52 protein-coding genes and 1 other RNA gene (1 of these 53 running past the window's edge) are annotated in these 57,671 nt (G+C 32.4%); 27 read left to right on the plus strand and 26 right to left on the minus strand.

The annotated features are described in order from the left end of the window. Nucleotides 1–1,792: ice-binding family protein (locus ACM55G_RS13090; RefSeq protein WP_416844387.1), on the minus strand; the 1,792-nt coding region annotated here is incomplete at its 3' end. An 887-nt stretch (nt 1,793–2,679) separates the two neighbouring features. Here ACM55G_RS13090 and ACM55G_RS13095 point away from each other — a divergent pair. The 4 genes from ACM55G_RS13095 (at nt 2,680) to ACM55G_RS13110 (ending at nt 6,345) form a co-directional block, all read left to right on the plus strand. Beyond that, nucleotides 2,680–3,165, plus strand: a complete 486-nt coding sequence (locus ACM55G_RS13095) for a SixA phosphatase family protein (RefSeq protein ID WP_416844388.1) — start codon at nt 2,680–2,682, stop codon at nt 3,163–3,165. A 5-nt stretch (nt 3,166–3,170) separates the two neighbouring features. Beyond that, nucleotides 3,171–5,240, plus strand: a complete 2,070-nt coding sequence (ppk1, locus tag ACM55G_RS13100; protein WP_416844389.1) for a polyphosphate kinase 1 — start codon at nt 3,171–3,173, stop codon at nt 5,238–5,240. A gap of 68 nt (nt 5,241–5,308) precedes the next feature. Continuing rightward, complete coding sequence (locus ACM55G_RS13105; RefSeq protein ID WP_416844390.1) at nt 5,309–6,199, plus strand: Ppx/GppA phosphatase family protein; 891 nt, start codon at nt 5,309–5,311, stop codon at nt 6,197–6,199. A 62-nt stretch (nt 6,200–6,261) separates the two neighbouring features. Then, nucleotides 6,262–6,345 carry a TMEM175 family protein gene (locus tag ACM55G_RS13110; RefSeq protein WP_416844555.1) on the plus strand — a complete coding sequence of 28 codons (84 nt, stop codon included), beginning with the start codon at nt 6,262–6,264 and terminating at the stop codon, nt 6,343–6,345. A 105-nt stretch (nt 6,346–6,450) separates the two neighbouring features. Here ACM55G_RS13110 and ACM55G_RS13115 read toward each other — a convergent pair whose 3' ends face one another. The 4 genes from ACM55G_RS13115 to ACM55G_RS13130 form a co-directional block, all read right to left on the minus strand. Next, nucleotides 6,451–6,834 carry a DNA polymerase III gene (locus ACM55G_RS13115; RefSeq protein WP_416844391.1) on the minus strand — a complete coding sequence of 128 codons (384 nt, stop codon included), beginning with the start codon at nt 6,832–6,834 and terminating at the stop codon, nt 6,451–6,453. 263 nt (nt 6,835–7,097) lie between these two features. Then, complete coding sequence (dnaX, locus tag ACM55G_RS13120; RefSeq protein WP_416844392.1) at nt 7,098–8,183, minus strand: DNA polymerase III subunit gamma/tau; 1,086 nt, start codon at nt 8,181–8,183, stop codon at nt 7,098–7,100. A gap of 203 nt (nt 8,184–8,386) precedes the next feature. After that, nucleotides 8,387–9,499 (minus strand): class I SAM-dependent methyltransferase, encoded by a 1,113-nt coding sequence (locus tag ACM55G_RS13125; protein WP_416844393.1) that lies wholly within the window; start codon nt 9,497–9,499, stop codon nt 8,387–8,389. Nucleotides 9,500–9,595: 96 nt separating this feature from the next. After that, nucleotides 9,596–9,895 carry a hypothetical protein gene (locus ACM55G_RS13130; RefSeq protein WP_416844394.1) on the minus strand — a complete coding sequence of 100 codons (300 nt, stop codon included), beginning with the start codon at nt 9,893–9,895 and terminating at the stop codon, nt 9,596–9,598. A gap of 118 nt (nt 9,896–10,013) precedes the next feature. On the opposite strand from ACM55G_RS13130, the gene rnpB reads away from it, so the two are divergent. Next, nucleotides 10,014–10,370, plus strand: an RNA gene (gene rnpB, locus ACM55G_RS13135) — RNase P RNA component class A. 178 nt (nt 10,371–10,548) lie between these two features. Continuing rightward, nucleotides 10,549–11,469: a ketopantoate reductase family protein gene (locus tag ACM55G_RS13140; protein WP_416844395.1), complete on the plus strand. Its 921-nt coding sequence runs from the start codon at nt 10,549–10,551 to the stop codon at nt 11,467–11,469. Nucleotides 11,470–11,476: 7 nt separating this feature from the next. Here the strand turns inward: ACM55G_RS13140 and ACM55G_RS13145 are convergent, their stop codons facing one another. Then, nucleotides 11,477–12,076, minus strand: coding sequence for an RsmD family RNA methyltransferase (locus ACM55G_RS13145; RefSeq protein ID WP_416844396.1), 600 nt, complete (start codon nt 12,074–12,076; stop codon nt 11,477–11,479). Next, entirely contained in the window at nt 12,073–12,894 is an 822-nt protein-coding gene (locus tag ACM55G_RS13150) for a DUF3822 family protein (protein WP_416844397.1), read from the minus strand. The genes ACM55G_RS13145 and ACM55G_RS13150 overlap by 4 nt, the downstream gene beginning before the upstream one ends. Before the next feature lie 153 nt (nt 12,895–13,047). Here ACM55G_RS13150 and ACM55G_RS13155 point away from each other — a divergent pair, with 153 nt between their 5' ends. Both ACM55G_RS13155 and ygiD read left to right on the plus strand, forming a co-directional pair. Further along, nucleotides 13,048–14,469 carry an ATP-dependent DNA helicase gene (locus ACM55G_RS13155; protein ID WP_416844556.1) on the plus strand — a complete coding sequence of 474 codons (1,422 nt, stop codon included), beginning with the start codon at nt 13,048–13,050 and terminating at the stop codon, nt 14,467–14,469. A 20-nt stretch (nt 14,470–14,489) separates the two neighbouring features. Then, entirely contained in the window at nt 14,490–15,320 is an 831-nt protein-coding gene (ygiD, locus tag ACM55G_RS13160; RefSeq protein ID WP_416844398.1) for a 4,5-DOPA-extradiol-dioxygenase, read from the plus strand. Between the two features lie 6 nt (nt 15,321–15,326). Here the strand turns inward: ygiD and ACM55G_RS13165 are convergent, their stop codons facing one another. From ACM55G_RS13165 to ACM55G_RS13185, 5 genes are all read right to left on the minus strand, one after another. Then, nucleotides 15,327–17,861: a fimbria/pilus outer membrane usher protein gene (locus tag ACM55G_RS13165; RefSeq protein WP_416844399.1), complete on the minus strand. Its 2,535-nt coding sequence runs from the start codon at nt 17,859–17,861 to the stop codon at nt 15,327–15,329. Nucleotides 17,862–18,878: 1,017 nt separating this feature from the next. Further along, the gene (locus tag ACM55G_RS13170; RefSeq protein WP_416844400.1) at nt 18,879–19,745 is read right to left on the minus strand and encodes a fimbrial biogenesis chaperone; all 867 of its coding nucleotides are present in this window, start codon (nt 19,743–19,745) and stop codon (nt 18,879–18,881) included. A gap of 105 nt (nt 19,746–19,850) precedes the next feature. Beyond that, nucleotides 19,851–20,378 carry a DUF4402 domain-containing protein gene (locus ACM55G_RS13175; RefSeq protein WP_416844401.1) on the minus strand — a complete coding sequence of 176 codons (528 nt, stop codon included), beginning with the start codon at nt 20,376–20,378 and terminating at the stop codon, nt 19,851–19,853. Between the two features lie 409 nt (nt 20,379–20,787). Then, the gene (locus ACM55G_RS13180; RefSeq protein ID WP_416844402.1) at nt 20,788–21,198 is read right to left on the minus strand and encodes a response regulator; all 411 of its coding nucleotides are present in this window, start codon (nt 21,196–21,198) and stop codon (nt 20,788–20,790) included. 85 nt (nt 21,199–21,283) lie between these two features. After that, a complete protein-coding gene (locus ACM55G_RS13185) occupies nt 21,284–22,045 on the minus strand; it encodes a LytR/AlgR family response regulator transcription factor (protein WP_416844403.1) in 762 nt (253 codons plus the stop codon). Nucleotides 22,046–22,981: 936 nt separating this feature from the next. On the opposite strand from ACM55G_RS13185, the gene ACM55G_RS13190 reads away from it, so the two are divergent. The 3 genes from ACM55G_RS13190 (at nt 22,982) to kdsB (ending at nt 25,441) form a co-directional block, all read left to right on the plus strand. Then, a complete protein-coding gene (locus tag ACM55G_RS13190; RefSeq protein WP_416844404.1) occupies nt 22,982–23,836 on the plus strand; it encodes an AbiJ-NTD4 domain-containing protein in 855 nt (284 codons plus the stop codon). Between the two features lie 48 nt (nt 23,837–23,884). Then, entirely contained in the window at nt 23,885–24,571 is a 687-nt protein-coding gene (locus ACM55G_RS13195) for a GNAT family N-acetyltransferase (RefSeq protein ID WP_416844405.1), read from the plus strand. Nucleotides 24,572–24,712: 141 nt separating this feature from the next. Next, nucleotides 24,713–25,441 (plus strand): 3-deoxy-manno-octulosonate cytidylyltransferase, encoded by a 729-nt coding sequence (gene kdsB / locus ACM55G_RS13200; protein ID WP_416844406.1) that lies wholly within the window; start codon nt 24,713–24,715, stop codon nt 25,439–25,441. A 69-nt stretch (nt 25,442–25,510) separates the two neighbouring features. Here the strand turns inward: kdsB and ACM55G_RS13205 are convergent, their stop codons facing one another. Next, on the minus strand, nt 25,511–26,176 hold the full coding sequence (locus ACM55G_RS13205) for a spermidine synthase (protein ID WP_416844407.1): 666 nt from the start codon (nt 26,174–26,176) through the stop codon (nt 25,511–25,513). A 62-nt stretch (nt 26,177–26,238) separates the two neighbouring features. Between ACM55G_RS13205 and ACM55G_RS13210 the strand changes: the two genes are divergently transcribed. After that, nucleotides 26,239–26,790, plus strand: a complete 552-nt coding sequence (locus ACM55G_RS13210) for a 1-acyl-sn-glycerol-3-phosphate acyltransferase (protein WP_416844408.1) — start codon at nt 26,239–26,241, stop codon at nt 26,788–26,790. A gap of 65 nt (nt 26,791–26,855) precedes the next feature. On the opposite strand, the gene ACM55G_RS13215 is transcribed toward ACM55G_RS13210, so the two are convergent. After that, entirely contained in the window at nt 26,856–27,332 is a 477-nt protein-coding gene (locus ACM55G_RS13215) for a helix-turn-helix domain-containing protein (RefSeq protein ID WP_416844409.1), read from the minus strand. 311 nt (nt 27,333–27,643) lie between these two features. On the opposite strand from ACM55G_RS13215, the gene ACM55G_RS13220 reads away from it, so the two are divergent. The 4 genes from ACM55G_RS13220 to ACM55G_RS13235 all read left to right on the plus strand — a co-directional run bounded on the left by ACM55G_RS13220 (nt 27,644) and on the right by ACM55G_RS13235 (nt 32,562). Then, the gene (locus ACM55G_RS13220) at nt 27,644–28,798 is read left to right on the plus strand and encodes a M14 family metallopeptidase (RefSeq protein ID WP_416844410.1); all 1,155 of its coding nucleotides are present in this window, start codon (nt 27,644–27,646) and stop codon (nt 28,796–28,798) included. A 77-nt stretch (nt 28,799–28,875) separates the two neighbouring features. After that, nucleotides 28,876–29,355 carry an Lrp/AsnC family transcriptional regulator gene (locus ACM55G_RS13225; RefSeq protein ID WP_035672404.1) on the plus strand — a complete coding sequence of 160 codons (480 nt, stop codon included), beginning with the start codon at nt 28,876–28,878 and terminating at the stop codon, nt 29,353–29,355. Nucleotides 29,356–29,451: 96 nt separating this feature from the next. Continuing rightward, nucleotides 29,452–32,037, plus strand: a complete 2,586-nt coding sequence (locus ACM55G_RS13230; protein ID WP_416844411.1) for a phosphoenolpyruvate carboxylase — start codon at nt 29,452–29,454, stop codon at nt 32,035–32,037. A 9-nt stretch (nt 32,038–32,046) separates the two neighbouring features. Continuing rightward, entirely contained in the window at nt 32,047–32,562 is a 516-nt protein-coding gene (locus ACM55G_RS13235) for a DinB family protein (RefSeq protein WP_416844412.1), read from the plus strand. Here ACM55G_RS13235 and ACM55G_RS13240 read toward each other — a convergent pair. The 7 genes from ACM55G_RS13240 to recG form a co-directional block, all read right to left on the minus strand. Beyond that, nucleotides 32,510–33,040: a DNA-deoxyinosine glycosylase gene (locus tag ACM55G_RS13240; RefSeq protein ID WP_416844413.1), complete on the minus strand. Its 531-nt coding sequence runs from the start codon at nt 33,038–33,040 to the stop codon at nt 32,510–32,512. The genes ACM55G_RS13235 and ACM55G_RS13240 overlap by 53 nt on opposite strands. A gap of 9 nt (nt 33,041–33,049) precedes the next feature. Further along, nucleotides 33,050–35,161 (minus strand): DNA helicase RecQ, encoded by a 2,112-nt coding sequence (recQ, locus tag ACM55G_RS13245; protein ID WP_416844414.1) that lies wholly within the window; start codon nt 35,159–35,161, stop codon nt 33,050–33,052. A gap of 84 nt (nt 35,162–35,245) precedes the next feature. After that, on the minus strand, nt 35,246–35,656 hold the full coding sequence (locus ACM55G_RS13250; RefSeq protein WP_416844415.1) for a DNA primase: 411 nt from the start codon (nt 35,654–35,656) through the stop codon (nt 35,246–35,248). 9 nt (nt 35,657–35,665) lie between these two features. Further along, nucleotides 35,666–36,637: a deoxyhypusine synthase family protein gene (locus ACM55G_RS13255; protein ID WP_416844416.1), complete on the minus strand. Its 972-nt coding sequence runs from the start codon at nt 36,635–36,637 to the stop codon at nt 35,666–35,668. A 92-nt stretch (nt 36,638–36,729) separates the two neighbouring features. Further along, a complete protein-coding gene (locus tag ACM55G_RS13260; RefSeq protein WP_416844417.1) occupies nt 36,730–38,130 on the minus strand; it encodes a type III PLP-dependent enzyme domain-containing protein in 1,401 nt (466 codons plus the stop codon). Nucleotides 38,131–38,419: 289 nt separating this feature from the next. Next, a complete protein-coding gene (gene aroB, locus ACM55G_RS13265; protein WP_416844418.1) occupies nt 38,420–39,487 on the minus strand; it encodes a 3-dehydroquinate synthase in 1,068 nt (355 codons plus the stop codon). Nucleotides 39,488–39,975: 488 nt separating this feature from the next. Next, complete coding sequence (recG, locus tag ACM55G_RS13270) at nt 39,976–42,081, minus strand: ATP-dependent DNA helicase RecG (RefSeq protein ID WP_416844419.1); 2,106 nt, start codon at nt 42,079–42,081, stop codon at nt 39,976–39,978. A 193-nt stretch (nt 42,082–42,274) separates the two neighbouring features. Between recG and ACM55G_RS13275 the strand changes: the two genes are divergently transcribed. The 5 genes from ACM55G_RS13275 to ACM55G_RS13295 all read left to right on the plus strand — a co-directional run bounded on the left by ACM55G_RS13275 (nt 42,275) and on the right by ACM55G_RS13295 (nt 46,177). Beyond that, nucleotides 42,275–42,718 carry a DUF2059 domain-containing protein gene (locus ACM55G_RS13275; protein ID WP_416844420.1) on the plus strand — a complete coding sequence of 148 codons (444 nt, stop codon included), beginning with the start codon at nt 42,275–42,277 and terminating at the stop codon, nt 42,716–42,718. 118 nt (nt 42,719–42,836) lie between these two features. Continuing rightward, nucleotides 42,837–43,286 (plus strand): NanQ anomerase/TabA/YiaL family protein, encoded by a 450-nt coding sequence (locus tag ACM55G_RS13280; RefSeq protein ID WP_416844421.1) that lies wholly within the window; start codon nt 42,837–42,839, stop codon nt 43,284–43,286. A 171-nt stretch (nt 43,287–43,457) separates the two neighbouring features. Continuing rightward, entirely contained in the window at nt 43,458–44,003 is a 546-nt protein-coding gene (locus tag ACM55G_RS13285; protein ID WP_416844422.1) for a DUF1697 domain-containing protein, read from the plus strand. Between the two features lie 122 nt (nt 44,004–44,125). Continuing rightward, nucleotides 44,126–44,446 (plus strand): hypothetical protein, encoded by a 321-nt coding sequence (locus ACM55G_RS13290; protein WP_416844423.1) that lies wholly within the window; start codon nt 44,126–44,128, stop codon nt 44,444–44,446. A 246-nt stretch (nt 44,447–44,692) separates the two neighbouring features. Further along, a complete protein-coding gene (locus ACM55G_RS13295) occupies nt 44,693–46,177 on the plus strand; it encodes an aminopeptidase P N-terminal domain-containing protein (RefSeq protein ID WP_416844424.1) in 1,485 nt (494 codons plus the stop codon). 65 nt (nt 46,178–46,242) lie between these two features. On the opposite strand, the gene ACM55G_RS13300 is transcribed toward ACM55G_RS13295, so the two are convergent. Then, nucleotides 46,243–46,980, minus strand: coding sequence for a Dph6-related ATP pyrophosphatase (locus tag ACM55G_RS13300; protein WP_416844425.1), 738 nt, complete (start codon nt 46,978–46,980; stop codon nt 46,243–46,245). 180 nt (nt 46,981–47,160) lie between these two features. Here ACM55G_RS13300 and ACM55G_RS13305 point away from each other — a divergent pair, with 180 nt between their 5' ends. Both ACM55G_RS13305 and ACM55G_RS13310 read left to right on the plus strand, forming a co-directional pair. After that, a complete protein-coding gene (locus ACM55G_RS13305) occupies nt 47,161–47,418 on the plus strand; it encodes a hypothetical protein (protein WP_416844426.1) in 258 nt (85 codons plus the stop codon). Between the two features lie 126 nt (nt 47,419–47,544). Continuing rightward, a complete protein-coding gene (locus tag ACM55G_RS13310; protein ID WP_416844427.1) occupies nt 47,545–49,608 on the plus strand; it encodes a M1 family metallopeptidase in 2,064 nt (687 codons plus the stop codon). Nucleotides 49,609–49,765: 157 nt separating this feature from the next. Here the strand turns inward: ACM55G_RS13310 and ACM55G_RS13315 are convergent, their stop codons facing one another. Continuing rightward, nucleotides 49,766–50,287 (minus strand): DUF7935 family protein, encoded by a 522-nt coding sequence (locus ACM55G_RS13315; RefSeq protein ID WP_416844428.1) that lies wholly within the window; start codon nt 50,285–50,287, stop codon nt 49,766–49,768. Nucleotides 50,288–50,419: 132 nt separating this feature from the next. On the opposite strand from ACM55G_RS13315, the gene ACM55G_RS13320 reads away from it, so the two are divergent. The 3 genes from ACM55G_RS13320 to ACM55G_RS13330 all read left to right on the plus strand — a co-directional run bounded on the left by ACM55G_RS13320 (nt 50,420) and on the right by ACM55G_RS13330 (nt 54,375). After that, a complete protein-coding gene (locus ACM55G_RS13320) occupies nt 50,420–51,187 on the plus strand; it encodes a sulfite exporter TauE/SafE family protein (RefSeq protein ID WP_416844429.1) in 768 nt (255 codons plus the stop codon). A gap of 118 nt (nt 51,188–51,305) precedes the next feature. After that, nucleotides 51,306–53,642 (plus strand): ATP-dependent helicase, encoded by a 2,337-nt coding sequence (locus ACM55G_RS13325; RefSeq protein WP_416844430.1) that lies wholly within the window; start codon nt 51,306–51,308, stop codon nt 53,640–53,642. Nucleotides 53,643–53,754: 112 nt separating this feature from the next. Then, a complete protein-coding gene (locus ACM55G_RS13330; RefSeq protein WP_416844431.1) occupies nt 53,755–54,375 on the plus strand; it encodes an L-threonylcarbamoyladenylate synthase in 621 nt (206 codons plus the stop codon). Nucleotides 54,376–54,508: 133 nt separating this feature from the next. On the opposite strand, the gene ACM55G_RS13335 is transcribed toward ACM55G_RS13330, so the two are convergent. The 3 genes from ACM55G_RS13335 to ACM55G_RS13345 form a co-directional block, all read right to left on the minus strand. Continuing rightward, entirely contained in the window at nt 54,509–55,342 is an 834-nt protein-coding gene (locus ACM55G_RS13335) for an OmpA/MotB family protein (protein ID WP_416844432.1), read from the minus strand. A 74-nt stretch (nt 55,343–55,416) separates the two neighbouring features. Continuing rightward, entirely contained in the window at nt 55,417–56,403 is a 987-nt protein-coding gene (locus tag ACM55G_RS13340; protein ID WP_416844433.1) for a glycosyltransferase family 2 protein, read from the minus strand. 13 nt (nt 56,404–56,416) lie between these two features. Then, nucleotides 56,417–56,866, minus strand: coding sequence for a type I restriction enzyme HsdR N-terminal domain-containing protein (locus tag ACM55G_RS13345; protein ID WP_416844434.1), 450 nt, complete (start codon nt 56,864–56,866; stop codon nt 56,417–56,419). 91 nt (nt 56,867–56,957) lie between these two features. Between ACM55G_RS13345 and holA the strand changes: the two genes are divergently transcribed. Then, nucleotides 56,958–57,671 carry the 5' portion of a DNA polymerase III subunit delta gene (holA, locus tag ACM55G_RS13350; protein ID WP_416844435.1) on the plus strand. Its footprint extends 291 nt past the window's final position, so 714 of the gene's 1,005 nt are visible here — the first part of the coding sequence; its start codon is at nt 56,958–56,960; its stop codon lies beyond the right edge, outside the window.

The raw sequence follows: 57,671 nt of genomic DNA on the forward strand, positions 1-57,671 counted from the left end.
CATCATTAGTCTTAGAAACAAAAGTGGTATTTACTTTAGAAGAAACTACAGCCGCTCCATTTAGGGTGTCATTTGATAAAACATTAGAAAACGTTCCGCCCGTGTATCCATTTATTGAGGTAGTATCATTAACCGCATCAATAATCGGAGCAGTTACGGTTACCGAAACGGTAGCCTCGTCGCAATTAGTCGGATTAAGAATTTCACAGATTTCGTATACCAAAGAATAAGTTCCTGCAGGCGTACCTGAAGCAACTAGCACATCGGTACCAGAAAGTGTCACACCCGTTTTAGTTGAAGATACTAAAGTGGTATTTACTTTAGAAGAAACTACAGCCACTCCATTTAGCGTATCATTCGACAAAACATTAGAAAACGTTCCGCCCGTGTATCCATTTATTGAGGTAGTATCATTAACAGCATCAATAATTGGAATAGGATTATCAAAGCAAAGGGTGTTGTTATAAATTACACCTGTACTAAAACCAATTGCACCCTCAGTGGAAAGCATTCTACCTTCAAGATTTCCATTAGCTCCCATGGTGTTGGCACCATTATGCGCAATAAGAGTACCTTTCATAAACGTAAATGTACCCATTGAAATTGCTCCTTCTGCTACCCAAAACACATTACAACGACGTACACCATTACTCAAAATAACTTTAGACTGTGCTGCTGTTGTAAAAGCTCCTTTAAATTTAAAGATAAATAAGGCATTGGGATTTCCCTCTCCGTTTAAAGTAATTGTTCCGGCTAAAGATCCAGCTCCAGCAATGGAATAAACTCCTGCAGTTAAAGTTTCTCCACTTCCAAATGCAGGCGTATGTGAAGTATTTGTTGCAGGCGTGTTTAAAAGTTGAGTATAAGCCGCTTCTAAATCTATTTTAGCTTGTGCGGTTGTTGCATCAACATGATAAAATGAACCAGCTACAGTAGAACTTGCGAAACCGCTAATATCTCCAGCATTTGTTCCTATATCACCTACTATTCCTGAAGTGGCTGCGTTAGCGACTGCCCCAACGCTAGTAAATAGAGCAAAATTTGCAGCAGTTCCTAAAATATTATTGTTACAAGTGTTAACACAAGTAATTGGAATACTAATAGGACCGGCGGGTATGGTTGCCACACCAGGTCCAAAAGTAATAGCACCTTCAGTAGAAAGCATTCTACCTTCAATATTTCCTGAGCCTCCAATTGTTATGGCGCCAGGGTGCGCTATAAGTGTCCCTTTGGTAATGGACGATGAACCAATAGATATAGCACCTTCAGCGATCCAAAATACATTGCATGCACGGGCTCCATTTGCTAAAATAATTTTTGAACCTGCTGTTGAAGAAAATCCACCTTCAAATTTAATAACAAATGCGGCATTCGTATTTCCTTTAGCGTCTAAAGTTAGATCTCCTGCCAACGATCCTGCGCCTGCTATCAAGTAAACTCCGGCTTCAATGGTTTCTCCACTTCCAAATGCTGCAGTATGCGTGGTATTTGTTAGTGGAAGATCACTAAGATGAATATAAACCCGAAGTAAATCAATTTTAGCTTGTTTGGTTGTAGCATCGGCATTGTGAAATGCACCGAATGTAGATGCAGGTCCAAAACCACTGATAGCGCCTACATTTGTCCCTATATCACCGCGGTAAGTAGAATTACCTGTATTTGAAACTGCTCCGGTACCGGTATAAGCAGAAAAATTGGTAAGCGTTCCTAAGTTAAGTACCTGAGCAAAACTTATATTTGGAAATGATAATAAAGCAATAGTTATTAAACTATAGAATATTTTTTTTTTCATTTTATGTAAGTGTAGGTTAGAAATTTTCATTTTAGATTTGTACCAAATGAATTTCACATTGAATGATTTAAATATGATTTCTTGCAAACAATTTTTACTGTTGCTGAATCACTCTACGTGGTTATTTATCATTTTTTTGAATTGTTAATATGTGGTTTCTTGATCTAGATAATAATAGATTGAATCGATCGTGACCTAATGTTGATAGTAACGGAATAAATAATCTATTCCTGTTATGTTCCATAGCGCTAAATACTTCTTTCATTCTTGTTCTTATCTTTTTTTCTATTATGAGGCAAATTAAGATGTCCTTGTTGCTTACTTTATTTTTCATCTAATACTTTCTAACCGTTCTCTAAAGTTTTTCTAAAAAGCCTTCATTTGTTAATGGCTCTCTAAACACCTAAAGTGTTTTATAAACAGTATTTTAAACGATAATTTAGAACAAGTTTCACATCGCGTAAAACTACTTACATAAAATTGGTATCTATGATTTTATCTGTGAATAACCTAAATACCTGTTAAAAGGAGATTTCTTGTTAAAAAAAAACAAAAATTAAAATTTTTTTGCGTTTTTTTAAGACAATTTTAATTTATTTTTATTCTATTCTTCCTTTTTTTTGTAAAAATTTAACATTTCAAATTTATAATTTTTATTACCTAATTACAAGCTAAAAAAATGACAAAATGCATATTTGTCAGATTAAGTGTATTTTTAAGTGGTTTTATGTAAGAAATTTTTTGTTTTTTATAAAATGCTTATCATTTTTTTAAAAGACTATTAACTATAAAATATGTTTTATTAAAAACGAGATTTAAAAAATATTTTGTAATTTGTAATCTTAAAGAAATTAATGCAATGCCATTGATAAATAAAATTTGAAAGTATGAAAAATTTAATATTAATACGGCATGCAAAATCAAGTTGGGAAGCTCCGTTACATGATAAAGATCGACCTTTAACACAACAAGGAATGAAAGATGCTCATTTGGTATCTTCTAATATAAATGACTTTATTCCCAAAACATATATAGTATGGAGTAGCTCAGCTGAAAGAGCTTCAAAAACAGCAATGATTTTTGCTCAAAATATAACTTACCCTATAGAATCAATCGTTTACAAAGACGAACTTTATACTTTTGACGAAAATAAATTGGAGAAAGTTATCAAATCTTGTAATAATGATATAGAAAGTGTTATTCTTTTCGGACATAATGAGGCTATTACAAATTTTGTTAATAAATTTGGAGATACTTTTATTAATAATGTTCCTACATCAGGATTTGTGTCTTTACAATTTGATACAGACAACTGGAATGCTATTAAAAAAGGTAAAACAAAAAAAATAATATTTCCCAAAGAATTAAAATAAAAAAAGTGTTAGAACATAAATATATTGATAGAGAAAAAAGTTGGTTAGCGTTCAATGCACGAGTACTTCAGGAAGCCGCGGATGATTCAGTACCATTATTGGACAGATTGCGATTTTTAGGAATTTTTTCGAATAATCTGGATGAGTTTTTTAGAGTTCGTTTTGCTGCTATAAGAAGATTAAGCCTTTCAGGAATATCCGGGGAGAAATATCTTGGAGGTATATCTGCCCAACAATTAGTGAAAGATATTACCGAAATAGTAATTCAGCAACAATCCGAAAGTCTCCGAATTTTAAACATTATCGAAACTAAACTGGAAACAGAAAACATTTTCATTATTAATGAAAATGAAATTTCCAGAGAACAGGAAAATTTTTTAAAAGACTTTTTTATTCAAAAATTAAGTCCGGAATTAGTAACTATTATACTGAATGATTTAGCCGAATTTCCTTTATTGAAAGATACTTTAGGGTATTTAGCTGTAAAATTGGTAATGAATCATACCTCTGAAGTTCGATATGCAGTTATTGAAATTCCAAAAACAATTAATCGATTTGTTGTTTTGCCATCTAATACTGAAAAGCAATACGTAATCCTACTTGACGATGTTATAAGACATAATTTGAAAAGTATTTTTAATATTTTTGATTACCAAAGTGTGTCAGCACATATGATAAAAATTACCAGAGATGCTCAGTTAGACATTGATAGTGATTTGAGTAAAAGTATGATTGAGAAAATTTCTACAAGCGTAAAAGATAGAAGAATAGGGGAACCCGTTCGGTTTATTTATGATCAGTTAATAGAAAAAGACACACTCCATTTTTTTCTTGATAAGATGAAAATTGTCACTACGGACAGTATTATTCCTGGGGGTAGATATCATAACAGACGTGATTATATGAATTTTCCAAATCTTGGCAGATTCGATTTATTGTATCAAACTAACGAACCTTTGCCAATTCCTGGATTAAGCCTTGAAGGAAGTATATTAGAAAAAATCAGTACTAAAGATTATTTGTTAAATGCACCTTATCAATCTTTTTCATATCTCACTAAATTTTTACGGGAAGCGGCTCTTGATCCTAAAGTCACTTCGATTAAAATTACGTTATACCGATTGGCCAAAAATTCTCAAATTATTAGTTCACTAATTAATGCTGCCAAAAACGGAAAAAAAGTGACTGTTCAAATAGAATTACAAGCTCGTTTTGATGAAGCTTCTAATATTTCGTATGCAGAGCAAATGAAAACCGAAGGAATTGAACTTATTTTTGGAATAAAAGGGCTGAAAGTTCATAGTAAAATATGCGTTATCGAAAGAACTGAAAATGATAAAATAAAACGTTATGGTTTTATTTCTACCGGAAATTTTAATGAATCAACCGCAAAAGTCTATACTGATGTGACTCTTTTTACAAGTCACCAACAAATTCTAAAAGATATTACAAAAATTTTCGAATTTTTCGATATTAATTATAGAGTACACAGATACAAACATCTTATTGTTTCTCCTCATTACACCCGAACTAGATTTTATAAACTGATAGATAGAGAAATTTTGCATGCTTCAGCAGGGAGAAAAACCCATATAAAATTAAAAATGAATAGTTTGTCCGATTTTAAAATGATTGATAAATTATATGAAGCCAGTAACGCGGGAGTAAAAATACAACTCGAAATTAGAGGGATTTGTTCATTGATACCTGGAATTCCTGGGATGAGCGAAAATATAGAAGCAATAAGTATTGTAGATAATTATCTGGAACATTCCAGAATTTATATTTTTGGGAATGCTGGACAAACGGAAGTTTACATTTCCTCAGCTGATTTTATGACTAGAAATCTGGATGGACGAGTCGAAGTTACGTGTCCTATTTATGATCAGGAAATAAAGAATGAACTCATAGATAATTTTGACTTAGGTTGGAAAGGAAATGTAAAAGCGAGATATCATTCCTTTAAATTAGATAATAAATATAGAGTACGAAATAATAATCCAGTTTTTAGAGCGCAATTAGAGACTTATAAATATTATCGAAATAAAATTGACGTTTTAGAAGAAATTGTTTAAAAAGTAGTTTCATATTTGCTATTGTCCTCGAATAAAATAAGAAACTATATTCAAATCATAAATCAAGAATGATTAAAATAAAAAAATATGCTGCAATAGACATCGGTTCAAATGCGATGCGTTTATTGATTGTAAATATTGTTGAGCAAGCCGGAAAAGAACCCCAATTCAATAAAAGTTCCCTTGTACGTGTACCAATTCGTTTGGGTCAGGATGCTTTTACAGTTGGTGAAATTTCTCAAGAGAATATGGAAAGAATGTGTGATGCCATGAAAGCATTCAATCTATTGATGAAAGTACATAAAGTAGAACGTTATATGGCATTTGCAACTTCGGCGATGCGAGAAGCATACAACGGTAAAGAAGTTGTAGCAATGATTAAGAAAAAAGCGGATATCAAAATAGAAATCATTGATGGAAAAAAAGAAGCAGCAATAATAGCATCAACTGATTTGCACCATTTGTTAAAAACAGATCAAACGTATCTTTTTGTGGATGTTGGTGGTGGAAGCACGGAATTTACCTTGTTTTCCAATGGTAAAATGATAAATTCGAGATCATTCAAAGCAGGAACAGTCCGATTGTTAAATGATATGGTTTGCGAGGTTGTTTGGGATGAAATTGAAAAATGGATAAAGACAAATACTCAAGAATATGATGATGTTACTTTGATAGGTTCCGGTGGAAATATCAATAAACTTTTCAAGTTGTCAGGAAAAATGCAAGAAAAACCTTTGTCTTACATTTACATGAATTCTCAATATGCTTTCTTGAATTCGCTTTCTTACGAACAAAGAATTTCAGAATTAGGATTAAATCCGGATCGTGCCGATGTAATTCTTCCAGCAACAAGAATTTATCTAAATGCAATGAAATGGAGCGGAGCAAGAAATATTTATGTGCCTAAAATTGGACTTTCTGATGGTATTGTAAAAGCGATGTATTACGGTAAAATATAAATTTAAAATGAAAAACACTTGAGGCTTTTAATAATGGTGTTTTGGCTATCATAATTACCATTATGATACTGGAAATAAAAGTTCCGGAAGGAGAAAATTGCAGCGCTTTAATATCGTTTTTCCCTAAATTTATTAGTTACTATTGAGTTTTGTTGATGTAATTGATGTTATAGTAGCAATGATGTTATGCCTATACAAGAATTGAAAAAAATATCAATTTTAAAGAATAATCGATCTTTAATTGCATAAGATTATGCATCTAAATCTAATCCAAATGTTGTTCGTAAAAGTTCAATATTTGGATTTATTTCAAGAAGCCTGTTGTAGCGGTCTTGATCATTAAAGTTTCTTTTGCTTTCGACACTTTCATTAACAATAACTTCGATTGTAATATCATGATTATGCAAATGCCCTTTCAAATGTCCTAAAAGACCATTTAATTCTTTTTCAAAATCTAATTTAGAACCTTCATTTGGTAATTCAATTGTGATGGCAGTTCCATTTAATTTAGGATCGTTAATAAGTAATAACGATTCCATAATTTTATATCCTTTGTCCCCTAAACGTTGTGCATATTTATTCCAATACAATAACATTTCAGTTTCAGTGAATGATTCAGTTGGTAAATGAACCACTTCTTTTACTATTCCTTTATTACTTTCTTCTAATGCTTTTTTGGCCCGAATACTAGATAATGAAAAAGCCGAAACCTTTAACTCATTTGATTGTGGAATGTCAATTTTTATTACAGCAGTAGGAACTGGAATTATAGAAGGAATAAAAGCTTCTGGTTTTTTTTCCTGAAGTGATACAATTGGAGTATTTACAATGTTTTCTGTCTTAACTTTTGTGCTTTCTACAATAGAATAATCGTTCTTTCTAAAATAAGTAGGAGGGATTATAAATTGCTCAACTTTTTTTTTTCTCCATCAAAAGTGATAGAGGCAAGTTGCATTAGACAAAGTTCAACGAGAAGTCTTTGATTCTGACTCAGTTTGTATTTTAAATCACAATCATTCGCAATTTCCATTCCTTTTAAAAGAAAGTCTTGGCTGGATTTTTGCGCTTGCACGCCATACATTTGTTGTGCTTGTTCCCCAACTTCTAATAAAGATAAAGTAGCAGGTGTTTTAGAAACTAATAAATCTCTAAAATGCGAAGCTAATCCGGATACAAAATGATGCGCATCAAATCCTTTGGAAAGGATTTCGTTGAAAGCAATTAGTAAATCTGGAATTTTATTATCCAGAATCAAATCGGTTACATTAATGTATGTTTCGTAATCCAAAACATTCAAGTTTTCCGTAACAGCCTGACGTGTTAAGTCTTTTCCACAAAAAGAAACTACTCTGTCAAAAATAGATAAAGCGTCACGCATAGCTCCATCTGCTTTTTGAGCAATGATATGCAAAGCGTCGTCTTCAAAATTAACACCTTGACTGGTAGCTACTTCGGCAAGATGTTCTTTGGCATCTTTTACAGTAATTCTTTTGAAATCAAATATTTGACAACGAGAAAGTATCGTTGGAATAATTTTATGTTTTTCGGTCGTAGCCAATATAAAAATGGCATGCTTTGGCGGTTCTTCCAATGTTTTTAAGAAAGCATTAAAAGCTGCCGAAGACAACATGTGAACCTCATCAATGATATACACTTTGTATTGTCCCGTTTGTGGCGGAATACGGACTTGGTCAATTAAATTCCTGATATCATCAACTGAATTGTTGGAAGCAGCATCTAATTCGAAAACATTAAAAGCGAAATCTTCATTTGGATCATCGTATCCAGGCTGATTAATTTTTCGAGCTAGAATACGGGCGCAAGTTGTTTTGCCAACCCCACGAGGCCCTGTGAATAGTAGGGCAGAAGCAAGATGATTGCTTTCTATGGCATTCAATAAAGTATTGGTAATGGCTTTTTGTCCTACAACATCTTTAAATGTTTGAGGACGATATTTACGAGCCGACACAACAAATTGTTCCATAGAATTTTTATTCGAAAGCAAATATAGGTTTTAATTTAACGATGAAAAAATTTAAGTATTGAAAGATTTTATAATTTTTAAATTAATGTTTTATTACAAAATCGCTAGCCTAGATTACTTCGCTGTACTCTAATTTTCATAAGAGTTCAGGGCTAGAAAGATTGCATCGGAAAGCTGGAAATAGCTCTTGAAAAATTATAATTTCATGAATGTAAAGCTCTTGAAGAATTCGAAAATTTCAAACCTGATAAAGGATATGCAGGTACACCTTTTTGTTGTATCAATACTTTAAATTTTAGTCCCATATCTACCAATAATCTATAATTCATGATTGATACCTGCTTTGCCGTTTGCAAATTGGCCTGACTATTTTTTAAAGAGACGTCTTGATATTCTTTAAACCCAAGAGCCAATAAAAAACTGGCTTGGTCCACTACTCCACAACAATCTATTCCAAATTGTGAACCCCAATGCGATATTGCAGAAAAGTTGATGTGTGTTGTTATGTCTTGTTGTCCAATAAATTGATATGGATTGTCGTTTTTGTGGTGTTTGTAATAACATAAAAGCGTACCACAACTCCTGCGATTGTTGTATAAATCAGATGATAATGAACCATAATCGATAGTAATTACATACCCTTTATGTAAAGATTTAGAAATTTCTTTGATCCATGATAGGGCTTCCAAATTAATTTCCGTACGAAATCCTTCGGGCAATTTTATATTTAATGCTATTAGATAATCGGTGAGTTCTTTTTTTGAAGGTTTTAAAATTTCAATAAAATTTTCTTTATAGTCCACAAAAACTTCTTTAAGTTCTTTTTCCATAATTACCTGATGAACAGAGAAATTATCAATTAATTCATTGGATAAAATACAGCCATTAATTTCACCAATATCTTGAATTGAGCTGTGCCAACTCACTTTTTCATGCAGATGTTTCTTTTGAATTTCCCTCATGCTGGTACTTTTCTCAATAATGCAGTAGGTTAGATCCTTATATAATGGACTGTTGTTCTTGAGATAATCTAAAATATCATGACACAATAAACCTGTACCGGCTCCATATTCAACAATTTTGAAAGGCTTTTTTTCTAAGTTTTGCCACATTTCTTCGATTTGGCGCCCGATCATGGCTCCAAAAGCCGCAGTAAGATTGGCGCTGGTATAAAAATCACCATCTGCCCCAATCTTGTCTTGAGCAGAATTATAATATCCTAATTCAGGATAATACAATGCCATTTCCATAAAATCCCGAAAAGATAATGGACCTTCTTTTTTTATTCGTTCTATTATTATTTCGGAAAGTAACATCGGATTTATAAATTAAATCGTGAAGTTTTTTCATAAATAAATTACAGGTAGCCACCCATATAACTAAAAAAGACCCAAAATAAACCAAGTTTTTGTTTATTTGTTTCTTCCCTTAATAATGATATCATTCAAAACTCGTGCAGCATCATTCTCGGAATTTGCAGCAAAACCAGCTACAAACACCCCTTTTTTACCGGAACTGGATTTTATACCATAAACTGTTGCTTCATCATCAGGGTTACTGTCTCCTTCATATCGATAGATGTGTTGAATTTCATAGCGATGTGGATTTTTGATAATATCTTCCTCATGAAGATTAAAATCAAACGTAAATCCCATTTCACTCAAATCATCTAAGGCTTTAGAAACACTGGCATAATGATAAATATTTGACATAATACTAAATTTATAGTTAATGTTTAAAGGTAACTATTTTATTATGAATTCATTGTCAAAGAGTTGTTAAAGTAAATAATCTAAAACCCAAAAAAAGAATTAAATATCGTAAATTCGCACCGCAGACCGCCTTATCGTTTTATGTTGAACTTGTTTCAATACCTGATCTCAGGTTCCGAATCGAGTTCGGTGTAAAGAGGAAAGTCCGGACACCATAGGGAAGCATAACGGGTAACGCCCGTCGGGTTGAGCAATCAATTCAGGACAAGTGCAACAGAAAGTATGTACAGGTAATGCTGTAGTGAAACCAGGTAAACTCTATGCGGTGAAATATCAAGTATATCAGCATTTAAGGGCTTCTCGTCCGTTGTTGAAGGGTAGATAGCTTGAACTTATGAGTAATTATAAGTCTAGATAAATGATAAGGCTCCGATTTTTTCGGTGACAGAATCCGGCTTATAGGTCTGCATTTTTTTATTTTTTTGCTCTGAAGGCTCAAAGACACTACCTTTTTTTCTCATTTTTATACTTTATCTCTTTAGGATTATTTGTCAATCGCTCATTTTCTTTGAGCCTTTTTGCATTTGTGGCAAGTTTGATTAATATCTTTGGGGGTTCACTTTTCAAATAGCGCTAATAATCGACTTATTAATATGAAAACAAGAATAGGAATTTTAGGATTAGGTGGAGTAGGTGGTTATTTCGGTGGATTATTGGCCAAAACTTACTTTGATTCGGATGTAATAGAAATTATATTTATTGCTCGTGGTGAAACCCAAAAAGCAATTGCCCAAAATGGATTGAAAATTATTTCTGACACTAATGAAACAACTGTTTTCCCTAATTTGGTTTCAAATAATCCAAATGAAATCGGGAATCTCGATTACCTAATTTGTGCCACTAAAACCTATGATATAGAATCAAGTTTTAAATCTATAAAAAATTGTATTACTCCAGATACGGTAATTCTTCCTTTATATAATGGTGTTGATGCTACGGAACGCATACAGAAATTATTTCCTGAAACTACCATATTACAAGGTTGTGTTTACATTGTTTCGATGATTGTTTCTCCGGGAATTATCAAGAAAATTGGCGTCTATGAAAAACTATTTTTTGGTTCTAAAAATACTCTAGTTTCTAAATTAAATGAGTTGCAATCCATTCTCGAAAAATCTGCTATCGAAAGTTATCAAGTTGAAAATATTGAAGAAACGATTTGGGAAAAATTCATTTTTATTTCGGCTTTGGCTTCGGCTACTTCGTATTTAAATCAGAATATTGGAGGAATTTTAAACAATTCAGTTAACAAAGCAATTTATATTTCATTGTTAAATGAGATTGGTTCAGTCGCTATCGCAAAAGGTTTAGCGATGCCAAATGATATTGTTGCCCAAACGATTATTAAACTCGAAAAAACACCAAAAGATGCCACTTCGTCAATGCATCGGGATTTTTTAGCAAATCGAAAAACGGAAGTAACTTCTTTGACGGAATATGTGGTAAATGAAGGTCTGAAATATGGTGTTACAACTCCTACCTATCAGAGGATATTTGAAAAATTATCAAAATAATACTAAATTATTCTTCTTCTCCATCGTTTTGGTCTGATTCATTTTCAGAATTTTCCTCTTGATTACTTGAACCTATTTCGAAGAAACTAAAAATAGAACCACCGTAACTTTTCTGAAACGAAAAGTGAATCATGTGATCCAGTTTAGTATATTTAGAATGTTCGATGACCATCATTCCTTCTTCATTAAGCAATTCTTTTTCGAAAACTAATAAGATGATTTTCTCGAAAGTTTTTTGGTCCAAAGCATAAGGCGGATCTGCAAAAATAATATCGTACGAGGTTTTACATCTTTCTAAATAAGCAAAAACATCACTTTTAGTAGCTGCAATATTAAAATCATATTCGGCTGCAACTTGCTTGATGAATTTTACACAACCAAAATCACCATCAACAGATGTGATTGGCGTGCTTCCTCGTGAGGCAAATTCGAAACTGATATTTCCGGTTCCTGCGAATAAATCTAGTATTTTAAGCCCTTCAAAACTGAAATGGTTGTTCAAAACATTGAATAATGCTTCTTTAGACATATCGGTAGTGGGACGAACGGGAAGTCCTTTTGGTGGAAAAATGCGTCTTCCTTTGTATTTTCCTGAAATGATTCTCATGAGTTGAAAAGTATAAAATGATTTCTGTTTTCGGCCTCAGAAAAATAATTGTTCCATCGCAAATCTTCCACATCAATAAGGGAAACGTTGCGAATGTATTTGTAAGCGATTTTGAAATAATCACTTTCGGTATCAATATTTCCGATTAGTTCCAATGGGAAGTTTTCGGGATTTAAATTCAATTGTTCAGCAGTAAATAAGATGTAATACAAGAAATCTTCGGGCGTGCTAAAATCAAAAGAATTGAAAAGTAATAATTTTTGGTTCTGAACCACAATGATTTCAAAATGGCCAGAATTGATGTGAATGAACATCTTTTTATCATCCTTATTTTTGGATGCAACCAGTAATTTGGAAACCAAAATGCTATTGGCATGTTTGTAATCGAAAGAACCAAATTGGTCAATAAAAAAATTATTGATATTCACATACGGAATATAAACCGCATTCATTTGATAGTTCGGAATTTCGTCAAAAGCAAGAAAATCGGTTTCAAAAACCTTGGTATTGTATTGCAAATAACTCCCTAAAAAGTTCTCGTCAAAAAGAGCTGTAGGAACAAGTGTCGAAAGATTATTATTGTGAATCACCAAAATTTCATCATAAGAATCCTTTAATATTGGATAATCTCGAAATGCATCACCGAATAATTCTTCAATTTTTGTGGCTTTATTAAACGTATCAAAATGCACTTCGTTAAATGAAGTTACCGTATTGTTTAGTGTGTCAAAACAACAAAAAGAAAGTCCAGTCAACGAAACTTGAATGGACAGTTTTTTATATTTTTTTTCGGTGATGTTCGTATTTTGTATTGACATAATTTGATTTTCAACCCATTTCTACCTTATATATAGTACAAGAATTAAATGCGGTCACAAACTTACAATTTTTTTTGATTCTAATGCCAATTTATGCAATTGCCTCGATTTTCATACTTATATTTGATGTTCATTTATAGCAATCAACTTCACATGAATTCCTCCTTGTTTTACAGTCTTTTACAGAGAAAATTTCCTTTTCAGCCCACTTATAAACAAGATATTTTTTTTCAGAAAATTGCTATTTTTTTAACTGAAGCTGATAATAAGACTATTTTCGTTTTAAAAGGATATGCTGGAACTGGAAAAACGACCGTAATTTCTACGATTGTAAATAGTTTATTGGACATTAATAAAAAATATGTCTTGTTGGCGCCAACAGGTCGTGCTGCAAAAGTGATTGCCAATTATTCGAACAAACCGGCTTTTACGATTCATAAAAAAATCTACTTTCCGAAAAAATCTTCTGGTGGTGGTGTTTCGTTTACATTGCAACAAAACAAACACAAGAACACGATTTTCATAGTTGATGAAGCTTCGATGATTTCGGATACCAATTCTGATTCTAAGTTATATGAAACCGGTTCTTTGCTTGATGATTTGATTTCGTATGTTTATTCGGGAACTAATTGTAAGATGATATTATTGGGAGATACCGCTCAGTTGCCTCCGGTGAATTTAGATATTAGCCCAGCTTTGGACATCCGTACTTTGGGGATGAATTATGATAAAGAAGTGGAACATATCGAGCTAGACGAAGTCATGCGTCAAGAAGAAAATTCTGGGATTTTGCATAACGCAACGGAGCTTCGGGAATTATTGAAAGATTCCTTTATTGACGAATTCAAATTTGATGTCAAGAAATTTAAAGATATTGTTCGTTTGACCGATGGGTACGATATTCAGGATGCCATCAATTCCGCCTACAGTAATTATAGTATTGAAGATACCGCTTTTATTGTTCGTTCCAATAAAAGGGCGAATCAGTATAATGAGCAGATCAGGACTAAGATCCTCGATAAAGAAAGTGAACTTTCAACGGGTGACTTTTTGATGGTAGTAAAGAATAATTATTTTTGGTTGAAAGATTCGGATGAAGCCGGATTTATTGCTAATGGTGATATTATCGAAATATTAGAAATTTTCAATATCAAAGAATTATATGGTTTTAAGTTTGCCAAAGTAAAAATTAGAATGATTGATTACCCCAATCAGATTCCGTTTGAAACGGTTTTACTGATGGACACTATAAAAAGTGAATCGCCATCGTTAACTTATGAAGAATCCAACCGATTGTATCAGGAAGTGTTGAAAGATTATGAAGGCGAAACCAAATTCAAGCAATTCGAAAAAGTAAAAGCTAACGAATATTTCAATGGTTTACAGGTGAAATTCTCGTATGCGATTACGTGTCATAAATCACAAGGAGGGCAATGGAACACCGTTTTTATTGAACAACCGTATTTACCGGATGGTATCAATAGAGATTATATTCGCTGGTTATATACCGCAATGACCCGGGCCAAAAATAAATTATATTTGATAGGTTTTAAAGATGAGAATTTTGTGGAGTAAATTTTTTTTAAAAAATTGAAATGAATACATTAAACGACTTACATAAAATGTCAAGTTCTTTTTCGAATACCGAAAAAATGCCGGTACTGTTTTTGGGACACGGAAGCCCGATGAACGCGATTGAAGAAAATCAGTTTGTGACTGGTTTTAGAAACTTGGCTAAAACCTTACCACAACCGAATGCCATTTTGTGTATTTCGGCGCATTGGTTTACCAAAGGGACAAAGGTTACCGCAATGGAAATGCCACGAACGATTCACGACTTTGGCGGTTTTCCACAAGAATTATTTGAGATGCAATATCCAGCGAATGGAAGCCCGGAATTAGCATTGGAAACAAAACAATTATTATCACCATTAGAAGTAGAGCTGGACGAACACTGGGGTTTAGATCACGGTGCTTGGAGTGTCATTAAACATTTATATCCCGAAGCGAATGTTCCCGTGATTCAGTTGAGTATTGATTACACAAAATCCGGGCAATACCATTTTGAGTTGGCTCAGAAACTAAGTGCCTTGCGAACTAAAGGAATCCTGATTGTAGGTAGTGGCAATATTGTGCATAATTTGAGATTGGTCGATTATCACAATTTTGATAAAGACAATTACGGGTACGATTGGGCAATTGAAGCAAAGGAAACGGTAAATAATTATTTATTGGAAGGGAATTTCCAACCGCTGATTGATTTTGAAAAACAGAGTAAAGCGTTTCGATTAGCGATTCCTACGCCCGAACATTATTTACCTTTACTATATACCTTGGGATTAAAAGGAAAATCGGAAGAACTGAGTTTGTTTAATGATAAGTTATTGGCAGGTTCGTTGAGCATGACATCAGTAAAGATTATGTAGATTTACTTATTTATTTTTTTGAAGCACAAATTCAAGCGTATCTACAAAAGCCCCATCGATTCCGTTGTCGATTTCAAAAGTCTGGTAGGAGGGATCAGCCATCAGCTGTAAATTTTCTAATTGAAGTGCATCTATTTTTGCAACATATTGCCCCGATTTTAAACCCAAAAAACTAAAATAACCATCAGGTTCCGAAAGAATACTGGTAATTAATGTATTGTGCAGATCATAAATAGAGACTTTTAAACCTCCAGTTCCCAAGAGTTGCTTCTTTTCTTTTCGATACACCATTCCAGAGACTTCTCCAACAACTACAACCGGAATTTCAATTATTTTTAATTGATTGGGATTTAATGTACAATTTAAAGTTTTGTTTTTTATGCGCCAAGCAATAGAATTAACTTTGTTGGTATTAAGCTCCACGTAATTTTTAATATAGGGTTCTAATCCGGTTATAATGGTGGTTCCATCGGGATTGACAAGCTGACGGTCACCGCCCATTAATACAATTTTCACTCCTTTTACCAAAGGTTCTTTGGTATCTCTTTTTCCATTTCCGTTGATGTCTAAAAACGGAACAAATTTTACACTCGCTCTGCCCACACTTATTCGGTTATTAAAACGTACAAAATTAGCTTGGGGTTCAAAGATTAAGCTTCCGCTGGCAGATTGCGAAAATGAAGCACTGTTTTTATAAAAAATACTTGAAAATCCGGTATTTATATGATCGAAATTGTGTGTAAAACTAATTTGAAAACTACTATTTCGGTTCTTAAAATTATAATCTAAAGAGGCTTGAATAAAGCCGTTTTTAAAAATTGGCTTTCTCAATTGTGTTTGCAATGTCGTCATGGCATTGACATCATATCCATAACGCAATTGGGGAACAAGGACAAAATTTTCAGGAAGTTGTAACGATGTAGAAATATTGCTGTACACCAATGGTTTATGGTTTTCGCTAAAAAAGGCATTGGTCGTAAAATTAAAATTAAAACCAAACGAATTTCCCGAGAGTAATAATTCGGAAGTGGTGAATTGAGTAGTGCTAAATAGGTTTTGTTGAATGGTAAATCGGGAATTCCCTGAAAAAAAAGAATTGCGAATCGGCATCGAAATACTTGCTTTCCGAATTTCGGAATAATTGAATCGAACAGCTTGTTGGTTCTTATCGTATTTGCTATAATCAAATTCAAATCTAATGTTTTTCGCAGTGGTGTAGTTTAAATTTAGTTCATAAAGCACTTTGCCATAATAACTCCCCATAAAAAACAATTGGGAAGCCAATCTAATGGAAGAATTTAAAAAAGGAATAATTTTATTAGATTCAAATGAGGAAACATATTCTGCTCCACCGCCCAGCGTAACATGATTGGAAAGGCCATAATTTACTTTTGCATTGCTAAAAATACTCCCTTTTCCATCCTCAATAATCCCGGAACTAATAGTGTATTCTATTTCCTTTTTGGGAACAAAAAGCGCAGGAACTACAAATTGATTGCTAAATAACTGCTCTTCGCCCCAAGGTCCATAATATCGGAGTGTAACTTCGGTACGACCGTACATTAAAGGAACGTTGAACGAAAAGAAACCGTTGGCATCTGCCTGAAGATAATCAATTAATACATTGTTGATGTAGAGTTCCACCGTCCAATTGGCCTGGGTATGATCGCTCAAGATATACGTGCCAAAAGATTTTCTTATTTGGGTAGAGGCATTCGTGATCTGAGCTCCGATAATAGGAAACAAAATTGTCGCTTTGGAAGGAGCTGAAATTTTTCCTAAAGTGAACTGCTTAATATATTTGTTTTCATTGTTCACATAGCGCCATCGATAAAACTGGTTTTTGGCCACTATGGGTTGGTTGCTGGTGTAATTTAGCAAAGTGGTCAATTCACCTCCAGCTACAATGCCGCCTAAACTGAGGAGTAATCGTTCTGAATGACTTCCTTCAGATTGTTGTATGGTATTAACAGCCCAATTAGCTGTTCCAAAATGAAGTAGTGGTTTGTCACGTACGATAGTTGTGTCCGCTTTAAATTCCATTTTCATTTTGTTGATGTTATCGCGCATTTCTAGCAATCTGGCTTCTCTAATGGCGGGAAGTTCGAGTTTTGAGACCATTTCAACGGATAAACTCCTAAAGATAAAATTATTTTCGAGCCCAAATATTTGATTGAAATAAGAAGCGTTTAAAAATAAATTTGTTTTGGTACGAATAAAATCACTTGATTTCAGGGTGTAAACCTCATCTTTGTAGCTAATGGTGTTGGTGTTTTGGTCAATTTTGAAGGTGTTATTTTGATTAATAAAAAAACCTTCAATATTAGTGAAATTAGAATTGGGTATATTTCGTATTTTAATATAATCCAAAACTTCGGATACCGAAAGATAGACTTTAGAACCACATATTACCGAGGAAATTTCGCTGGCACCAATGTATTTTACCTTTAGCAGCACTAAAACTTCATCACAATCTTCCTCTTGTGCCGCACCAGAAAAGGATATCGTGCATAGCAGTAAAAGGTACAGGATAGAAGACAATTTAGTCATAAAGAGCGAAGAGAAAGGAAGTCCTTTTGCTAAAGGAAATTAATTTTAAGAACGGGTTTCGGTTTGGTAAAGTTGGAGATTTTAACCAAAAAAATTGATACGAAGCACTTAGTCGTCACTTTAAGCAAACCGTTAGGTATTAGGACTTTTGTCAGACTGGTTGTGAATCATTGTCCTTAATGAGTTGTCGTTTATATAATATTAATTAGAATTTGTTTGTCCTTAAGTATTTTCAATTCGAATTTTAACTAAAAAATCTGTCAAAGTTCTTGTAAAGGTGTCAAGTTCAGTGACTGAATCTTTTAAATAAATACTAATACTTTCTAACTCTTCTTTTGATATATTGTGAGAATCCACATGATTAATCAGACCTTGGATTCTGCATATAGGACTTCGAACTTGATGGGATACTTTAAAGAGCACCTCAGTAATGGAATTTAGGTGTTTCTCTTTTTCTGTATCTTTTTGTATCCTTATGTCTTTGTATCGAAGAATAATAAAGTAAGATATCCAGATAGTAAGAATTGATAAGGCTCGGTTAGTAAAAACACTATAATGCACCTCGGTATTATAATAAAAGGCTGTGTCAATTATAGTTAATGTAGTCGATAGGATAGCAAATGTAATTATTTTATTTTTGCTTAGTGTATAGGAAATAACTAAAGGAACTATATACAAAACAGCAATTGCTGTACCTAGAGGAGCTATCAAGTCTATTATAAAGATAAATAGGATTATACTTAGTATAAGAAATTTCGTTATTTTTAAATTTTTAATATTATTCAATAGTATATCAATTTAAAGGTTGTCCATTTTGCGATCTTTTACACTTGCAATCTAATAACTCTTTGGCTTGCTCTTTTTTATAAAATGTAAAGGGAGGAGTCTTTTTAAGTTTGTTTTAGAAAAAAGTAGTTTTATTATTTATTTCCCTGTTGGATACAATTATTTAAAACGTCAGTTTAAGTGTTTCTTGTAGAGTAAAAGGGAACAAAAAATGAAAGACTCTTATTTGATGCCATTAATAACTGTATCAAGTGCATATTTTTTTCTAGCTGACAAATCCAAGAATGACTCGGCGTAAACAGCTGCTTGATTTAAAGTAAAATAAATCACTTGTAATTTTCCCTTGGAAAAATCAATATTTGGAATAGTATTGAGTTTAATTTTGGTTTTGCGCAAATTTCCCGGAGTATATATTGCAAAGCCTTTTATTAATCCCACATTAGTGCTGATTCCCTCTGGAGAAATATAATTGACATTTAGTTCCCCATATGCCGATTGATTGCCTGTGCGGTTAATATCCAAGTACAAATCCTGCGAGGCAAGCAATGCCAAATTAGATAAGGTCACTACCGTATTTGCTGGTCCTATCGTAATAATATTTGCAATTGAAATCCCATATACAGGCGTTAATTGAATATCTAAACTTTTTGGTTTGAGCGTATCTGTTGCGGTTGTTTCGTTTTCTAAAAGTTTCGTTTTAGGAACACCTCGAAAATACAGATGAGAGCGGTATTCGCCTTCTTTTAATTCGCTGGTTTTGATGAGTTGAATTTTTACTACCTGCGATTCATTGGGCGCCAAAGTTATGGTGCGGGGATAATAACGGAGATAAGGTGAGGCGAAATTTTGATTTTCTTCTGGTTCTTCTATGGTATTAAATTTACCATCTTCATCCATTTTAATCTGACTGTAGGATAATCTGTAGGTTGTAGTATCCTTACCGGTATTGGATAAATTAACATTTTGCACCCGGCTTTGAATTCCGTCAAAGACAATGCGTTTTGGGAATACCATTAAATCTCCTTGGGCCAGTAAAGGAAATGAAAAATTTAAAAAAAGGACTAGAATAAGAATACTTTTTTTAGTCATGAGAATGTTTAATTTTGTGGTAATTTGCTTTTCTATTTAATTAATTAAGTTCCTTAAAATTTAATTAAAAAGGGTGTTTATTTCTAAGCACCCTTTTTATTCAATTTAGTTGTAATTTACGGTAACAGCAAAACCAGTAGCGTTCTCATATAAACCAACAACTTGACCAGCTGCAACATTTAGCGTAGCTCCAACAGTGAAGCTATCAGTACCACCAGCAGCCAAAGTACCTTTACCACTAGCAAGTGAGCTTGTAAAAGCATTAACTAGCATAGTTGTGGTTGTTCCTGTAGCTGCAGTTGTAAGTGTAAGTGAAGCTGGTAACGTAATATCATAACCATAAGATCCTTGACCTGTTACTGCAAATGCAGCAGCGGTAGGAGTTCCGGTAATAGTAGTCAATTTAACTCCGCCAGTTGCAGATCTAACAGCTGCAGAAGTCATAACTAATGTACCTGCACCGCCTGTTGCAAAAGAACCGAAAGTCATTGAACTTGTTTTAGTAATTCCAATTGGCGCAACAATAGTTGTGCTTGTAGGAGCAGAGGCAGAAGCACTTTGTTGCGCCAAAACGCTTGAACTAAACACAGCAGTTAAAGCCATAATAGATAAAAGTGATGTAATTTTTTTCATTGTAAAAGAATTTGGGATTAAAATTAAGAAGCAAGTACTGGTTTTGTCTTGATCCTTAATCAGTTTTAAATAATTTGTTTTGTATTGGCAAAAGCACAACTACGTTGCAAATGTATTTAGTCAGTTTATATCTGTAAAACGAGAAGTAACAACTGATATCCACTAAGTCATAAGTGAAAGTAAAGGGAAGGAAAAGACTTTAAATAAAAACTAAGAAAAGCATTGTTTTTTTTTATTTACTTATTTTTCAAGGATAAAAAAATATTAAAAATTTAAATTTAACTAAAATGATTTGAATTCAATAATTTAAGCTTTGTGTAAAAAAGTATTTTTTATCTGCTTTTTTGATCTTCTGCTATAAAAAATTTTAAATTAAATTCCTTACATTTTTAAATATAGAAAAAGAATGTTAATCGGGTATAATTCGATCCAGAAATTCTTTTGTAATGGGTTTTTGTTGAAAGGAAACCACATTTGGATCTCTAGAAACCCTAACAATATCGAGATTATCAATTGTGTTTGAAATAATAAATACTTTAGACTTATTTTTCACAGTCAGCGGCAGTTTGTCATAAGCTTCCAGGAATTCAAAACCCGAAAAATGTGGCATGTATAAATCTATAAAAATTATCTGAGGCATCTGGTCGGTATTTTCCTGATTTTCTTCCAGATAAGCTAGTGCTTCACTTGCTAGTGAAAACTCGATGACTTTTTTTCCAAAATTATTATTGAGAATCATTCGAGAAGAACAGTAGCGTTCGATGGGATTATCATCAACAATTATTATTTTTTCGAATTTTGGTTCTAACTCGTTTTTCATATTTTTTGTTTTTAAGTGCAATCATAAAGGGAATACTCATCGTTTTTAAAACGAAAAAAAACTCCATTATTTTAGTATGAAATTGTTATTCTTTTAGTTTAATAAATTTATTGAAATCCTCTTGCCTTCTTTTGGCTACGGCTAAAAGCACACCATTAGGAAATTCGCAGAAATAGCCTTCTTTTTTAGAAATTTTCACTATGTGACGCAGATTAATTATATACGAGTGATGAATTCTAAAAAAATAGTTGGGATCTAGAATCGCACTGTATTCCCCTAAATTTTTACTGGACATAATCTTCTTCCCATTCTGGAGAAAAAAAGTAGTATATCTTCCTTCGGCCTGGCAGTAAATAATTTCTGCCTTCGGAATGAGTTCAATTTTATCCAAAGAGGATACAGCAACATAATCGTTTGGCTGATTTAATGAGTTCAATAACTCAATGGCCTTAATTTTCTGATTTTGATAGGATCGCTCCATTTTAATTCTTTTAATTACTTTGTATACAGCTAAAAGCAAAGAATTAAAATCGACGGGTTTTAAAATAAAATCAATCGCATTTTGTCTAAATGCTTTTACAGCATCTTGTTTCTTGGCAGAAATGAATACCAGTTTAGGAATACTCAGTTCTAATTCATTGAGCATATCAAAAAAAGTATCGTCTTTAAAGGAAATATCTAATAACACGAGATCTGGTTTTTGTAATTGTATACTATTGATTCCTTCAATTATAGTGGTAGTTTCGTTTACTATTTTAAGAATCATAAAGTTTTCTTTTTCAAATTTTTTAATGATTTGTAAAGTGTCTTTTTCTTTCGTAATAATTACGGCATTAATGGGGGTCATAGGTGTGTACTTAAGGGATAATTTATCTTTAAAACCAACGAATACCATTAATTTTTAATGTAGAGTATTCATTTTAAGTGTAATAGGAAAAAGATAAAATGATAATTTTGTGTTTCGAAAATAAAACAATAAATAGCAATATTATGTAGTAGTTCTTTTAAAAAAAATAAAAGTAATAATCGTTACGTTTCTTGTATTAAGTGTGGTTAAAAAGGTTGTTTTGCTAAAATAGTATCATTTTTTTTTATTTCATTTTGATATTTCCATTAACAGAATGGAATTTCCAGTTCTTTATTTGTGCTCGTAAAAGGATTAAGAATTCACAATCAAATAGTAGTATTTTGATCCGTTTGAAGGTAATTAGAATTCATACATTTTAATACTTTTCAAGCAAGGTAGCATTGATTCTCGATAAAAAGAACTGTTTTTGAAAGTATGTACTTAACTCTATACCCTCACCCAGATTACCAGTCAGTTATAATCTCGTAGGGGATTTAATTATTATTATTATTATTCTAAAAACAGACTCGTATTGTTTTTCTAAAGCAATTTTATATTTGCATTCAGAAGCCAATATCTCGATGATTCAGATAAGAAATCCAGGTATTACTATTTTGAATTGGCTGAGAAACTAAGTACTTTGCGTGCCAAATAAATTTTATTGTAAACAATTATTTAATGGACGGGAATTTTTAACCATTTATTAATTTTGAGAAACAAAGCAAAGCGTTTTAATTAGTGATTCCTTCGCCCGAACATTATTTACCTTTATTATATAGTTGGGATTAAAAGTAAAAGCAAGAAACTGAGTTTGTTTTTTGATAAGTTATTGGCGGGTTCGTTGAGTATGACTTCGGTGAAGGTTATGTAGGATGGTTTTTTGGGAATAAATCTTATATTTGAGAGAATATTTTTAAGTTAACATATAATATAAGAATGAGATTTTCACAAAAAATAGGAAAAACATCTTTTAGAGATTCTATACAAATAGACTCGATTGATGAAAAATTAGAAAATAGACTTTGGAATACAATTCTTCTTAATTTTTTTGATGAAATAGGAGTTGATATTAATCATAAAGTAAATAGAGATTCAGATATAGAAAAAACATTACAAGTAATTTGGCAAGATTTTTTTGGAAACCCTGTGGATGAGATTCCTAAAAATATCCAAAGTGATATATCTGCAAGAAAATTTATGGGATATATAAAAGAATGGTTTTTTAGATCTCAATGGTATGAAAAATATGATTTTTTAGAATTTTTATCAAAACTTGATTTACAATATTTTGAACTTAGTTTTACAGAAGAATGTAATAATTCTTTAAAAAGTGAAATGTCAGCATATCGTCTTGTTGATGGAGATATTGTGCAAATTACTTCTGAAGAAGAAATTATTGAAATAGAGGAAGCTCTTGTTAATTCATCAATATGGGAACCCGTAAATACTCATTTGAAAACTGCAATTACCTATTTTTCTAATAGAGAAAATCCAGATTATAGAAATTCTGTTAAAGAGGCAATTTCAGCAGTGGAATCTGTTTGTAAAATAATTGTTGGAAATAATAATACAACGCTTGCGCCAGCATTAAAAATAATAGAGGTGAAGCACAAAATTCATAGAGCTTTAAGAAGTGCTTTCACATCTATATATGGTTTTGCTAGTGATGCTGGAGGAATTAGACATTCACTATTGCTTGATGATATAGAAGTTAGTATGGAAGATGCTAAATTCATACTAGTTTCCTGTTCAGCATTTATAAATTATCTAAAAGTTAAAATAGAAAAATAACGAAAGATGATTTTATCGACTTAGATAAAATATTAAAAACTACTCATTGTGAAAACAAAAGACGATAAAAAATTAGATAATCCGGTTTGGTTTTCGGTATCAGAAACACATCAAAGTTTTGCGGTGGATTATGGTAGTGTAAAATTCTATCATCCGGATTATTGTCCGTTTGGTGGTTTTGAAAAAGGAAATGCGATTGCAAAGTCTATAGATGAATATTCGACTAAGGTTGACAATTTTTTTATTGTTGGAGAAAAGCCGGAACTTTCAAATCTATTGAAGTTAAATAAAGAATTAGTTTGTCTTCAAATGATTGTTTACAATCCAATCGATATTCCAATTAATGACCACATCATAATACTTACTGGCGAACATATTGATGCTTTATATAAGTTAGTGAACTTGGTACAACCGGGTTATTTTAAAAATAAAACGGCTTTATTAGGTAATTATTACGGTATTTTCAAAAATGAAGAACTTGTTGCCGTGACTGGTGAACGGATGCAAATGAATGATTTCATTGAAGTAAGTGCAGTAGTTACACATCCCAATCATACCGGAAAAGGATATGCTAAACAATTAGTTACGCATGCTGTAAATGAAATTTTCAAGCAAAATAAAACGCCTTATTTACATGTGATTGAAGATAACAGGGGAGCAATACAACTGTATGAAAAATTGGGATTTACAATTAGACAAAAAATTAGTTTTAGGAATATCACAAATCAAATTTAGGTTGAGAATTGAGAACAATTTTGTAAATCCTAAAAACATACTAACTTAGCACCCAACTAACCTGATCATACCGTTTGCAGCTAATAAAAATTAAAAATAAAACTTTGCTACTTTCTTGGTGGCAAAACGAAAAATATAAAAATGAAAATAATAGCAGTCATTCCCGCCCGTTACGCTTCCACACGATTTTCCGCTAAACTGATGCAGGATTTGGGAGGTAAAACGGTTATTTTAAGAACTTATGAAGCCGCTATAAACACGTATTTATTTGATGATGTTTTTGTAGTAACGGATTCGGATTTAATTTATGATGAAATCGTTTCTCATGGTGGAAAAGCCATTCGAAGCATCAAAGAACACGAATCCGGGAGTGATCGAATTGCGGAAGCCGTCGAAAATCTGGATGTTGATATTGTGATAAATGTTCAAGGAGACGAACCGTTTATCGATGCGCAACCTTTGGCTGAAGTCATTGAAATTTTTAGAAATGATTTGGATGGAAAAGTGGATTTGGCTTCGTTGATGCGCGAAATTACAAATGAAGACGATATCAATAATCCCAACAATGTAAAAGTCGTGGTGGATCAAAACGGATTCGCTTTGTACTTTTCACGTTCGGTAATTCCTTATCCAAGAGAGAAAAATGTGGGTGTTCGTTATATGCAACACATTGGGGTTTATGGCTTTAGAAAAGAGGCTTTATTAGATTTTTATAATTTACCGATGAAATCATTAGAAGCATCCGAAAAACTGGAGCAACTTCGTTATCTTGAATTTGGAAAAAAAATCAAAATGGTCGAAACTACTCATGTTGGAATTGGAATTGATACTTTGGAAGATTTAGAAAAAGCGAGAAAGATGCTAGAATAACCGCAGATTTACAGATTGTCAAATAAATTGGCGGTCGTGTTTTTTGAGGTTATGAATATAGGAGTGTTTTTATTCTAATTTTTCAATTACTATTAATTCATTATGTACTTCGATTCTTGGAATGGTTTTAATCCGGAAGTGATTCTCATAAAATTCAGAAACATATTTTTGATTTCTTATATTTTGGGTTTCATTCAAAATCATCGTATTGAAAAGAATAAAACCTTTACTTCTTAACAGAATACAAACCCTGTTGATGAAAAATGTTTCAAATAAAAAATTGGGCATTTTAGTATCCTGGAAGATATCAATAATAATTAAATCGTATTTATTTTTGGTTTTCAAAACAAATTCAAATGCATCTACTATAACAATATCAAGTTGGTGAATTTTATCTAGAGCAAAATATTTATTAGCTACCTTAATCATATCAGAATCAATTTCAACTCCGGTTATTTTACCTTTAAATTTAATTTCATCAACCAACGTTTTTATAACGCTACCTCCGGCTACTCCCAAAACCAAAATATGTTCCATGGTAACTATTTTTTCGTAACCAATGTTTTTTAGTCCGATTCTTAAAATACGTTGCAGACTCCCATAGGAATAATTAGCATTTTCAGAATCTAATACTAACTCCCCATTTGTCCAAGTTACTTCAATCGATTTGCTCAATGACGATTTTGATTGGAAAATTTTGATTGGAATAAGGTAACTAAATATTTTTTTAATCATTAAGGACAGTTTTACTCAAAAATAAGATATTAATTATTTATTTTGTGCAAAAGAATTAAAGAATGAAGAAACAATTTTATAAATGGATATTTTTTAATCTGATGGGGTGGGAAATAGTTGGGACCATAGATGCAAATATTAAAAAATGCGTCATGATAGTTCTGCCACATACTAGCGCCCATGATTTTTATTTGGGAATTTTTACCAGAGGAATAACTGGGTTGGAAATGAACTGGGTTGGAAAAAAAGAATTATTTCGTTTTCCTTTTGGATTTTATTTCAAATATATGGGTGGTGAACCTTTGGATCGAAGTGGAGGATTGAATAAAGTAGATTCAATTGCAGCTATTTTTAAAAGAAAGGAAGTTTTTCGGCTTGCCGTTGCACCCAAAGGAACCCGTGAAAAAGTAAATGAACTAAAAACAGGATTTTATTACATTGCCTTAAAAGCTAATGTTCCCATAATTCCTGTTGCGTTTAATTTTGGTAAAAAAGAAGTGAATTTGGGAAATCCATTAATACCTTCAGGAAATATAGAAACTGATTTATTTATTTTGAAAAAACATTATATAGGAGTAGAAGGTAAAATTCTGGAAAAAGGATATAAATTATAAATTGAGTTTATTTCAGTTTTTAGGTTTTTTTTCAGACCATTTTTTAATTAAAAGCGGTCTAATTTTTAATTAGGATTAAACACTTTGAAAGTACCATCTTTATAAAAGAATACAATTTTTTCCACGTCGCTTGAAATGGAATCTTTTAGGGTATTTTGATTTTCTGCTTTTTTTGTTTCCAATGCAGGAATTGAATTTGGAATTTTTATTTCCGAAAATAAATTCTCAGGAATTATTTCAGTAAGAGGAAGAGTAGAAATATTTAGTTTTACAATTTGCTCAACATTGTTTTCTTTTTTATCAAACTGTTCTGAATTTTTCGGAAAGTTTCCTTTCCCATTTAAAATCCAATACAAATCCACATCGGGGAAAACCTCCAATATTTTAAGTATAAAATCCAAGCTGGGTTTGTTTCTTCCTGAAAGTAGGTGAGACAAACTGGAACGCTGTACGCCAATTTTATCTGCAAAAGAAGAAGCATTCAAACTGTAGTAATCCAGTATAATTTCTAATCTTTTTATAAAATCCTCTATGTTTACCATTGTAAATTAACATTAAAAATTAACTATTTACAAATGTAATCAAAATAGATTGAAACACCAAAATCACAAGTGTAAATAGCATTTATCACATCAAATTAGATAAAGTATTAAAGGATATAAATTAATATAACTACTTGATAAATAATAACATAATTGCGATTTTAAAAATAGGTAACAATTGTCAATTATAGCAAGTAAATCTAATGGGAATAAATACTAAATACTGTTTACATCATTGAAATATACCAATTGAAGCTGGTTTACAAATGTAAATACAAAGATGTTTACTTTTGTAAATCAAATAAAACAGCATGAATTTAGAACAACTATTCAGTCAATATAAAGAAAAATCTATTCACGGTCGCTATATCACTTTAGATTCAATCGAACCTTTATTACAAAAATTAAACACCAATAAGCAATTAAAAGTTATAGGCAAATCAGTCCTAGGAAAGTCTATTTATTCGTATCAAATTGGAGATGGTGAAACTAAAATTTTCCTTTGGTCTCAAATGCATGGCAATGAAAGTACAACTACAAAAGCACTCTTTGATTTCTTAAATGTGCTAAATAGTGGTTCAGATTTAGCGAAGCAATTGCTGACGAATTTTACTTTTTGCAGTATTCCAATGCTGAATCCTGACGGAGCAACTTTATATACGCGTGAAAATGCAAATAAAATTGATCTTAATCGAGACTCTCAAAATCTTTCTCAACCTGAAAGCAAGATATTAAGGGAAATTTTTGAAGCTTTCAAACCTGATTATTGCTTTAATCTTCATGATCAACGCACTATATTTGGTGTTAGTAATACGGGTAAACCTGCGACATTGTCTTTTTTAGCACCTTCTTATAATGAAGAGAGAGAAATAAATGAATCTAGATTAAAAGCCATTAATTTAATTGCAGGCATAAATGAGGTATTACAAGGCTATTTGCCAAATCAAATAGGACGTTTTGATGATTCTTTCAACATAAATTGCATAGGGGATACTTTTCAGTATTTAGGTGTGCCAACGTTATTGTTTGAAGCGGGACATTTTGCTAATGATTATGATAGAGAAGAAACAAGAAAATTTGTTTTTATGGCGTTAATTTCCAGTTTCACGATACTTAGCGAAAACGTTATAGTTGACAACGGAATTAACAAATACTTGAATATTCCTCAAAATAAAGTCGTTTTTTATGATTTAATGTATAAAAACATCAGAATAAATTATGATGGTATTGAAAAAATCACCAATTTTGCAGCACAATACAAAGAAGAGTTATTTGAAAATCAGATTTACTTTAACGCCTACATTTCACAAATTGGTGCATTAGAAAATCATTTTGGTCATTATGTATATGATGCTGAAGGAGCGCTATATAAAGATGATTATGATAATTTTCCAAAATTAAATCAAAAAGTTAATTTTTACTTAGATAATAACATGAAATTTGTTAATGGAATGATAAAAGTGTAATATTTGTATCATTTTATTAGATTTTATGTATATTTTTATACTTTGTAGTAGCAATTATTAATATTAATTAAAGAAATATGAGTAAGTTTCGTTTAGATGAAGTAGATCACCAGATATTAGATATGTTGATAGACAACACAAGAGTTCCATTTACAGATATAGCAAAAAAATTGTTAATTTCTGCAGGAACTGTGCATGTAAGAGTAAAAAAAATGGAAGATGCCGGAATCATAATGGGATCTTCATTAGTTCTTGATTACGACAAATTAGGATATTCTTTTATCGCATATGTAGGTGTTTTTCTTAACAATACCTCTCAAACAAAATTTGTATTAGAACGTATTAATGAAATTCCTTATGTGACTGTTGCTTCTGTAACAACAGGTAAATTTAATATTTTCTGTAAAATCAGAGCCAAAGATACTAAACACGCTAAGGATGTTATCTTTATGATTGATGATATAGAAGGAGTTTACAGAACAGAAACTATGATTTCTCTTGAGGAAAGTATAAATGACAAGAAGCGCTTGATGCATACTATTTTTAAAAATATGTAATTAATCTTGAACGCTATATTCTAAAATATAACCTCAAGTTTATTCTTGGGGTTTTTTTATGAAAAATTAACTAACTAAATCAACTATAACTGAATTATGTACACGCTTCCTAAAATAGAACGTTTCAATCAAGATGTTCTTTCAAAATATCACATTTATAATAGTGTTTTTATTACATTACCTTTTGATTCTATAGATAATACGGGTGTTTTACTTCCTTTATTTACAGATGTTTGTGATACGGGTTTTAAAAAACAAGAAACACCTAAAGAAATAGTCGATTTTTTTGCTAAAAGATATTTGCATAGTGCTTCAGAAACAGAAAAAATTGATTTAATGTTTCGTTTTATTCAATATATCGAACGTCAAATTGTATTGTTTGATGCTATTGAAGATGCTGCTTTTCCTGTAGTAAACAATATGGAGGGAAGAGGGTCCTTAAGAGATATTAAAGAAAAATCAGAAGCAAAAGAAAAGCAAGAGGAATTGATTAATTTTCTTGAAAATTTCAATGTAAGAACTGTATTGACAGCTCATCCTACACAGTTTTATCCGGGTGCAGTACTTGGTATTATCAATGATTTAACTAATGCTATTCGTAAAAATAATTTGCTTGACATCAAACAATTATTGGCGCAATTGGGTAAAACTCCTTTTATTCAAAATGAAAAACCGAATCCTTTTGATGAAGCGGTAAGTTTAATTTGGTATCTTGAAAATGTGTTTTATAAAACTTCGGGAGATATGGTTCATTATCTTCAAAAGAATATTTTTAATGGAAATTCTATTAAAAACCCATTAATTAAACTTGGATTTTGGCCAGGTGGAGACCGTGATGGAAATCCATTTGTTACTACGGAGATTACTTTGAAAGTTGCGGAGCGTTTAAGAACTTCTATATTAAAATGTTATTACATTGAAATGAGAAATTTAAAACGTAAGTTAACATTCTCTGGTGTAGATGTTTTAGTTTCAGAGCTTGAATCTAAACTTTATCGTTCTGTTTTTTATTCTCGTGGAGAGATCTTTATCACTTTGGATGAATTTAAATCACAGTTAAAAAAAATAAAACAGATAATTATAGATCAACATCAATCATTATATCTTGATGAGTTGGACGCACTTTTAATTAAAATTAATTTATTTGGTTTTCATTTTGCTTCTTTGGATATTCGTCAAAACAGTAAAATTCACGATGCTGTATTTAATGACGTTGTAGAATTCTATTTGAATTCAAATCCAGATGTTTTTCCTGAAAATTATTTTGAATTATCAGAAGAAGAGAAATTTGTAGTTCTTTCTAATGTTAATGGAGATCTAAATCCTAGTGTGTTCAGTAATGAAATGACTAGATCAACTATTGAATCGATTCAGGCTATTAAAACAATACAGGGGAATAATGGCGAATTTGGTGCCAACCGTTACATTATAAGTAATAATGAGAGTGCGCTAAATGTGATGGAGACCTTCGCTTTATTCCGTTTAAGTAATTGGGATTACCCATCTGTTGATATTGTTCCGCTTTTTGAATCTGTTGATGATTTGCAAAATGCGCATGCTATAATGGAGAAATTATATTCAAATCCTGCTTATGCGAAACATTTGATAAACCGAAACAATAAGCAAACCATAATGCTTGGTTTTTCTGATGGTACGAAAGATGGAGGTTATTTAATGGCAAACTGGAGTATTTATAAAGCCAAAGAAGAGCTCACGGAAATCTCTAGAAAATACGGAATAAAAGCTATTTTCTTTGATGGTCGTGGTGGTCCTCCGGCTCGTGGTGGTGGGAAAACGCATAAATTTTATGCTTCATTAGGTCCAAATATTGAAAATAATGAGATTCAAGTTACTGTACAAGGACAAACTATAAGTTCTAATTTTGGGACTTTAGATTCCTGTCGTTATAATTTAGAAAATTTACTAAGTGCCGGTGTAACTAATCAAGTTTTTAGTAAAGGTCAAAACGAATTGACAAGTAACGAAAAAGATATTTTGAATCAATTGGCAGGGTTAGGATATGAAAAATACTTGAGTTTTAAGAATCATCCTAAATTCATCCCGTACTTGGAGCAAATGAGTACTTTGAAATATTATGCTAAAACTAACATTGGAAGCCGACCGTCAAAAAGAAGTAAATCTGAAAGTTTAGATTTTGCAGATTTGCGGGCGATTCCTTTTGTGGGTTCTTGGAGTCAGTTAAAACAAAATGTACCGGGATTTTTTGGAGTAGGATCGGCCTTGAAACATTTTGAAGATACGAATCAATGGAATAAAGTTCAGGATTTATATGACAATTCTTTATTCTTTAAAACTTTGCTAGAGAACAGCATGATGTCCTTGGCAAAATCATTTTTCCCATTAACAGCTTACATGAGAAAAGACCCTGAATTTGGTGTTTTTTGGCAAATAATTTATGATGAATTTTTAGAAACAAAACGCTTACTATTGAAAATCGCAGGCCATAAAGAGCTCATGGAGAATTACCCTGATGGTAAAGCGTCTATACAGATAAGAGAGCGTATTGTATTGCCATTGTTAACGATACAACAATATGCTTTGTTGCGAATTAATGAAATTAATAAAGAGAAAAGTCCTGATTTGGATTTGATTAAAGTGTATGAGAAAATTGTAACACGTTCTCTTTTTGGAAATACAAACGCTAGTAGAAATTCAGCTTAATTATAAAAAATGAAAACAGATCAATTGCCAGTAAATGAATATTCTGAATTCAACGCAACTTACATAAAAGCTGCGGGATATGCTGATATGATTGATGAATTGGAAATTTGTCTTCACGATTTCATTCGTTTTGTACAAAATATTCCAATGGATAAATTTGATTACAGGTACGCTGAAGGGAAATGGACAATCAAAGACATTATTCAACACATCATTGATACGGAGCGAATTTTCGGGTATCGTGCGTTGCGAATTTCCAGAAATGACAAAACGGCATTGCCTGGTTTTGAAGAAAATGATTATGTAGACAATACGAATGCAAACGGTAGAAATATCCAGGACTTATTAGCTGAACTCTCGGCCGTTAGACATTCAAATTTGTTTCTTTTTAAAAGTTTTTCAGAGGAACAATTAAAAAGAATTGGAACAGCTTCAAATAATGAAATTTCAGTTCGTGCAATAGGTTTTATTATTATTGGTCATCAAAAACACCATCAAAAGGTTTTTCAAGAAAGATATTTATAGGGTTCTCGAAACAAGTTGACCAGATTTTTAACTTGTTTTCAAAAGACATTGTATTGGCAGGACTAGTGGAAGGCATCACATAATACGTGATGCCTTTTATTTGTCCAAATTTTTTTAGAAAGTATTTATGACTTTCTTTTCCGTTAAATACAATTTTAGTTATTGCGGGAAATTCTTTAAATAAGTTTTCAAAATCATTTTCTTTATGATTTTTGATGTGAATATCCAAACTCCCTTTTCTTTCGCAATTTTCCAATACATCCCACAATCCAATTTTATTAGTTTGCAATAACTGTATTTTTTCTTCGAAAATTTCTGACACAGGTAGATTACAGAGTAACGTGTACATTATTTTCCAAAAATGATTCCTTTTGTGAGCATAATATTCCTGTTTTTCCAGAGAAGTGATACCAGGCATAGTTCCCAAAATCAAAATTTCAGTTTGAGAATTTACAAAAGGGGAAAATGAATTTATCATGGTTTTTTTTTAAAGTACAGCATTTTCTTTTTCTAATATAGCCAATGCCAAGCGGATTTTTCCGTAATCTATTTTTTCTTCAAAGTAATCAAAATACGGTTTTAATGCATTTGGAAACTCTAGTTTTATTTGAGCTTCGGCTATTTGCGTTACTTCTTCTGTAGAAATGAATGGTGTTAAATCTACTGCAGCTCCGTCAATATATAATTTAGCTAAATGGGACATAATCGTACTTAAACCTAATTTTCGCTTTTGAGAAATTTCTTCAACAGATAACCCGTTTTGATACAATTCTAATGTGTCTTTATAAGTGGTTGCTTCTTTCTTTTTTTTAACAACTTTAGATTTTTGAAAATCATTGATAGCTTTTATGAAAACATCACCATATTTTTCTAGTTTTGCTTTTCCAACACCATCAATTGCTAGTAAATCCTGATCGCTTGTAGGTCTTTCAGTTTCCATTTGACGCAAAGCAGCATCACTAAAAATCACGTAAGCAGGGACTGATTCTTCTTTGGAGATTTCATAACGCAGTTTTCTTAGTGTTTCAAAAAGTGAATTCGCAACTGATTTGTTTTTCGTTTCTTTAACTTCTTGTTTGTCAATATTAATTTTCGGAACTGTAGTCAATTGTACTTGCTCTCCTTCAAATAAAACTTTTTTTGCAAATTCTGTTAATCTAATTTTGTTTTGCTGATGAAAGGCAATTTCGCAATAGCCCAGATTGATAAGCTGTATTAAATATTGATTCCAATCAAACCAAGAAAGATCATTACCAACACCATAGGTTTTAAGATTTTGATATTCTTTTTCATAAATATAAGCATTTTTTGAACCACGTAGAAAATCAATGATTACAGGCAATGGTTCTATTTCTTGGAGACGAATAATTGCTGATAATGCTTTTTGTGCAATAACAGTTCCATCAAAAAAGGAAGGTGGGTTTTTACAAATGTCGCAATTTCCGCAATTTTCCGTAACCAGTTCTCCAAAGTAGGAAAGTAATATTTTTCTGCGGCAGCTCAAGGCATCTGCATATTGCTTCATTCTTTCTAATTTCGCCAATTGTATTTCGGCATTCAAACCTTGTGATGCAAATTTTTGTAATTGGATTACATCACCATAGCTTTCGAACAATACCGTTTCTGAAGGTAATCCATCGCGACCAGCACGACCAATTTCTTGATAATAGCCCTCTATATTTTTTGGTAAATTATAATGAATCACCCAGCGAACATTCGATTTATCAATTCCCATTCCAAAAGCAATTGTAGCACAAACCACTTGGCAGTCATCATTGATGAATTCGTCTTGGGTTTTGGAACGAATATTATTGTCTAAACCCGCGTGATAGGCTTTTGCATTAATACCAGTTTTTTGTAGTTTTTCGGCAAGTTCTTCCGTTGTTTTTCTACTTAGACAATATACTATTCCAGATTCATTTGGCTTTTCTTGAATAAAATCTATAATCTGTTTTACGCGATCTAAAGCCGGACGAACTTCTAAACTTAGGTTTTTTCTGTCAAAAGAAGCTACGAATATTTTAGGATTTATTAAGTTTAATTGTTCGCTAATGTCCTTACGTGTAGCTTTATCAGCGGTTGCAGTTAAAGCTAGGATTGGAGTAGAAGGAAAGCGTTTTTTTAGATACCCTAAATTAGTATATGCAGGACGAAAATCATGTCCCCAAGCCGAAATGCAATGTGCCTCATCAATAGCAATAAGGCTTATGGTTAAACTATTGAAAATGTTATCAAGATAAGAAAGACTTTCAGGTGCAATGTAAACTAATTTTATACTATTCGATTGTAAGCTTTCAATAAAAAATTGACGTTCAGCTTCCGTTTGGCTGCTATTTATAAAACAAGCTTGAATTCCATTTGCTTTAAGACTATCTACTTGATCTTTCATCAAAGCAATTAGGGGTGAAATTACGATAGTGATTCCTGAAAAAATTAATGCCGGTAATTGAAAACAAATTGATTTTCCGCCACCCGTTGGCATTATCGCCAAAGTATCTTGTCCGGAAAGTACACAATTTATTATATCTTCCTGATTGGGTCTGAATTTTTCAAAACCAAAGTTTTCCTTAAGCTTGGCATGTAAAATTTGTTGCGTCATTTTGGCGTATATTTTGAATTTTAAATTAACAAAAAAAAGGAACTCGTTGGGAGTTCCTTTTTAATTTTTTATCGAAAAATTGAATTAATCTTCATCATCTTCATCGTCTTCTTCTGATCTCTCTTTATCTTCTTTTTCATCGTCATCATCGTCTCCGCTATCAGCATCTGGTTTATCTATAGTATCGTCATCATCATCTTCATCATCATCATCTACTGAATCATCATCATCAAGATCTAAACCGCTTATTGGTTCAACAACTGCATCGATATCATCATCTTCGTCATAATTTTCAATTCTGTCTGCTAATTTTGTACTGACTTTTACTAAATAAATGGTGTCTTCCGTACGGACTTCGACAGCTTCTATTAATTCATTTTTAGCATTTCTAAAACGGATAATGTTTGAGTCATCATATCCTTCAGGAAATTTTTCTACCAAAAGGTTCAAAATTTCATTTGTAAGTTTTGCGTAATCAACTATTACTCTTTTCATAAAGTTATTCTATAAATCTAATAAATAAGCGAAAATTAAAGGTGCTACAATGGTAGCATCGGACTCAATAATAAACTTAGGAGTTTTTATATCTAATTTACCCCAAGTAATTTTTTCATTCGGTACCGCTCCAGAATAAGAACCATAACTGGTTGTTGAATCTGAAATCTGACAAAAATAACTCCAAAATGGAATGTCATGCATTTCCATATCTTGGTATAACATTGGTACAACACATATTGGAAAATCCCCAGCAATCCCTCCACCAATTTGGAAAAAACCTACACCATTAGTACTGTTTTTTGGGTACCAATCGGACAAGTAAACCATGTATTCTATACCTGATTTCATCGTTGATGCTTTTAATTCGCCTTTAATTACATAAGATGCAAATATATTTCCCATGGTACTATCTTCCCATCCTGGAACAATAATAGGTAAGTTTTTTTCGGCCGCTGCATACATCCAACTGTCTTTTAAGTCAATTTCATAATATTCTTCTAGAACACCTGAAAGTAACATTTTGTACATAAACTCATGTGGAAAATATCTTTCCCCTTTATCATCTGCATCTTTCCAAATTTTATAAATATGTTTTTGTAATCGACGAAATGCCTCATGCTCAGGAATACAAGTATCTGTAACTCGGTTTAAACCTCTTTCTAATAAATCCCATTCATCTTGAGGAGTTAAATCTCTATAATTAGGAACTCTTTCATAATGGGAATGTGCTACCAAATTCATAATGTCTTCCTCAAGATTTGCTCCTGTACAAGAAATGATATGAACTTTATCCTGACGAATTATTTCTGAAAAAATCTTTCCAATCTCGGCTGTACTCATAGCACCAGCCATACTCACCATCATTTTTGCACCGTTGGCTAATTGTTGCTCGTAAGCCTTAGCTGCATCAACTAAAGATGCAGAGTTGAAATGCAAGTAATGCTTCTCAATAAACTGACTGATCGGTCCTTTGCTCATTTTTTTAAATTTAAAGATTTAAAAACCGAAACTTTGAATTTGTATTTCAAATTTAACGAATTTTTAAATTGACTAATTGTATAATTATGTATTTATTTTTTGTCGTAACCTAATATTTTTAAAACATCCTCAGAAGTTTGTTGTTCTGAGAAAACCTCAGTTGCCAAAATTCCATTTTCGTCTCTATCTATCAGTATGTGTTTGGGTTGAGGAATTAAGCAGTGGTGTAAACCGCCATATCCTCCTATCGTTTCCTGATAGGCCCCGGTATTGAAAAAACCAATATATAACGGTTTTTCTTTGTTGTATTTTGGCAAATATATTGCATTCATATTTTGCTCTGAATTGTAATAGTCATCACTATCACAAGTCATCCCACCTAACAATACCCTTTCATAAGTCTCATTCCAGCGATTGACCGCTAACATGATAAAACGTTTGTTGATAGCCCATGTATCTGGCAAAGTTGTGATAAAAGAGGAATCAATCATATTCCATTTTTCTCTATCATTTTGTTGCTTTTGATACAAAATCTGATAAATTGCACCGCCACTTTCACCAACTGTAAAGGAACCAAACTCTGTAAAAATATTTGGCACAGCAACTTCTGCTTCATCACAGGCAATTTTTATCTGATTGATAATTTCGTCAATCATATATTGGTAATCGTATTCAAATGCCAATGAGTTTTTGATAGGAAAACCACCACCAATATTTAATCCGTCTAATGTAGGACATTCTTTTTTTAGTGCAACATAAACTTTGATACATTTTACTAATTCATTCCAGTAATATGCATTATCATTTATACCGGTGTTGATAAAAAAGTGTAACATTTTAAGTTCCAGTTTCTTATTTTCTTTGATTTCTTTTTTATAAAAAGGAACGATGTTTTTATATCCAATTCCCAATCTTGAAGTATAAAACTCAAATTTAGGTTCTTCCTCGGCAGCAATACGAATTCCAATTTTGAATTTGCCCTTTATTTGACCCTGAAGTAAATCCAGTTCTTCATAGTTGTCAATAATTGGAATAGCATTTTTATGTCCGTTATTTACTAATCGAGCTATGTTCTCAATATATTGATCTCTTTTAAAGCCATTACAAATAATATAAGTGCTTTTATTGATTTTTCCATTTGCCAATAAATTTTCAACAATATTAATGTCAAAAGCAGATGAAGTTTCAATATGAATATTATTCTTGAAAGCTTCATTCATTACAAATTCAAAATGAGAACTTTTTGTACAATAGCAATAATAGTATTTTGCCTCATATTTATTTTTTTCCATCGATTTACGAAACCAGCTTTTGGCTTTGTTAATGTTATTGGAAATTTGAGGTAAATAAGTAAATTTTAATGGCGTTCCATATTTTTCTACCAGTTTCATCAAATCAATATTATGAAACTGAAGGTTATCTTTGTTTAAAGTAAACTCTTCTTGGGGAAAGTAATAAGTTTGATTTATTAAATCAGAATATTTTGTATTCATTTAGTTTTTAATATTTTAGATTAAGTATGCGTAAAAATAATTAACCTAAAATTCAAACTCGGATATTTGCATAAATTATTTGAAGCTTTTCATTATCTGCTTTCAAATATTGAAAAACATCAAAACTAAAGTTTCCTTTGATGGAATAAAAACGTTTCAATATTCTTAAAAAAGACATATTGTTTCGGTTTTTCTTAGAACTATAATTTCTCTTGTTTTGACTTTTTTTCATTGCCGCAAATGTAAAAAATATTATATACCTAATGCAATCCTTTTCATAAAAAAATATTTAAGATTTATAATCCAGAAACGCTTTAAGAATTAATTCATTGTCAACCGATTGATTGATTTTTATGTTTCCGATGCCTTCAATTAATGCAAACTGGATGTTGCCATATTCATTTTTTTTGTCGTGAATAAGCAATTCCAAAATAGGTTTAATATCATTTTCTTCAAAAATAATGTCGTCGTAAATTGTCTTGATACTTGATTTTATTTGAAAATATTCCGCTTGATTGATTAAATTTTTATGTAATGAAATATAACTTTCCAATATCATCCCAACTGCAATCGCTTCTCCGTGTAATAAAGTAGTTTTGCTTTTATTCTCCAGAAAATAGCTTTCAATAGCATGGCCAAGAGTATGACCAAAATTTAATGCTTTTCGGATGTTTTTTTCAGTCGGATCTTGTTTAACAATTTCATTCTTTATTTCTACAGAACGGTATATTAATTCATCAAAATCAGCAAAATCGATGGCTTTCAAATCTAAAAATTGCTCCCAGTATTCTTTGTCATATATTAAACCATGTTTCAACATTTCGGCAAGACCGGAACGCATTTCGTTTTGAGGTAATGTCTCAAGATATTGAGTGTCAATAAGAACCATTTTTGGGACATTGATAACCCCGATTTGGTTTTTCAAGTTGCCTAAATCAACACCGTTTTTCCCACCCACAGAGGCGTCAACCATGGACAGTAGAGTAGTAGGAATGTGAATGAAATCAACACCTCTCTTGAATGTTGAAGCAACAAATCCGCCTAAATCAGTAACAACACCACCACCTAAATTAATCACAAGGGTTTTTCTGTCAGCACCAAGTTCAGTCAATACGTTCCAAATTTGAACACAGGATTCTATATTCTTATTCTGTTCCCCTGCTTCAAATTCAATGATTTCAATTGTAAGATCAGTTTCTAAAAAAGGTAGAAATTTTGGCAAACAAAAATCATTTGTATTACTGTCTATAATAATAAATAGGTTAGAATATTTGTTCTCTTTTAAATGAAGGTTTAATGCTTCATATCCTTTTTCGTTGAAATAAATTGGATAACTGTTGGCTTGAATCGTTTGCATCGTTGTTAATTAATTGAAAGCGCAAAATAAGGTAATTTTTGCTATATAATATTTAAAAATCGCTCAATAATTTGACAAAAATATCACAAATAATAAAAAATATATTTAATAAAACACAAGTTGTCTTTTTATAAAAAGGTTTTTTAACTTTTATTTTAATTTATTAAAACTAGTTTAGATCATGCTTTTAATAAATTAATCATTGGCATTCTTGTTTCGGAATTTCTTGGGCATTACCATAATTTTTGTCTTTTGCTAAATTTAAATATCTACAGCAATTTTCTTTTTTTTATAAAAAGTAACTCATACCCAATAAATTTTCGGATTTTCCATCTTTTAAATTAGGAGAAATTAATGTTTGTATTGTTTTAGGTTATAAAAAAAATACTTCTGTATTTAGTATTAAAAAAACTGGATTATAACGAACTAATTTCTTTAATAAACTTACATTTTATACATAGTTTAAAAATAGAGGTCTTGTATTGGCTTTAACTAATATAATTCCAAATGTTTTTCTTTTTGGTCATTTCTATGAAAACAGCTCTTAAAGCGGCATGTTCCGGTTTTTGCATTCCCGCATCATCTTTGAGTAATTGGACCGCATAATTTCTAGCCAACATTAATGTGTCTCTATCTCGGACAATATCGGCAATTTGAAGGTTGAGCACTCCGCTTTGTTGCGTTCCCATTAAATCCCCCGGACCACGAAGTTTAAGATCCACTTCGGCAATTTCAAAACCATCATTAGTTTTTACCATCGTTTCCATTCTGGTTTTACTGTCGGAACTCAATTTATGGCTCGTCATCAGGATACAATAACTTTGCTCTGCACCACGACCCACACGACCCCGCAGTTGGTGCAATTGCGACAATCCAAAACGTTCCGCACTTTCAATAATCATCACACTGGCATTAGGAACATTCACGCCGACTTCAATAACCGTTGTGGCCACCATAATATTGGTTTTCCCTTCGGAAAAGCGTTTCATTTCGGCATCTTTATCCGCTGGTTTCATTTTTCCGTGTAAGATTGAAATAGAATACTGTGGCAATGGAAAATCACGGGAAATACTTTCGTAACCGTCCATCAAATCTTTGAAATCCATTTTCTCTGATTCTTGGATTAGGGGATATACAATATATATTTGTCGGCCCAAAGCGATTTCGTCCCGCAGGAATTTCCAAACCTTCAATCTGTTACTGTCAAAACGGTGAACCGTTTGAATGGGTTTCCTTCCCGGTGGCAATTCATCAATCACCGAAATGTCTAAATCACCATACAAACTCATCGCCAAAGTTCTGGGGATAGGCGTGGCCGTCATTACCAAAACGTGTGGCGGAATCGTATTTTTCTTCCACAATTTAGAGCGTTGTTCTACACCAAATCGGTGTTGTTCATCAATTACGGCTAATCCTAAATTCTGGAATTTCACTTTATCTTCTAATAAAGCATGAGTTCCAATAAGGATATGTAACGTACCGTTTTCCAGTTCTTCATGTATAATTCTTCGCTGTGCTATTTTGGTAGATCCGGTCAGTAATCTAATATTTATATTTAAAGTTTGGGCTAATTCGGATAAACCAATAAAATGCTGATTGGCTAGGATTTCAGTGGGCGCCATTAAGCACGCTTGGAAGCCATTATCGAGTGCCAAAAGCATACTCATAAAAGCCACAATTGTTTTTCCGGAACCTACGTCACCTTGTAACAATCGGTTCATTTGAGCGTAGCTGCCCATGTCAGTTCTAATTTCTTTGATTACTCTTTTTTGGGCATTGGTCAATTGAAAAGGCAAATGATTTAGATAAAAATCATTGAAATTTTCACCCACTTTGGTAAACGGATGTCCTTTTATTTTATGTTTACGGATGAGATTTTTCGTGATTAATTGCAACTGAATAAAGAACAATTCTTCGAATATTAATCGGAATTTGGCTTTCGCCAAAACTTCCGCGCTTTTTGGAAAATGAATGTTGAATAAAGCTGCTTTTTTAGGAATCAGATTCAATTCGTTGATCAAATAATCGGGTAAGGTTTCCGTGAATAATGCTTGAGTTTCCAGAAACAATTGCTGCATCAGTTTATTAACCACCCGGTTCGAAATCCCGCGATTGGTCAAGGTTTCTGTCGAAGGATAAACGGGTTGCATCGCTGAACGCAGACTTTGTTCGTGCTCGCTCATCAACTCAATTTCCGGATGCGCCATATTGAACGCATTTCCAAAAGAGGTGCATTTCCCAAAAATCACACAGATTTCATTGAGCTTTAAACTCTCCCGAATCCATTTGTGACCCTGAAACCATACGAGTTCCAATTGTCCTGTATCATCCACAAAAGTCGCAACCAATCGTTTTTGGTTTTTACCAAATGCTACGGTTTTGATGTTGATGATTTTACCGATAATCTGAACTTCGGCACTGTTGTTTTGAAGTTCGTTAATCTTATAATACCGAGTCCGGTCAATGTATCTATTTGGGAAAAAATTAACCAAATCCAAATACTTATGAATCCCCAATTCCTTACGAAGTAATTCACCCCGATTGGGGCCAATACCTTTGAGATATTCTATGGGAGTTAATAAGAGGTTACTCATTTATTACAGTTAAAATTCGACCTTTTCATGGTGAAATTATTATCTGAGCGAAGATAGTTTTTTGTTTGTAAATTTGGAAACAGTAAAAATGAAATTAGTGTAAGAAAATTTATATATTTGGAAATGAATTACATTATTTATTTTTCATGTTTTTATCTCATCATATTAATTATCCTCTAAATTAAAAAATTAAATGAAACGATTTTCAATTACACTCTTTTTATGTGGGCTTCTTACAAGCGGATTTTCACAATCTATATCAAAAACAGAAAATATTAAAAACCTTCTTGTGTTAACAGGCTCAGGAAAATTAAGTGTTCAAGTTGGAGAAAGTATGATTATTAGTTTCAAAAAAAACTACCCTAATGTGCCGGCAGAATTTTGGGATAATTTTTTAAAAGAGATGAATTCTGATGCTTTAATAAATTTGATTATTCCAATTTATGATAAATATTATACTGAATCGGAAATAAAGCAATTAACTGAATTTTATCAGACCTCTTTAGGGAAGAAATTAATATCAATAATGCCTTTAGTACTTAAAGAATCGATGCAAGCTGGACAAACTTGGGGAAAGGATATTGGAGAAAAAGTTTATAACAATCTTAAGGAAAAGGGGTTTGTCAAAAAAGAGTAATTTTCACAGTCATCGAATCGTTGTTCAATAACGAGTAGTAACCTGAAAAAGCGTTCTTACTTTAGCACCCAATATTTAAGGAAGTTGAATAGATTTGGATGATAATTAAAAATTAAAAATGATACTTGATAAAATTGAAAATTATAAACTTTATGAGAATCTGAGCGAAAGAATCGCTAAAGGATTTGATTTTATTAACAACACTGATTTAGTCGAATTAGGTTCTGGGAAATATCAAATTGACAATGATACCATTTTTGCAATTGTTCAGGAATATGATACCAAGGAAGTTAAAGATTGTAACTTAGAAGGCCATACTAAGTATATCGACATTCAATATATTATAAAAGGTATTGAATTGATGGGGGTTACGACTAAAAACAATCAAAAAATGATACTTACTGATGATGAAAAAGATTATTCTTTCTATGAAGGGGAAATTTCTTTAATTAGAGTAGAAGAAGGAATGTTTACCATTTTTTTTCCGGATGATCTTCATAAGCCTTGTGTAAAAGCGGATCAAGTTTCTAAAGTAAAAAAAGTTGTTATTAAGGTGCAAATTTCATAAACAACTTATTCATTGCTAAAAATGGGAACATTGTGCTACATTATTAACTATTAAAATAACCTCGTTTAAGTCTTCTTGAGCGAGGTTATTTTTTTATATATAATCCCAATTAATTAAATTTCGAATTCTGCTGCAAACACAATATCTTCGCAAAATATAAAAAGCATATAAATGACAACTCATCTCGCATTACTTCGTGGTATCAATGTTTCCGGTCACAACATGATAAAAATGGAGGCTTTGAAAACGACTTTGGAAGCCATCGGTTTTCAAAATGTAGTGACCTATATACAATCCGGAAATGTTTTTGTGGATACAGAAGAGGAAAATGCCTCCAAAGTAGGATTTCAAATCAAACAGGAAATTTTTAAAGTTTTTGGCCATGAAGTGCCTATTGTAGTTATTAGTTCCGCTGATTTAGAAGCTTGTCTTAAGAATAATCCGTTTTTGAAAGAAAAAGATATTGACATCAAAAAATTATATGTGGCGTTTATTTCTACAGCGTTGCAAAGCACCAGCATTAATGATTTGAAAATTAGCCAATTCAAACCCGATGAAGCCAGTATTGATGGAAGTAGAATTTTTATTAAATATGCTGTTGGAGCCGGAAAGACACGATTTGATCAAAAATACATCGAGAAAAAACTGAATGTGACCGCAACTATTAGGAACTGGAATACCGTGACGCAGTTGTTGAAAATGTATCAGGAAAGATAAAAAGATGCTAAAAAAAATAGTTACAAATAAACTTATTTTTTAGTATTAAAAAAATAATTATAATTTGGCACAACCTTTTGTAATTCTAATTATCTTCATAGTATCTGTAAAAAAACGGGCACATGAAACAAATGTCTGGTTCTATGGCTAATTCTGAAACTACGGGTGCGGCAATGGAGTGGCATGAATTTTATATGTTCAATACTAATGGGACATTTACAAAATCGAGAGACAGAGGTGCGATTAAAACAACCATTTCTGGAACCTTTATTGCTACAACTCATTCAGACGGAATTTATTTAAAATTGACATATCCCAATGACAGCGAGATTATAGGAAACTGTTATGGAAATCTAAAAGAGGTGCTTTATGTTGCCGAGAACAATACCTTGTCAAATACTTGGAAGAGCTGTGATGGTCCCGGATTAGAATACAAAAAGTAAATTATAAATGCAGCTTGCAACATTATTTCATACCATTTGATTAGGGTTAATTCTAGGATTATGTGGCACTTAAAAAAAAAATCGAAGTTTATTTAACTTTTGTGTGCTCTTTTTCTATTGTTAAGACTAAAATTATAAAGCAATTCTACGCTGAAAAGTTATATAATAAACACAGATTTTTTATATTTACTTCCAATTGAAAATGTGCAAGCGTTACTAGTATTTAAATTCCTAACCTATAAATAGATGACTTTTAAACTTTCTTTTATCCTCACTGTATTATTTGTTTGTTCTGCGATAGCTCAAAATGGAAATCCAAACGATTACTTGTCGGCTGAATTTCACAAAGAACGAAGAGAGGCTTTGCGTAAAAAAATGCCCAATAATAGCGTTGTGGTATTTTTTGGAAGTCCTGTTCGGAACCGAGCTAATGATGTTGATTATGTCTACCATCAAGATCCTGATTTTTATTACTTAACGGGATACAAAGAACCCAATTGTGTTTTGGTTATTTTTTCGAATGATCAAACGGATAAGGACGGAAAAACGTATAGCGAAATGCTTTATGTACAGGAAAAAAATCCAAAAGCAGAGCAGTGGACTGGAGTACGTTTGGGAACGGAAGGTGCTAAAAAGGATTTGGGTTTTGAGATAGCTTTAAATGGAAAAGAGTTTGTTAATTCTGGAATTGATTATATGAGTTTTAACAATGTGCTCTTTAAAGAATTTGAAAATGACACCAGAAATTCAAAACGTGACAAAGCCGATTTGTATAAATTGGCTGAAGCTTTTAAAACTCAAATTGGATATGATGTAAAAATAGAAAAGCAAGCCGATTCTAATTTGCAAAATGAAATTAATCCTAATAAAAGCATTATTGCAAAAAAAGCGAATATAGATACTAAATCGATTATAACTTATATGGCGGGTCTGCGGGAGAAAAAATCGAAAGAAGAAATGGTTTTGCTTACCAAAGCGGTTCGAATTTCGGTAATGGGACAACGTGAAATCATGAAAGCCATGCATCCCGGAATGTCTGAAACCGAAATACAAGGTATACATGAATTTGTGTATAAAAAGTACGGGAGTGAGTTTCAGGGCTATCCGTCAATCGTGGGAGCCGGCAATAATGGTTGCGTATTGCATTATATTGAAAACACCAAAATGAAAGTGGAAAATGATTTGGTTTTAATGGATTTAGGTGCTGAATATCACGGTTACAGTGCTGATGTTACCCGAACTATTCCTGCCAACGGAAAATTCTCTACAGAGCAAAAACTAATTTATGATTTAGTCTATAATGCCCAAGAAGCAGGGATTGCTACTGCAAAAACAGGCAATAGCTTTAGTGCTCCGGATGTTGCGGCACGCAAAATAATTAGCGATGGTCTAATAAAATTAGGAATTACTAAAACAGCAGATGAATCTAGAAAATATTTTCCGCATGGGACTTCGCATCACATTGGTCTCGATGTTCATGATCCAGGTTTATACAATAATTTTGAGGGAAATATGGTGGTGACAGTAGAACCCGGAATTTACATTCCCAATGGAAGCGATTGTGATAAAAAATGGTGGGGAATTGCCGTACGAATCGAAGACGATATTTTAATTACTGCTAATGGTCCAGTTAATTTATCTGCAGAAGCACCCAGGAGGTCAAATGAAATTGAAGCGCTTATGAAAGAAAAAAGTGTTTTAGATAATTATAATTTACCAAAATTAGATTAGATTTTTTTTAGATTATTCCACCAGAAACTCCGCTGTCATCTGACTTCGGAGTTTTTTATTAAAAATTATTTAGGAATTAAATCGCAATACCAAAACCCAAAATCAAATGCATAGGAAGCACTCGTGTCGCAAGCGGTATCCGAGGAATCTTCCTCTTTTGGTTTTTCGTATTTTCTGTAAACAACTTCGCCAATTTCAAAATCTATGGGTTTTGAGAATATAGGCCCATCAAAAGTAAACGTGTGGAATTCGCCGTTTTCTCCGCAAACATCTACGTTTTCAGGTAAATCGTTGATGAAATCCTGGTCGATAATGCGACCTACTAAGCTTTTATCTAAAAAACGTTCGTTGACGCAAACTACAATCGTTTTAAATCCTAAACTAATAAATTCTTGAATCAAATCTTGAGTTGGAATTTTCCAAAGCGGAAAAACGCCTTCCAAACCTATTTCGGTTAATTTTTCATCCCGGTATTTTCGTAAATCTTCCAGAAATATATCTCCAAAAATAGAATGTGTAACCCCTTGGTCTTTTAGTTTTGTCAATGTTTCCTGCATGACTTTTTCATAGATTTCCATTGAAGGCATTTCGGGAATTTGCATTATTTCAAGCGGCAATCCAATACTTTTTGCTTGCTGTTCCAATAATTCTACTCGAACACCATGCATGGAAATACGTTGGAATTGTTGATTTACGCTGGTAAGCAAACAGCTAATTTCGAATTCTGAATTTTGTAACGTTTTGTATAATGCAAGCGCAGAATCTTTTCCGCTGCTCCAATTAAATAAGGCTTTCTTTTTCAATATGGTTTTCTTGAGGTTTTTGGGGTAAACTTACAAAATTTGGGCTATTAGTTTGGTAAACCTTTGTAACTTTGAAAATCACATCAATCATATATATGCACTATTTAAAAATAAATATCAAACTGAATCTAATAGATTGAAAATTGGGATTATTCCAGTGAAGCAATCTATTTCATTACGTTGGTTACTCAAAATAGAGAATGTATTTTTGGAACTATTGATGATGACATTAGGATAATAAACGATAACGGAAAAATTGTTGAAACGGAATTGTTGAGATCAATAGCAATAAGAGAACGTTGGTTTTTTCATAATTGGGTTATTATGCCCAATCATATTCATTTGTTGATTGAAATTGTTTCGTCATCCGTTGAGATGCACGATGTAGAGACGCACTGCAGTGCGTCTCTAACAAAGAACAGGATCGACCAATTATAAATACCGTTTGGCAGCCAAATTAGCACGATCATATTCTGCGCAATTACAATTCATTCGATAAAATAAATAATTATATAAAAAATAATCCTAAAAATTGGAATACAGATTCCATAAATCCAAAATAGAATGAAATATCTTTTCCTCTTAATATGTACTGTTACATTCGCCCAACAAACTCAATTTGTTGATTTTAAATCAGTTCGTGGACAAATAACAATTAATCCAGAAGATAAATCGGTGAGAGGAGCAGTTAGTTATTGGTTTGATGTTTTGAAACCTACAGATACCATTAAAATCGATGCGCAAAACATGGCTTTTACTGAGGTAGAATTGAATCAGAAACAAATTCAATTTACCAGTAATGGTAAACAAATTCTATTGATTTCCTCTTTCAAAAAAGGAACAAATAATATTAGTTTTAATTATGTTGCCAAGCCAAAACAAGCATTGTATTTTCTTGGTTCTGAAGAGAATGATAATGTGCAAATCTGGACACAGGGACAAGGAAAAAACACCAGTAATTGGTTTCCAAGTTTTGATGATGTCAATGAGAAAGTTATTTTTAGTTTGGAAGTCGTTGTTGATTCAAAGTACCAAGTCATTTCTAATGGAATTTTAAAAAGTAAAGTAAATAATAATTCGATGACGTATTGGAGATTCAACATGCAAAAACCAATGAGTTCTTATTTATTAATGCTTGCCATTGGGAAATTTGAAAAACAAACACAGCAATCAAACTCGGGAATTCCTTTAGAAATGTATTATGAACCCAAAGACAAATCTAAATTTGAACCGACATACCGCTATTCTAAACAACTATTTGATTTTTTTGAAAAGGAAATAGGGGTAAAGTATCCTTGGGGAATTTATAAGCAAGCTCCCGTTCGAGAATTTTTATACGCAGGAATGGAAAATACTTCAGCAACTTTATTCTCCACACGATATGTGGTAGATGATACAGGTTTTGAAGATCGAAGCTATACGAATGTCAATGCACATGAATTGGCACATCAATGGTTTGGGAATTTAGTCACTGCCGAAAGTAGCAAGCATCATTGGCTTCAGGAAGGTTTTGCAACCTATTATGCTTTACTGGCTGAGAAGGAAATTTATGGCGAAGATTATTTTTATTCCAAATTATATGAATCAGCACAACAATTGAAGTTTGCTTCCAGAACCGATACTATTCCTGTTTTGAACGCCAAAGCGAGTTCGTTGACTTTCTATCAAAAAGGCGCTTGGGCACTTTTTGTTTTGCACGAGGCAATAGGAGATAAGGCTTTTAAAAAAGCGGTAAAATGTTATTTGAAAAAACATTCATTTCAAACCGTAAACACACCCGATTTCTTTGCTGAAATTAAAAAAGTATCGGATTATGACTTACATATTTTTAATAAAGTTTGGCTTGAATCAAGTGTATTTAATACAATAGAGTCCAATGTTTTATTGAATAAAAATAAATCAATTCAGGTATTGTTTCAAGTAGAAAAATTAAGAAATAATCCCTTGTCTGAGAAAGAAGTTTTTTTTAGGAAAACAATACAATCGGATGTTTATTTTTCTGTAAAAGAAGCAATTGTCAATCAATTGAAATTAGAAAAATTTGACGATAAAGTAGCACTTTTAAATTTAGCTTTGGAAACCAAAAACAGACAAGTTCGTCAAACCGTTGCGGCAACACTAAATGAAATTCCGGAAAGTTTTAGAGTGCAATACGAAACTTTACTCGACGATAAATCTTATCAGACACAAGAAATAGCATTGTATAATTTATGGAACAATTTTCCGGAACAACGCACTCAATATTTGAATAAGTCAAAAGAATGGATTGGTTTTAGTGATTATAATCTGCGAACTTTATGGTTGTCTTTGGCTTTATCAACACCTAACTATCCAATAAATAAAGAGCAATTGGTAGATGAATTGATTAATTATTCATCTTCTGATTATGAAGCAACCATTCGTCAAGATGCTTTAGAGAAACTGCTTAATTTTAATATAATCAATGATGAAGTATTGAAAAATTTGGTAAAAGCGACAACACATCATATGTGGCAATTTTCGAAATTTGGAAGAGACAATACCCGAAAATTATTAAAGAATGCGACAATGAGAGCTTCTTTCGAAAGAATTCTACCTAATTTAAATGAAAGCGAACAATTTCAATTGAATCGATTATTGAAAGAATAACGGTTTATATTAATTAAACGTAGAATCTTTAACTAAATGAACTTATATTCCTTACATCGTTATAAATATTAACCATGTAAGGAATATAAGCCCATTTAAGAAATTGTTTTATTATTGAATTTTGTTGGAGTAAAATAAAATGGAGAGTATCAATATTCTACCACAATTGCCCCACTTCGTTTTTGATATACGCTAAAGCCGCATTACTTGGAGATTGTTTTTCCATTAAATCATTCAAAAGCACTTCGCACAATTTATCAGCACTATCCACACGATCGCTCCTATTTGCTCTACGAATCATTTGAATGGTAGCATTTTTGGCTGTCACAATAATAGTCCAACATTCATCTGACATGTATATTTGTTGTGTCAAATTGTGTTCAAATTCCTGCTCGATTTGTTCAATTATAAGATTTTCATAATCATTTTTATCCTGTGAAAGAGGAGTAATTCGAATCAATAATTTGGTAGGATTGATACGTTCCATATACAGCGTCATGCGCTCAAAAGCTTGTAAACGCAAGGGTAAAGCGTTTTTTTGGGCTTCTTTGTTTAGTAAATAACGGCGTCTTCTTTCCTCGTTTTTGGTATGTAGATCGAAAAAATAATAGGCTACAACCCCTGTAACAACTGCCGGTAAAGTATAACTTAGTAATTCTATAATTGGTATTGATTCCATTTTCTTTGTTCGGTTTATAGAAGCAAAAATATACTTTTTTGATTATAAATCAACTTGATTTTATTAGCAATAAATCAATGCGAATAGTATTTTTACCACTTATAGCCCAGAATATTCAAATAAATTATTAGAATGGAAACGTACGTATTGGTTTTACTTTGTTTAGCCGCTTTTGCTGCAGGATTTATAGATGCTATTGTAGGCGGTGGCGGACTGATACAAACGCCTATGGGATTGATTCTATTGCCAAGTTTGCCGGTTTCAACAGTTATTGGAACCTTAAAAGTTCCTGCTTTTAGCGGTACTTCTTTTGCAGCCTATCAATATCTTAAAAAAGTGGATATGAACTGGAAATTGCTAGGAATCATGATGTTGTTGGCTTTTCCTTCGGCATTTTTAGGTTCAACATTATTGACGTATGTGAGTAATGATTTCATGAAGCCATTTTTATTGGTTGTTCTTTCATTTTTAGTGGTTTATACCTATGCAAAAAAGAATTTTGGGCAACATATTGAAAAGACTCCTGCTCCTCGAACACAAATCTTAAATGCGATTGCAATCAGTTTTATAGTGGGTTTGTATGATGGATTTATTGGTCCAGGAACGGGTAGTTTTTTAGTCGTTGCGTTTATCGCTATCATGGGGTTTGATTTTTTGCACGCTTCCGCAAATGCTAAGATGGTAAATCTGTCAACTAACTTTGGTTCCATTTGCCTGTTTATTTTGAAAGGCAAAATTATTTGGGCAATAGCTATACCAATGGCTGCCAGTAATGCTTTTGGCGGATGGATTGGAGCAAAACTCGCCATCAACAAAGGAAATAGTTTTATTCGGATTTTCTTTTTGGTTGTTGTAATCGGGACATTAATCCGATTTGCCTACGATGTGTTTTTGAGATAATAAATACAAGAATATCTTATTAAAATGAGTAGCAAAATGAATTAGCCAATTGTTGTTTTTTGGTACTGAAAACCTCATTCAAAATCGCTATTTTTGCATAATATAATTTAAAATTTCCATGCACAAATATATCGATCAACTTAACGAAGCGCAACGCGAACCCGTTTTACAAAAAGACGGTCCTATGATAATTATTGCAGGAGCAGGTTCTGGTAAAACGCGGGTGTTGACCATAAGAATTGCTTATTTGATGAATCAGGGAGTAGATCCGTTTAGTATTTTGTCTCTCACTTTTACCAACAAAGCAGCTCGAGAAATGAAAAAGCGTATCTCTGATATTGTAGGTGCTGGAGAAGCTAAAAATCTTTGGATGGGAACTTTTCACTCGGTTTTTGCTCGAATTCTTCGTTCAGAAGCCGAACATTTGGGCTATCCTTCGAATTTTACTATTTATGATTCCCAAGATTCACTTCGTGCCATTTCTGGAATTATCAAGGAAATGCAATTGGACAGAGATGTGTACAAACCTAAACAGGTTTTAAGCAGAATTTCGAATTTCAAAAATAGTTTGATTACGGTAAAAGCGTATTTCAATGATCTTGATTTGCAAGAAGCCGATGCCATGTCTAAAAAACCTCGAATGGGAGAAATTTATCAAAATTATGTTGATCGATGCTTCAAAGCAGGAGCAATGGATTTTGATGATTTACTATTGAAAACTAATGAGTTATTGACTCGTTTCCCGGAAGTTTTGGCTAAATATCAAAACCGTTTCCGTTACATATTGGTAGATGAGTACCAAGATACAAATCACTCTCAGTACTTGATTGTTAGAGCTTTGTCTGATAAATTTCAGAATATCTGTGTAGTAGGGGATGATGCACAAAGTATCTATGCGTTTCGTGGAGCAAACATCAATAATATCCTGAATTTCCAGAAAGATTATGAAGGGGTGAAAACATTTCGATTGGAACAAAATTATCGTTCGACAAAAAATATTGTAGAAGCGGCCAACACCATCATTGATAAAAACAAAGTCAAACTGGATAAAATAGTTTGGACTGCTAATGATTTTGGTCCAAAAATAAAAGTACACCGCAGTTTAACCGATAACGAGGAAGGCCGATTTGTAGCCAGTACCATTTGGGAGCAAAAAATGCAAAACCAGTTGCCTAATGGCGCTTTTGCTATTTTATATCGTACCAATGCACAATCTCGTGCTATGGAAGATGCGTTGCGGAAAAGAGATATTCCGTATAGAATTTATGGAGGGCTTTCGTTTTATCAAAGGAAAGAAGTAAAGGATGTATTGTGTTATTTGCGATTGGTTATCAATCCAAAAGATGAGGAAGCTTTGGTTCGAGTTATCAATTATCCGGCTCGTGGAATTGGGAATACTACTATCGAGAAGTTAACCATTGCCGCCAATCACTACAAGCGTTCGATATTTGAAGTGATGCAAAATATCGAAAAAATAGACTTAAAACTGAATTCAGGAACAAAACAAAAATTACTTGACTTTGTGACTATGGTTCAAAGTTTTCAAGCCATAAATGAAAACCAAGATGCTTTTTATCTCGCTGATCACGTTGCCAAGAAAACGGGGTTAGTTCAAGAATTAAAGAAAGATGCTACTCCGGAAGGAATGGCTAAAATTCAGAATATTGAGGAACTATTAAACGGTATCAAGGATTTCACTGAAGGTCAAAAAGAAGTTGACGGCGCTCGAGGTGCATTATCTGAGTTTATGGAGGATGTGGCTTTGGCAACGGATTTAGATAAAGATACCAGTGACGAAGATCGTGTGGCCTTGATGACGATTCACTTAGCCAAAGGATTGGAATTTCCTCAAGTTTTTGTAGTAGGAATGGAAGAAGATTTATTTCCGAGTGCGATGAGTATGAGTACAAGAAGCGAACTGGAAGAAGAACGTCGCTTATTTTATGTGGCTTTGACTAGAGCGGAACATCAAGCCTATTTGACGTACGCACAATCGCGTTATCGATGGGGAAAATTGACCGATAGTGAACCTTCGCGTTTTATTGAGGAAATCGACAGTCAGTATTTAGAATATATGACACCGCCCGAAAATAATTACCGTTATAAACCAATGATTGACAGTGATATTTTTGGAGATGTAGATAAATCCAAATTGCGTCTGGCAAAACCCATAGGTAGTACTCCTCCAAAACATGTTACCGAAAATGAACCCAAATCGGATGTAAATATTCGGAAACTAAAACCAGTGGCTGCAGGTAATACTTCTTCTGGCACTGCGAATTTATTTGACAACAAATTGGTTGCTGGAAATATGGTTATGCACGAGCGCTTTGGAAAAGGACAAGTTGTCAACTTAGAAGGAGTGGGAGCTGATAAAAAAGCCGAAATAAAATTTGAAGTAGGCGGAATAAAGAAATTATTGTTGCGATTTGCAAAATTGGATATTATAGGATAGTATTCAAATCGTCAGTTTTTCAGTATTCAATGAAAGTTGGAGTAATCTAGAACTAGAGGTCTAAAATTTTAAATCAGGAAATCAAAAAATCGTTAATCAAATCTTCAATCTCATGGCTCAATTTATAAAAATATACGCAGACAAACCAAATGAAGCGGCGATTGCTAAAGTAGTTAAGGTTTTAAAAGATGGCGGTTTAGTAATTTATCCAACGGATACCGTTTACGGATTAGGATGTGATATTACGAATACTAAAGCACTGGAACGCATTGCTAAGATAAAAGGAATTAAGCTGGATAAAGCTAATTTTTCCTTTGTTTGTCACGATTTGAGCAATTTGTCGGATTATGTAAAGCAAATTGATACCGCTACTTTTAAATTATTAAAAAGAGCTTTGCCCGGACCATATACTTTTATTCTACCGGGAAATAATAATTTACCTAAAGAGTTCAAAAAGAAAACGACTGTTGGTATTAGGGTTCCTGATAATGCGATTGCACTCGAAATTGTTCGTCAATTAGGCAATCCAATTGTTTCCACTTCAATCCACGATGACGATGATGTGATAGAGTACACTACAGATCCTGAGCTCATTTTTGAGAAATGGCAAAACCTGGTTGATTTGGTTATTGATGGTGGTTATGGTGATAACATGGGATCTACCATTATTGATTTGTCCGGAGATGAACCTATTGTGTTAAGGGTAGGAAAAGGAAGTTTGGATATTTTGTAAACGAGTGTTTAGATTTCAGATTAAGAATGTGAAACATTTCCCTATAAATTTAAATAAAAAAACGCCTCGATTGCTCGAGACGTTTTCTAATTGTATGTAAGTTGAACACTAATTACTATTCAATTAATACTTTTTATTTTTGTTGTTTTTTCATTTCTTTTTCAATCATTTCATAAAATTGATCGATTTTAGGCAATACAACGATACGAGTTCTTCTGTTACGAGCTCTATTTTCAGCTGAATCATTAGCAACTAAAGGAACATAAGAACTTCTTCCCGCAGCAATTAATTGTTCTGGTTTAACTCCTAATTGATTAGTCAATACACGAATTATAGAAGTAGAACGTTTCACACTTAAATCCCAGTTGTCAAGTAATATACCTGAACCGTTGTAAGGAACGCTATCGGTATGACCTTCAACCATACATTCAAAATCCGGTTTGTCATTTACCACTTTAGCTACTTTAGCTAAAACACTTTTTGCTCTGTCTGTTACATCATAACTTCCAGTTTTAAACAGCAATTTGTCTGCAATAGAGATAAATACGACTCCTTTTTCAACATTTATTTCGATATCTGGATCAGAAATTCCAACTGCACTTTTTAAACTAGTAACTACAGCAAGTGTAACACTGTCTTTTTTAGTTAATGCATCTTGCATTCTACTGATTTTCAAATCTTTTTCTTTGATAGATTCTAAAGCTTTCTCAATATTTTCAGCCCCTTTAGTGGTCAATACCGTCATGTCTTTAGACGTATTGATCAGTGTTTGATTGTGTTCTTTTAAACCGGCTACAGTTGCAGAAAGTCCCGCTTTTTCTTCTAAGCAAGAATTTAATTTTACAGTAGCAGAATTCAATAAATCTTGGGTTTCTTTGTTTCGGGCTTCTAAATCGGTGTATTTCTTTTTAGAAACACAAGAAGTTAAAACAGCCAATACTGATAGTGCAATTACTATTTTTCTCATAATTTTTTTTTAAAGATTTGATTTGTAAATTTAGTTTTTAAAAGTTAGAAATTATACATAAATTATTGTTAAAATTATTTAACAAAAACCTTGCCATTGTTAATGTAATAAGAATAAACGATACTTTTTGTGTTGTAGTGTTTTTCGATTTGAAATTTGTTTCTTTTTTTTAAATTACTTGAAAATAATTGGTAAAAAGAACTATGGGCTTTTAGTATCGCTAAAAAATGATTGAATTTTCCTTTAGAAAGAAAATGAAATCCGGCAACTCCGTCCAGAATCATTCTGCAAAATAGAATCCAATACAATTTATCTTTAGGTAAATTTTTAGTCAACATTAATAAAGAGTTTCTAAAATTCAAATACGTTTTTTTTGGATTTCCTTGCTCCAAAGTGGCTCCACCAACATGGTAAACAACCGATTCTGAATTGTATTTTATTTTAAATCCTTTATTTGTTGCACGCCAGCATAAATCAATTTCTTCCTGATGAGCAAAAAAATCGGCATCAAAACCTTTTAATCTCTTGTAAACCGAACTTCGAATAAAAAAACAAGCTCCAGAAGCCCAAAATATCTCACAATTATCATTGTATTGTCCGTTATCTTTTTCTAAAGTATCAAAAATGCGCCCTCGGCAATACGGATAACCATACTGGTCTATAAATCCTCCCGCAGCACCAGCATATTCAAAGTATTCTTTACGTTTAAAATCTAATAATTTAGGTTGGATAATGGCTGTTTCTGGTTCATTTTCGAAAGTTTTAAGGATAGGCTGCAGCCAATTTTTAGTAACTTCAACGTCGGAATTGACTAAAGCATAAATTTCGGCATCAATATGTTTCAATGCTTCATTATAACCGCCGGCAAAACCTAAATTTGTATTGTTTTTTACAATTTTAATAGAAGGAAAATTAGCCAATACAAATGAAATGGAATCATCTGTTGAAGCATTGTCCGCAATATATATGGTAGCTTCGGGTGAATATTGCAGTACCGAAGGTAAAAATTGTTCTAATAATTGTACTCCGTTCCAATTGAGTATGACAACAGCTATTTTCATTTAAAGTATTTAATTATTGGATTTTATACATTGGTAATTCAGGTAAGAACTGATATTTTTCATTTTCAAAATCCATTTGGCAAAAGTAATGATTCAATCCATTAGTCACCATCAAAAAATGGGCTTTCATCGTCATATTATAACGGGCAATTTGGTCGAAAGTCGCTTGTGCAATTTTTATTTCAGGAGCTTTACATTCGATTAAAATGAAAATAGAACCATCAGGATTGAAAACGACAACATCGTATCTTTTTCGCAAACCATTGACTTTTAGAACTTTTTCTACATTTATCAATGATTTAGGATATTTTTTTTCTTCCAATAAAAACTGAACTACATGTTGACGCACCCATTCTTCCGGAGTGAGAATGATAAATTTTTTCCTTATTTCATCAAAAATGGAGACTTTATTTTCGCTATTTTTGAACCGAAAGTTATAAAGTTGAAAATTTAGTTTTTGCATAAAGCAAAAGTATTAAATAAGTTTAAAATTTAAAGTTTAAAATTTCATTCGAAGCCATAAACTTTTAACTTCAAACTTTAAACACAAAAAAATGGACGAGGTTGTAAAAATTGTAAATGATATAAAAAGCGGCAACATTAAACCCATCTATTTTTTGATGGGAGAAGAACCTTATTATATTGACAAATTATCCGATTATATTGAAGGAAAAGTATTAACCGAAGAGGAAAAAGGCTTTAATCAAACCGTTTTATATGGAAGAGATGTTTCAATCGAAGATATTGTTTCAACCGCAAAACGGTATCCAATGATGGCAGAACGTCAAGTTGTGATTGTAAAAGAAGCGCAAGATTTGATTCGGACGATTGATAAATTGGAAAGTTATGCAGAAAACCCAATGGCATCAACAGTTTTAGTTTTTTGTTACAAATATAAAACGTTGGATAAACGTAAAAAACTGACTAAATTACTAGCAAAACATGGTGTCGTCTACGAGAGTAAAAAATTATATGAAAACCAAGTAGGCGAGTGGATTAAACGCGTTTTAGCAGGGAAAAAATATTCGATTGAACCTAAAGCAAATGCCATGCTAGTGGAATTTTTAGGAACGGATTTAAGCAAAATTAATAATGAACTCGAAAAGCTACAAATTATCCTGCCTGAAGGAAGTACAATAACTCCAAAGCATATTGAGGAAAATATCGGTTTCAGTAAAGATTTTAATGTATTTGAATTGCGAAAAGCACTTGGAGAACGCAATCAATTAAAAGCGTATACCATTGCCGAAAATTTTGCCCAAAATCCT

It is taken from the genome of Flavobacterium algoriphilum, from assembly GCF_048158655.1.
GTDB lineage: Bacteria > Bacteroidota > Bacteroidia > Flavobacteriales > Flavobacteriaceae > Flavobacterium > Flavobacterium algoriphilum.

What these genes read in the sequence shown, in the direction of transcription:
- ACM55G_RS13315 (WP_416844428.1), bottom strand. Translation starts at nt 50,287, where the DNA reads ATGGAATCAATACCAATTATAGAATTACTAAGTTATACTTTACCGGCA.
- ACM55G_RS13250 (WP_416844415.1), bottom strand. Translation starts at nt 35,656, where the DNA reads ATGAAAAGAGTAATAGTTGATTACGCAAAACTTACAAATGAAATTTTG.
- ACM55G_RS13290 (WP_416844423.1), top strand. Translation starts at nt 44,126, where the DNA reads ATGAAACAAATGTCTGGTTCTATGGCTAATTCTGAAACTACGGGTGCG.
- ACM55G_RS13150 (WP_416844397.1), bottom strand. Translation starts at nt 12,894, where the DNA reads ATGTCAATACAAAATACGAACATCACCGAAAAAAAATATAAAAAACTG.
- ACM55G_RS13095 (WP_416844388.1), top strand. Translation starts at nt 2,680, where the DNA reads ATGAAAAATTTAATATTAATACGGCATGCAAAATCAAGTTGGGAAGCT.
- ACM55G_RS13285 (WP_416844422.1), top strand. Translation starts at nt 43,458, where the DNA reads ATGACAACTCATCTCGCATTACTTCGTGGTATCAATGTTTCCGGTCAC.
- ACM55G_RS13180 (WP_416844402.1), bottom strand. Translation starts at nt 21,198, where the DNA reads ATGAAAAACGAGTTAGAACCAAAATTCGAAAAAATAATAATTGTTGAT.
- ACM55G_RS13325 (WP_416844430.1), top strand. Translation starts at nt 51,306, where the DNA reads ATGCACAAATATATCGATCAACTTAACGAAGCGCAACGCGAACCCGTT.
- dnaX (WP_416844392.1), bottom strand. Translation starts at nt 8,183, where the DNA reads ATGGAACAATTTGTTGTGTCGGCTCGTAAATATCGTCCTCAAACATTT.
- ygiD (WP_416844398.1), top strand. Translation starts at nt 14,490, where the DNA reads ATGAATACATTAAACGACTTACATAAAATGTCAAGTTCTTTTTCGAAT.
- ACM55G_RS13220 (WP_416844410.1), top strand. Translation starts at nt 27,644, where the DNA reads ATGAATTTAGAACAACTATTCAGTCAATATAAAGAAAAATCTATTCAC.
- ACM55G_RS13215 (WP_416844409.1), bottom strand. Translation starts at nt 27,332, where the DNA reads ATGGTAAACATAGAGGATTTTATAAAAAGATTAGAAATTATACTGGAT.
- ACM55G_RS13235 (WP_416844412.1), top strand. Translation starts at nt 32,047, where the DNA reads ATGAAAACAGATCAATTGCCAGTAAATGAATATTCTGAATTCAACGCA.
- ACM55G_RS13335 (WP_416844432.1), bottom strand. Translation starts at nt 55,342, where the DNA reads ATGAGAAAAATAGTAATTGCACTATCAGTATTGGCTGTTTTAACTTCT.
- ACM55G_RS13320 (WP_416844429.1), top strand. Translation starts at nt 50,420, where the DNA reads ATGGAAACGTACGTATTGGTTTTACTTTGTTTAGCCGCTTTTGCTGCA.
- aroB (WP_416844418.1), bottom strand. Translation starts at nt 39,487, where the DNA reads ATGCAAACGATTCAAGCCAACAGTTATCCAATTTATTTCAACGAAAAA.
- recQ (WP_416844414.1), bottom strand. Translation starts at nt 35,161, where the DNA reads ATGACGCAACAAATTTTACATGCCAAGCTTAAGGAAAACTTTGGTTTT.
- ACM55G_RS13275 (WP_416844420.1), top strand. Translation starts at nt 42,275, where the DNA reads ATGAAACGATTTTCAATTACACTCTTTTTATGTGGGCTTCTTACAAGC.
- ACM55G_RS13110 (WP_416844555.1), top strand. Translation starts at nt 6,262, where the DNA reads ATGATACTGGAAATAAAAGTTCCGGAAGGAGAAAATTGCAGCGCTTTA.
- ACM55G_RS13170 (WP_416844400.1), bottom strand. Translation starts at nt 19,745, where the DNA reads ATGACTAAAAAAAGTATTCTTATTCTAGTCCTTTTTTTAAATTTTTCA.
- ACM55G_RS13105 (WP_416844390.1), top strand. Translation starts at nt 5,309, where the DNA reads ATGATTAAAATAAAAAAATATGCTGCAATAGACATCGGTTCAAATGCG.
- ACM55G_RS13190 (WP_416844404.1), top strand. Translation starts at nt 22,982, where the DNA reads ATGAGATTTTCACAAAAAATAGGAAAAACATCTTTTAGAGATTCTATA.
- ACM55G_RS13175 (WP_416844401.1), bottom strand. Translation starts at nt 20,378, where the DNA reads ATGAAAAAAATTACATCACTTTTATCTATTATGGCTTTAACTGCTGTG.
- ACM55G_RS13140 (WP_416844395.1), top strand. Translation starts at nt 10,549, where the DNA reads ATGAAAACAAGAATAGGAATTTTAGGATTAGGTGGAGTAGGTGGTTAT.
- ACM55G_RS13340 (WP_416844433.1), bottom strand. Translation starts at nt 56,403, where the DNA reads ATGAAAATAGCTGTTGTCATACTCAATTGGAACGGAGTACAATTATTA.
- ACM55G_RS13280 (WP_416844421.1), top strand. Translation starts at nt 42,837, where the DNA reads ATGATACTTGATAAAATTGAAAATTATAAACTTTATGAGAATCTGAGC.
- ACM55G_RS13260 (WP_416844417.1), bottom strand. Translation starts at nt 38,130, where the DNA reads ATGAATACAAAATATTCTGATTTAATAAATCAAACTTATTACTTTCCC.
- ACM55G_RS13205 (WP_416844407.1), bottom strand. Translation starts at nt 26,176, where the DNA reads ATGATTAAAAAAATATTTAGTTACCTTATTCCAATCAAAATTTTCCAA.
- ACM55G_RS13210 (WP_416844408.1), top strand. Translation starts at nt 26,239, where the DNA reads ATGAAGAAACAATTTTATAAATGGATATTTTTTAATCTGATGGGGTGG.
- ACM55G_RS13295 (WP_416844424.1), top strand. Translation starts at nt 44,693, where the DNA reads ATGACTTTTAAACTTTCTTTTATCCTCACTGTATTATTTGTTTGTTCT.
- ACM55G_RS13240 (WP_416844413.1), bottom strand. Translation starts at nt 33,040, where the DNA reads ATGATAAATTCATTTTCCCCTTTTGTAAATTCTCAAACTGAAATTTTG.
- ACM55G_RS13310 (WP_416844427.1), top strand. Translation starts at nt 47,545, where the DNA reads ATGAAATATCTTTTCCTCTTAATATGTACTGTTACATTCGCCCAACAA.
- ACM55G_RS13130 (WP_416844394.1), bottom strand. Translation starts at nt 9,895, where the DNA reads ATGTCAAATATTTATCATTATGCCAGTGTTTCTAAAGCCTTAGATGAT.
- ACM55G_RS13155 (WP_416844556.1), top strand. Translation starts at nt 13,048, where the DNA reads ATGAATTCCTCCTTGTTTTACAGTCTTTTACAGAGAAAATTTCCTTTT.
- kdsB (WP_416844406.1), top strand. Translation starts at nt 24,713, where the DNA reads ATGAAAATAATAGCAGTCATTCCCGCCCGTTACGCTTCCACACGATTT.
- ACM55G_RS13255 (WP_416844416.1), bottom strand. Translation starts at nt 36,637, where the DNA reads ATGAGCAAAGGACCGATCAGTCAGTTTATTGAGAAGCATTACTTGCAT.
- ACM55G_RS13145 (WP_416844396.1), bottom strand. Translation starts at nt 12,076, where the DNA reads ATGAGAATCATTTCAGGAAAATACAAAGGAAGACGCATTTTTCCACCA.
- ACM55G_RS13230 (WP_416844411.1), top strand. Translation starts at nt 29,452, where the DNA reads ATGTACACGCTTCCTAAAATAGAACGTTTCAATCAAGATGTTCTTTCA.
- recG (WP_416844419.1), bottom strand. Translation starts at nt 42,081, where the DNA reads ATGAGTAACCTCTTATTAACTCCCATAGAATATCTCAAAGGTATTGGC.
- ACM55G_RS13225 (WP_035672404.1), top strand. Translation starts at nt 28,876, where the DNA reads ATGAGTAAGTTTCGTTTAGATGAAGTAGATCACCAGATATTAGATATG.
- ACM55G_RS13125 (WP_416844393.1), bottom strand. Translation starts at nt 9,499, where the DNA reads ATGTTACTTTCCGAAATAATAATAGAACGAATAAAAAAAGAAGGTCCA.
- ACM55G_RS13330 (WP_416844431.1), top strand. Translation starts at nt 53,755, where the DNA reads ATGGCTCAATTTATAAAAATATACGCAGACAAACCAAATGAAGCGGCG.
- ACM55G_RS13185 (WP_416844403.1), bottom strand. Translation starts at nt 22,045, where the DNA reads ATGACCCCCATTAATGCCGTAATTATTACGAAAGAAAAAGACACTTTA.
- ACM55G_RS13345 (WP_416844434.1), bottom strand. Translation starts at nt 56,866, where the DNA reads ATGCAAAAACTAAATTTTCAACTTTATAACTTTCGGTTCAAAAATAGC.